This window comes from Paenibacillus sp. 1001270B_150601_E10, from assembly GCF_015558675.1.
GTDB lineage: Bacteria > Bacillota > Bacilli > Paenibacillales > Paenibacillaceae > Paenibacillus_B.
Map to the genome: position 1 here is coordinate 1 of NZ_JADMOL010000021.1, position 53238 is coordinate 53238.

Below are 53238 nucleotides of genomic sequence, written 5' to 3' on the forward strand. Positions count from 1 at the left end.
TGATGCAATTGGATCAGCTGCCGCTGACACGAAGCGGTAAGCTGGATCGCAAGGCTCTCCCTGAACCGGAGCGTATCCAAAGCGATTCTTATATAGCGCCGAGGGATGAGATGGAACAGATGCTGGTTGATGCCTTCCAAGACATCTTAGGCGTCGATCAGATCAGCATCGATGACAGCTTCTTTGATCTAGGGGGCCATTCCCTGCGTGCAGCAAGACTTATGAGCACGCTGGATCGATCATTCGGCCTTCGTCTATCCTTGCGCGAGATCTTGGAAGAGAAGACGGTACGAAACATTGCCCAGCACTTGAAAATGAAGCAAGCAAGCCCACAGCAAGAGTCACTATTCATGCAGCTTGCGGTTGCTGTCGAAGAGGAGGTTTGATTCCGAATGAGCCGAAAGTTTAGAATGAGCTCCGCTCAAAAGAGATTATTTGTCATGGATCAGTTGCAGCCAGCGAGCATTACGTACAATATCCCCATTCTCTTAAAAGCGAATGGAGAATTGGACCCTGCTCGATTGAACGAAGCCTTGAATCAGCTGTGCAAGCGCCATGAGCTGCTTAGAACTCATTTTGTCCATATCAAAGACAAGTTTCTTCAAGTTATCGAGGACGAGGTTCACTTTGAGCTCGAGTATGGAGAGGGTTCGCTCGAGAATGTGCAGCAGGGCTTCCAGCAGTTCATTCGTCCCTTTGACTTAAGCAAAGCACCGCTTATGCGAGCAAAGATCGTTCAAGTGGAGCATAACGAGAGCGTACTGATGCTGGACATTCCCCATATCATTTTCGACGATGGCTCAACAGGTGTGCTGCTTGATGAACTATCACAGCTGTATAATGGGGAGCTTCTGCCAGAATTGCGTGTTCAATACAAGGATTTCAGTGCTTGGCACAATGCGAGAGATTGGATGGTGCAGGAACATTATTGGCTTCATGAGTATGAGAACGAATTTCCTGTATTGGAATTGACTACGGACTATTCACGTCCCATGGAGCAAAGCTTCGCAGGCGATCGAATCGCTTCTTACTTAAATGATAAGGTAAAGACAGGTGTTAAGGTTCTTAGCAAGCGCACGGGAGCAACAGATTACATGATCCTGTTGTCTATCTTCATGCTTCTCCTTAGCCGCTATAGCCGTCAGCAGGATATCGTGGTCGGCAGTCCAATCGCAGGCCGAGTCCATCCTGATTCACAGCAGATGATGGGAATGTTTGTGAACACGCTTGCGATTAGGGGACAGCTAAGACCAGAAGATTCATTCGAAACTTGGGTGCACGCCATGAAGGAGAAGTGCCTAAGAGCGTATGAGCATCAGGAATATCCTTTTGAGCTGTTGGTTGAAAAAGTAATAGAGGAACGAGATCCGGCACGTCATCCGATGTTTGATGTGATGTTTGCCTTAAATCATGAAGCGGAGGCCCTCACGATTGGGGGCATGGAGCTTGCGCCGCTCGAATTCAACTTCAAGGTTGCCAAGTTTGATTTAACCGTTAGCATGCAGGAAACGAGCTCGGGATATGTGCTCGATTGGGAGTACTGCTCGGCCTTATTCAAGCAGGAGACGATTGAACGAATGGCTGTTCATTTTGAAGCGCTGCTAGAAGACGCCTTAAGCAGGCCGCATGTGCCGCTGGCTGAATTGTCGATGATGACAGCGCAGGAGCAGGCTCAGGTGATGCACAGATTCAATGAGACGGAGCATCCTTATCCGCAGGGACTAACGGCCATTCAAATCTTTGAAAGCCAAGTAGCGGACGCTCCAAACCGCGTAGCCGTGGAGTTCAATGGGCAGCAGCTTACGTATAAGGAGCTGAATGCGAGAGCAAACAAGGTCGGACGCAGGCTGCGAGCGTTAGGCGTTGGACCAGACTGTATCGTCGGGCTTGTGATAGGCCGCTCGCTTGAGATGATCATCGGCATGTACGGCATCTTGAAGGCGGGAGGCGCTTATCTGCCGATCGATCCCGCCCATCCAATCGACCGCATTCGCTATATGCTTGCCGACAGCAAAGCACCTGTTGTGCTGATTGGACCTGGTGGGGAGCAGGTTCGAGAGTCTCTCTTTGATAGGGTCGAGGTGGTTGACCTCATAGCATTCGAGCATGGGTCGCATGAGCAAGGATCGCAGGAGAACCTTGAGCAGCTGACAGAGCCGCATCACTTAGCCTACGTGATTTACACATCAGGGACGACGGGACAGCCGAAGGGAGTCATGATTGAGAACCGAAGCCTCGTCCATCTTGCCGAGTGGCAGCGAGTCGAAGGAGAGATGAATGAGCACAGCGTGATGCTCCAGAAATCAACCTATATTTTCGATGCTGCCGTGTGGGAAATCTTCTCCAGCGGACTCACTGGCGCCAAGCTCATGATGGTCACGGAGTCCGAGAATGAGGATCCGGAACTGCTCTTGAACCTGATACAGAAACAGCAGGTAACGGACGCACTCATTGTCCCGTCTGCCTTCCGCATGCTGCTTGACTACGCAGAGGTTCACGGCAAGGAAGAGGCGCTTCGGGCATTCAAGCGAATCTATCTGGGAGCAGAGCCGGTTACGCCTGATCTGCTTGAGCGGTACACCCGTCTTACGGGTCATGGGGTTGAACGATTAACGAATCTGTACGGCCCAACAGAGGCGACGGTATGCGTTACCTCGCTACGATTCCAGCCTGAGGATCGTTATGCTGCGATACCAATTGGGAAGCCGCTGTGGAATACGCAGATCTATGTGATGAACGGCCGTTCCCTATGTGGCGTTGGTGTTCCCGGCGAGCTGTGCGTGGGTGGAGCAGGGCTTGCGCGAGGGTACTTGAATCGGCCAGAGCTTACGGAAGAGAAGTTTGTCAATCATCCATACCGAGAAGGCGAGCGGTTGTATCGAACGGGAGACCTTGCGCGCTGGACAGCCGAAGGGAATTTGGAGTACTTGGGCCGAATTGGAGAGCAGGTCAAGATTCGCGGCTTCCGAATCGAACTGGGTGAGATTGAGAGCAGGCTAAGAGAAATTCAAGGCGTGCAGGATGCGGTCGTAAAGGTGAGACAGGATCAAGGGGATGTCCTGCTGTGCGGCTATGTGGTGAGCTCCACGACACTTGATCTTAGCAGGATGAAAGACCAGCTGGCCGTCCATCTGCCATCCTATATGATTCCTGCTCATCTGATGCAATTGGATCAGCTGCCGCTGACACGAAGCGGTAAGCTGGATCGCAAGGCACTTCCTATGCCAGCGCTTGCTAAAGAACGAATATATTCGGCTCCTCGGGATGAAGTAGAAGAGCACTTGGCTCAGATTTTTTCAGACATATTAGGTGTCGAACAAGCAGGAATTGATGACAGCTTCTATGAGCTTGGCGGTGATTCGATTAAGGCCATTCGAATGGTGTCGAGGCTTCGTGAGGCGGGGTATGAACTCCAAGTCAAGTCCATCATGCAAGGACGAACGATTCGAGCGATTCGCCCTATGGTATCCAAGCAACAGCTTGTTGTTGACCAGGCACTCGTTACAGGGATTGTGGAATGGACGCCAATCCAATTATCGTTCATTCAGAGCGGCATTCAGCACCCGCATCATTTTAATCAATCTTTCCTGCTTGAAAGCATGGCTTGCGTAGACCGAGCTAGTTTAGAGATGTCCCTGATCGTGTTAGTTCAGCATCACGATATGCTTAGAGCCGTCATTCGCGATGGCGTTCAAGTCGTGCGTGATATCGGGGATGGCGAGCTTTACAACCTGTTAGACATGAATATGAAAGACAAGGAAAGCAAGAAAGAGCTGCATCAAGCAATTGAACAATGCGCGAATGAGATCCAAGCCAGTATGGATCTTGTTAATGGCCCATTGCTTAAAGCAGCCATAATCCGTTCAAGGCTGGGTGACTATTTGTTCCTGTGCATTCATCACCTCGTTGTGGATGGGGTATCTTGGCGCATTCTTTTAGAGGACTTGAACAAAGGCTACCGCATGGCGGAGTCAGGCCAAATGCCTCAGTTCCCGGCAAAGACCCACTCCTATCAGCAGTGGAGCGAGGGGCTTGGACGCTACCGCAGCCGCCCTCAGCTGCTTGCAGAGCTTCCGTACTGGAGAGAGGTGGAGCGAAAGGTAAGCGCAAGCAAGCTTAAGCCAATGGCTTCGGAGTCTAAAGCAGCTATGGGCTATCTGGAATGGACCCTTAGCAAAGAAGCAACACGTGATCTCATGCAGACTGCAGGTCGTGCCTATCACGCTGAAGCGAACGATCTGCTCATGACGGCCCTTTATCGAGCGATTTATCTTGTAACCGGTCAGGATACGGTATCGGTTCTTATGGAAGGCCATGGCCGTGAATCTATTGGCGAGCCAGCTGTCATTGATCGAACAGTTGGATGGTTTACGAGCATGTATCCTGCCGCGATTGATGGCATTGGCGGCTCAATGGACGAAGATATCATTTTGACCAAGGAAAGCTTAAGACGCATTCCAAATCATGGCTTGGGGTACGGCGTTCTAAAGTCTATAGGCAAAGAGCAGGTTCTAGAAGGCGTAACGCCTGATATCACCTTTAACTTCCTTGGCGAGTTCGTACAGGAGAGCGGTCTGGAGGGCTGGAAGCTAAGTGATGCACCGCGAGGTCACGATGTATCTCCGTATAATCACTTCGGCAGCATGCTGTCTTTGAATGGCGCGATCACGAATGGTGTATTGGAAATGTCCATCATGTATAACAAGCAGCAATGCAGCGTCGATGTTGCAGCACAACTGGCTGATCACTTCAAACAGCAGCTTGAGTTGATTCTGGTCCATTGTGCAGGAGTTGAGCGAGCCATAAGGACGGCATCTGATCTAGGGGAAAAAGCTTGGACTCATCGAGCTTTTACCACCGTAGAGAAACGCTATGCCGAGCGTGGTTATCAGATCGAACGGATTTATCCGCTTACTCCTTTACAGGAAGGAATGCTGTTTCATAAGCTGGAAGACCAGCAGGCCGCAAGCTACGTTGTTCAAACTCTTTATCGGATTAGCGGTCCATTGCATGTGGACGCCTTGCGAGCAAGCTTGCAGCTTCTTGCGGAACGACATGAGGTGCTGCGCACAAGCATTGTGCATCAGGATGCTGAAGAGCCAAGGCAGATGCTGATTCAAGGGAGAGAAGTGGAATTTTTGTTCACCCAAGCATCTGATCAAGATCATGATTCTCCAAGTCTTGAAGCCATTTGCGAAGTGGATGTAAAGCGCGGCTTTGATCTGGAGCATGACAGCTTGGTTCGAATGCACGTTATCCAGCTGGAGGAGGAAGAATATCGACTTCTGATGAGCTTCCATCATATCATCATGGACGGCTGGTGCATGTCGATCGTCATGAATGATCTTCAAGCCTTCTATACCAAGCTTGTTCAGGGCATGAGCTTTGAACATTTGCGTACGGAAACCATCAATAAACAAAGGAAGTACGAGGATTACGTTCGATTGATTGCAGAGCGAGACCATTCTAGTGATATGGCTTATTGGGAAGAGCTGCTCCAAGGCTATGAAGAAGCAAGAGGCGTACGCCCAGAAGGCCCTGCCAAGGGGGATGCGGAACCTGTTCGCTATGAAGAGCTGCTGCTGGATGAAGCCTCTACTCGTCAATTAGAGACCTACTGCAAAGCGTATGGAGTAACGTTGAATACGCTGGTAGAAGCGGCGTGGGGCATTGTACTGCAGAGGTACAACAATACGCAGGATGTTGTATTTGGCAAGGTTGCATCAGGGCGCAATGTGGATTTGCAGGGTATTGAGCAGATGGTGGGGTTATTCATCCATACCCTTCCTGTACGCGTGACGACAGACGAGAAGCAAACCATTGCAGGACTGCTTGCACAACTCCAGGAACAGGCTCTGCAAACCGCACAGCATGAAAACAGTTCCCTCGTTGATATTCAAGCCTCTACCGGCTTGGGCAGCCACCTTATTCAAACCCTGCTTGCCTTCGAAAACTATTACGAGCAGGAGCCCGCAGCCAATACCTCCATTCAGTTGGAGCTTGCAGCGGCTAGAGAACAGACCAACTATCCACTTACGTTACTGGCGAACAAATCCAATGTGCTCGGATTCCGTTTTATGTATGATACGAGCTTGTATGGCAAAGACGAAGTCGCTCGTCTTCTCAAGCGGCTCAAGCTGGCACTGATGCAGATGGCGGGGCAACCTACTCTGCCTGTAGCGGAAATTGAACTGCTGGATGAAGTGGAGCATAAGCAGGTAGCTGTTCATTTCAACGATACATCTACGTCTATTGATCGAGATCGAACCGTAGTGGAGATATTTGAGGAGCAGGTGGAACGAACGCCTGGCGAGGTCGCCGTAGTCTCAGAAGATAGGTATCTTACTTATGAAGAGTTGAATGTGAAGGCCAACCAGCTTGCAGCCTTGCTAAGAACCAAGGGTGTTAAGCGAGACCAGCTTGTCGGCATAACTGTAGAGCGCAAAGTGGAGACGATCATAGGACTGCTTGCGATATTGAAAGCAGGTGGGGCTTATCTGCCGATTGATCCGAAATATCCAGAGGAGCGCATTCAGTATTTGCTGAAGGACAGCGGCACGAGCTTGATCTTAACAACAGAATATGCCCTTTCCATCCTAAATACGAAACAGACACCGAATCAAGTGGAAATGCTGCGTTTAAAGGACGAGAGCCTATATAAAGGACCAACAGCTAACCCTGAACGGATAAATTCAGCTCGTGATCTTGCTTATGTTATCTATACATCTGGAACGACTGGTCAGCCAAAGGGAGTAATGATCGAACACCAAAGCATTAATCGTTTGGTAAAGGAAACGGATTATGTGGACTTTTCACGGATTCGGATCCTGCAAACCGGTTCTTTGGCGTTCGATGCCTCGACCTTTGAAATCTGGGGAGCGCTCCTTAATGGAGGCCAGCTTTATCTAGTGGATGAGGAAGTCCTTACAGATACTCAAGCTCTTAAGCGAGCGATTCAACGTTATCAAGTGAATACGATGTGGCTGACGGTGTCCTTGTTCAACCAAATGGTGATGGAGGATGTGACGGCGTTTGACTCATTGAAGAATCTCCTTATCGGAGGCGAGCAGCTGTCTCCTTCTCATGTGAAGCGTCTGCTGGACCATAACTCGGATATTCAATTAATCAACGGCTATGGACCGACAGAGAGCACAACCTTTGCCGTTACCCACCTGATCAAAGAAGCTGCAAGCATTCCAATCGGGCGCCCGATTGCAAATACCCAGATCTATATCATGAATGGCGATCAATTGTGCGGCATCGGAATGCCGGGTGAGCTGTGCATCGCAGGCCTAGGATTAGCAAGAGGGTACTTAAACAAGCAAGATCTGACAGAGGCCAAGTTTGTCCCCCATCCAGAGCAACCTGCTGAGCGCATCTATCGAACGGGAGATCTGGCGTGCTGGAGAGCAGAAGGCATCATCGATTACTTAGGCCGGATCGATGAACAGGTCAAAATTCGAGGCTTCCGTATCGAGCTTCACGAGATTAGCAGCAAGCTGATGGAGCTTGAGCACATCCAGGATGCGGCTGTGATTATGATTGAAGAGGCGGGAGAAAAGCATCTCATGGGCTATGTTGTGGCGGAGCACAAGCTTGATCTTCAAGCAGTGAGACAAGGATTAAGCCGAAGCCTTCCTTCCTACATGATTCCTTCCCAGCTCATTCAGCTGGAGGCCTTGCCTGTAACACGAAACGGGAAGCTGGATCGATTGGCACTTCCAAAGCCATCCTTCCAATCATTCTCCAGCTATACTGCGCCGCGCGATGAGATTGAGGCGCGGATAGCAGAAGCATTTTCATCCATATTAGGCGTTCAACCGATTGGCATTCATGATAGCTTCTTTGAGCGAGGGGGGCACTCCCTTCGAGCGACTCGATTAATCAATGTGGTAGAGCAATCCTGTGGTGTCCGAATGCCGCTGCGTGAGGTTTGGAATCTAGAGACTGTCGCTGGACTTGCAGCTTGGGTGAAAGGGAACGCCACTCAGCAGCTTGAGCCCATTCCGCGACAGCCCGATCAGGAATGCTACCCCCTGAGTTCTGCGCAAAAGAGACTGTTCATAATCGAGCAGATGCAGGGTGCAGCGATTACCTATAACATGCCTAGCATGCTGCGCGTTCGCGGTAGGCTCGATCTTCATCAGCTGCAGCATGCATTGTCAGAATTGGTCGCTAGGCATGAGATACTGCGCACGAGCTTCACCATGGTGAACGGTGAACCTGTGCAATCCATTGCCAAAACGGCAGAGGTTCATTTGGAGCATGGGGAAGGGAGCGAATCGGGGATTGAAGCATTATTCCAAGCATTTATTCGCCCATTTGATCTGAACAATGCTCCTCTTATGCGGGCGAAGGCGGTTCGTTTGCAAGATGAATCCTATCTCTTCATGCTTGATATGCATCATATGGTTCACGACGGCGCATCGGCAGCAATCCTGCTTAGTGAGTTGACAAGACTCTATAATGGTGAGATCCTTCCTGAACCTTCATTGCATTACAAGGATTACAGTCTATGGGAGCAAGGGAGAGATTTGGAGCAGCATAAGAAATATTGGCTTCAGCAATTCAAAGATGAAGTTCCTGTGCTTGATTTGATCGCTGATCATCCAAGACCGCAGCAGAAATCCTATCATGGAAGCAATGTTCAAAGTGCCCTAAGTCCTGAGTTAAAAGAAGCCGTGAAAAAGGCGAGCCAACAAAAAGGGGCTTCCGAATTCATGATTCTGCTCTCGATCTTTATGCTGCTGTTAAGCCGCTATTCGAGACAGGAAGATATTGTTGTAGGGAGCCCCATTGCGGGACGCATTCATCCTGACACCGAACAGATGCTTGGGATGTTCGTGAATACACTTGCGATAAAAGGGAAGCTTTTGCGGAACAGCACCTTCGAGGACTATCTTGATCAGATGAAGGAGAATTGCTTAAGAGCCTTTGAGCATCAGGAGTATCCGTTCGATCTGCTGGTAGAACAGGTTGCAGCGGAGCGAGACATGTCTCGGCATCCAATCTTTGACGTCATGTTCGCGCTGCAAAACAACGAAGAGGCTGTACTCCAGCTTAGTGGAACTTCTCTTGAGCCGGTGAATTATAACTACCAGGTCGCCAAGTTCGATCTTACGTTGACCATGGCAGAGACGGACGAGGGCTATGTGCTCAACTGGGAATATGCCACCGATCTTTTCAACCGCGAAACGATTGAACGAATGGCGGAGCACTTTAGCATGCTTGCCACTCATGCCTTGGGCGAATCTTCACAGCGGCTAAGCACTATATCCGTTCTTACCGAGGACGAGCACAGCATGCTGCTGAATCAATTCAACCCTGCTGATACCTGGCATGAGAATGATAAGTCTGTTGTGGCTTGCTTTGAGGAGCAGGTAGAGCGTACGCCTGACGATATTGCCATTCAAGGCTATGTAGGAAAACTTACGTACCGAGAGCTTAATGAACAGGCCAATCAACTCGCCCATAGGCTACGCCAGCTTGGTGTCAAAAGAGATCACTTTGTGGGCATCATGGCGGAGCGCCGTATCGAAACGATTATAGGGCTCGTAGCTATTCTTAAGGCTGGCGGAGCCTATCTTCCGATCGATCCGAAATATCCGCTGAATCGTATATCGTATTTGGTTCAGGACAGCGACTGCTCCATTATGCTTTCAAGTGAATTCGACCTGTCGCAATTGGAGCATAAGCCTGAGCATATCATCCAGCTTACGCATCCTAATCGTTATACTGACTCTTCGGCTAATCCGATTCAAGTCAATCATCCGAAGGACCTTGCTTATGTGATCTATACTTCTGGCACGACAGGCGAGCCAAAAGGCGTGATGATTGAGCATCAAAGCATCAACCGCCTGGTTATCCGTTCTAATTACGCTGATTTCAAGGATGCGCGTATTCTGCAAACGGGCTCGCTCGCATTCGACGCCTCCACGTTCGAAATATGGGGAGCGCTGCTTAATGGCGGCACACTCTTCCTTGTGGAAGAGGATGTTTTAACGAGTGTTGCATTATTTAAAAAGGCGATTCACGACTTTAGCATTAATACGATGTTTATTACAACTGCCTTGTTTAATCAGCTGATTTCGTTGGATCATGAGATCTTTGACCCTCTGACCCAGCTTCTCTTTGGGGGAGAGTCCACCTCAGAGGAGCATGTTGACTTGCTCGCTTCCCGCAATCCACATTTGCACTTTGCAAATGTATATGGACCTACAGAATGCACCACATTCGCTACCTGCTATCCGATTCCTGCACAACGCGTGCGCAGCAAGACCCCGATTGGAGCTCCCATCGCGAATACGGTGGCGTATGTGATCCAGAATGGCACCTTGTGCGGCATTGGTATGCCTGGTGAACTGCATATTGGTGGTGTAGGGGTCGCCAGAGGATATCTGAATCGACCAGAACTCAGCAGAGAGAAGTTTGTTGAGAATCCTTATCGAAGCGGGGAACACATGTATCGGACAGGGGACCTTGTTCGTTGGACGGAAGATGGACAGCTTGAGTATCTAGTACGCATGGATCAGCAAATCAAGCTGCGCGGTTACCGGATCGAATTGGGCGAGGTTGAAAGCCGCATTCGGGAAATGGATGGTGTTAAAGATGCGGCAGTGATTGTAAGACAGGAGAATGGGCCGTCACTCTGTGCTTATATCGTAGCCGCTCATGGTCTCGATGAAAGCGTGATAAAAGGCCAACTGGCTGAGAGACTGCCATCCTATATGATCCCTGCTCATTTCATCAAGCTGGAGCAGCTTCCGCTTACCAATAACGGTAAGCTGGATAAAAAAGCACTCCCTGCGCCTGAAGCCGCTTCGATGGAGGAATATACGGCTCCGCGTGATCGAATAGAGTATGCACTCGCCGAGGTGTTCCAGGATATTCTCGGAGCTGTACGGGTAGGAATCGATGACAGCTTCTATGATCTTGGAGGAGATTCCATCAAGGCTATTCGAATGGTATCCAAGCTGCGCGAGCATGGCTATGACTTTAGTGTGAGAGCGATTATGCAGGGCAAGACGATTCGTTCCATCCGTAAGAGCATGAATCACTCTCCTATCGTGAGCGTCGACCAGCGAGAGGTAACCGGAATGGCCCGACTTACACCGATCCAAGTGGACTTCTTCTCGGATAGCTTGGCAGTGCCTGCGCATTTTAACCAATCCTTTATGATTGAAACGGCACAAAGGCTTGAATTGCCGAGCTTAGAACGAGCGCTCGATGCTGTCATCATTCATCATGATATGCTTAGAGCCGTTTATCCGGCTGATATTCAGACCGTTCGGGCTATTAATGAAGGCCTGAAGCATGATCTGATATACGTTGATCTCACGGATATGAAGGATTCACAACAGCTGCTTGAACGCATAGAAACTGAAGCGAGCAAGCTTCAACAAAGCATGGATTTGTTTTATGGGCCGCTAATGAAGGCAGGGATTTTTCATACAGATGCATGTGATTATCTGATGATATGCGTCCATCATCTAGTGGTAGATGGCATTTCCTGGCGCATTCTACTTGAGGATGTGCATAAGGTCTATCATGCGGTACGGCAAGGAAAGGATATCATCCTGCCTCCGAAGACCACTTCCTACAAGGATTGGGGAGATGCGCTGGTTCGTTACCGGGAGAGTGAATCACTCCATCGCGAAATCCCATATTGGCAAGGGATTGAACAATTAGTAGAGCAGAGCAAGCTTAACTTGACTGCACAGTCCGGTGAGTCAGGCATCGGCGAGATCGACATTTCCTTTACCTCCGAACAGACGATGAATCTGCTATACAAGGGGGGAAGAGCCTATCAAACCGAAATAAATGATTTGCTGCTTACCGCGCTATGCCGCGCCGTGCATGCTGTTACAGAGCAGCAGACCATTGCTGTAAATATGGAAGGGCACGGTCGAGAGCCAATAGATGAGAACGTCGCGATTGACCGAACGGTTGGTTGGTTTACCAGCATCTATCCGGTTGCCGTATGCGGCATTGGCAAAAGCATTCGGGAGGATATTCAAAGTACGAAGAATCGTCTTAGACAGATCCCGAATCGAGGAATGGGTTACGGCGTGTTAAAGGCATACGGTGAATATGTCCTGAATGGCATCAAGCCTGATATTACCTTTAATTACCTTGGTGAATTCGGGCAGGAGAGCAGTCTCGAGGGCTGGATGATCAGCGATGCGCCAAGAGGCTCAGACATTGCAGAAGCGAATCATTTTGGAACCCCTATCTCTTTCAATGGCATGGTGTCAAGCGGAGTTTTGCGAATGATGGTGAGCTATGATAAACGCATCTGCGATGAACGAGTGATAACGGCTCTTGCCGCAACGTTTAAGAAGGAGCTTACCGAGATTATCTCACACTGCCTTGAGGTTGCGCCGAATGATCATGTTTCGATCGGAGGTATGGAGCCAGATTGGACGGATCATAACTTTGAGCTTCCGGTATTTGTTTGGTATGTATGGAATGAGGACAGTTTATTGAAGACCATTCAGTGCGAGGAAAAGCTATATGAAGTCCTTTTTGTCAATCATTTAACCGAGGAGTCACGGGAAGTGTTGAAGGGTACGCTGCAAGAGCATCAGCTGCAGCATCATCTTCCACATTACATTATACCAATGGACAGATTCCAACAGGCCATGCACGTTATGAGTCGGGATGAGTTTCTAGTATTATGCGAGGCTGAGTCAGCATCCATCGAGAGTGTGGATGAGAAATACTTGCAGCTTGAGCGGTTCAACAAGCAAGAAGCGAACGAAGAACAGCATGTGGTTATGTATCATCCGACTGTATTCCAAGCTTGTTTCATGGCTGCTGACGACATGATTATCGAGGAGAAGGTAGACATTGAGGGCTGGTATGAGGAAAAGCAGATTCGTGATGCTGTATCTCGATTGGCCAAAGAACAGTCGGTGCTTCGTACCTACTATAACCTATCCAAGCAGGGCGCTACGATGTCTGAGCAACCATATAGCGGGAGAGAATACGTGTCCTATCTCAATCTTTGTTATGCATCCTCGGCAGTCCACGAACAAGTAAATGATCTTCTGGTGAAGCTTCGACTTGAAATCTATCAAGGCGGCAGCCATCTTCTGGTGAAGATGCTTGTTACTAAGGATTCAGAGAAGCATCACACGGTTCATTTGTTTGCACATCACAGCGTTTGGGACAAAACGAGCAGCCATATTTTCAGAGAAAGATTGCATGAATATCTTGTGATGGAATCACCGACACAGCAATCCAGTCAGGAGTATCGCTATTCGCAGTACACTCAGGAGATCCAACAAGTAGACGGTTATTCCTCTACAGAGGCAGCTTTAACCGTACAACGATCTAATTTTATGACAAGTACAGCTGCATATTTACGATTCAACGAGAATAATCGTCTGCAAAAATCGGTCGTTTCTTTAATCAAGATGGGGCCAAGAGTAAGCAAGTTGTATAAAGAGCAGCCTTGGGATCTGCTCATGCATTGCATAAAGATCATAGCGAGAGAGAATCAGTTAGTGCCAGATGGAATCTCTTCGCTGCCAGTGTTTGTTCTTCAAGATGACCGAAGAGCATGGACGAATGATTATACTGCGACCTTAGGCGCGTTCCTAGATCTGGTGCCGGTTAATCTCGCTTGTGACTCGAATGCCAGCAATATGGTACCGGTACAAGCTGAAGTCGAGCGGCTTCAACAGATGAAGCGAACACAGCATGTGCATTATCTACAGCTGTTAGCGCAAGTAGAGGAGAGGCTGCCTGCTATTATTCCTTCGATCTTATCGATAAACTATCAGGGAGCTTTCGATCTCACCTACGAGGGCGTACAGCAGATGATTCATGGAGGCAACTATAAAGATACTCCGGAAATCTACGTGAACAGCTATGCTGACTATCTTGTGATCTTCTATCCTTTGTTTGAGCGTCTACAGGGTTCATTAGAAGCGGTGTTGCAGCAGGAATTCGAAGAGCTGGAGTATAAACTTGACGAGCGAGTGGTTAAGCCAGCTTGGTAGGATGATACTGGGAGTCCCGGACCAGAGCCTTAGCTGCAAGGGTTCCGGGTCCCCTATGTTTATCTAGCAAATATCTGAGAGAGTAAGCCTATGTATCTGAAGCGGCATTTCTAGCGAGCATATGCTCATCCAATATCCAGGGTGGAGCTGCTGTTGGAAGTTACAATTGTATTGGTAGAATGACGGGTCAGTGGAAGCCGAAAAGTCAAGCTGAGACATATGATCGGATATTCCGCTGCCTGTCATTTTGAGATAGCTCTCTTTGAGGGTCCAATAGCGGATAAATAGCGCTTCTTGTTCCATGCTTTCTTGCAGGTGTAGGAGCTCCTGCGGACTGCAGACCATCGCTGCAACATTTGGATCATAGGGGACGATATTCTGCACATCAATCCCAATCTCTTGATCGGATATGGCCGCCACAACGCATTCCTCACAATGGCTGATATTGAAATGAATATTCGGAAAGTCTACTAAGTAAGGCTTCTGATTCCCTCGGTAACCAAAACGAAGCGGCTCTGTAATCGAATGCTCATGCTTCACGCCGTAAGCAAGCAGCAAATACGAGATGACGCTCATCTTCTTATCAATCCAGTGCTTGTAGCGGTGAACTTTAAGCTGCCTTTCCTGAGGGAGCCTGTTCAATTGCTGCATGCACATCTCCTCGGTAAAGGTGTCCAAGGAATCAAAAAAATAAATCATACATGGGACCTCTCTGTAATATTTTATTTTGATCCAATCTATTTGTGCTTTTATGTAGACTACATTCCATTATGATGGCATCGACAAAAATTAACAACGCTTAAATGTAATGGGTTCAATAACACTGTAAGGCAGGCCTTAAAAATACCGCCAGTTTGGCGGTGTTTTTATTTTCGGTTCATCTGTTAAGATTTTGTAACAAGAACAGGGGTGAATTTGTGGTGGCATCGCACGAATAATAGCCTTATAATGATCATAACCTTCAGTCGAATACGTGGTACCACTTTGTAACGGCCCCTCCGACAATCACATAGATAGGAAGCGGGCCTATTATTATTGATGGGGAGGGATGAACATGAATGTTCAGATTAGACGCGCCAAGACCAGCGATTATGAAAATGTGTCGCGATTAATAAGGCAGGTTCACCGTTTGCACGTCCATGCTCGTCCTGATATTTATGAAGATAGTGACTATCCAATGGAACGGGATTATTACGAGTACATTGTACACTTATGCCGGTTTCAGATTTGGGTAGTCGAGCAAGAGTCTGATAAGAAGATTATTGCCTATGCCATGACGCGCGTGAACGAAGAAGCTTCCAGGCCGATCTTTCGAACACGCAAGATTCTCATCATCGATGATCTATGCGTAGATGAGGATCGCAGAGGACAGGGGCTAGGGAGAATGTTGTGGGAGCATATCCTGCAATATGCCCACGAAGTTGAGGCGGAGAGCATTGAGCTTGGCGTCTCTGAATTTAATCGAGAAGCGATATTGTTCTATGAGCATCTGGGCATGAAGACAAGAAGCAGACGCATGGAGATGGGTCTGTCACCTAATAATTGAACGATACGCTTTGCCTGCTGCTGAGCGTTGAGAGTGAGGCGGGATGATGGTGCATTATCAATATTGTCCGGTTTGTGCAAAGCCATTGCTGCACTTGCTGTATCATGGAAAACCCTATGTCGAGTGTGAAGAGCGGCATTTTTTGCACTACGAGACACAATCGGTCGGTGCAGCTGCCATTGTTGTATCCCAAGGCAAGCTGCTGCTTGAGAAGCGTGCTGTTGAGCCAGGAATGGGCTATTGGGGCCTGCTTGGCGGAATGGCGGAGCCTGGTGAGCAGATTACGGATTGTGTCGTTCGCGAGGTGCTTGAGGAATCTGGTCTTCACGTTCGAATCAAGAAGCTGTTAGACGTGCAGGGCGGTCATACGACATGTGTTGTGTTCTATGAAGCGGAGGTCGTGGGTGGCGAACTGGTTGCGTCGCCTGAATCCATGGAGCTGTGCTGGTTCGCTCCGGATGATATTCCACTGGAACAGCTGGCCTTCCAATCCCATCGCGAGACGATAATGACATGGATGGCTGGCCATGAATTAGAAGACTAGACTTCTTCTGCAGGATGAAGCAAGAATGACGTTGATGACATAGAGAACATGAGGGAGAAGGCAGCGATTCGCTGCCTTTTTCGTTAACTTTTGTTGGCTTGCGATCATTTTTTCATTTTGCGGGAACGACAAGCATTTTTTATGAGTAGAGCAAGAAAAGAGGGACAACCGCATATATTTCTTCTGAGGTGATCCGTCTATGGCTGCCAAAAAGGACAGCAATCTTCTAGTAAAGGAGCTTCAGGAGCTGCCAATCTCAGAAGATGTTAAATTTATTCTTCTCGAACTGAGCAAACGCAAAAGCAAGATGAATCAGTTGAAAACACGCCTTAGACTGCTCTCCGTAATTAACACTGGCTTGGCCATTATTCTTCTATTCTGGCTTGTGAAGATGAGCCAGATCAGCCATACGGATGTATTCGATCTACTTGCCTACTTAGGATCAAGCAAAGCATCCATCATATTCGTGATCCTATCCATCTCCTCGATGATCCTGACCCAGTCCGTTTCAAAAGAATATAACAAGCACAAGAAAAAGTATGATGATCTTCGCGAAGAGGCGATCTCCCGCTTGAATACTGGCTGGAAGGGCAACGAATCGTCACGAGTACGAGATATGATCTCTACCCTCATGCACCAGATTAATGGTGTCAATCTTCGTCATACGAAGTAGTGATTGGCGACGCTCCTCGAGTCGGTCAATAGTCGTTTTGAAAAGGGGACACTTTATTACAATGAAAAAGTCTCAACGATTGTTGGGACTTTTCATATGTTGAGAGAGGAAACGTATGCATCGATTGGCCAAACCGCATGTACTTTTTCATATGCTATTAAGCTTTCTATTTATGCTGTTAACCGTTTGCTGCTTGCTATTAGGAGATTGGCTTCGAAGTTATACGGGGAGAAACATTTATACCTTTCTACGATGGGACATCTTTCTGGCATGGACCCCGCTATTTATCGCATGGTTGGGAATAGGGGTATGCAAGACAAACTTTATAAAATGGAGGCTTCTGCGCATTTCGCTTGTCCTTGTCTTATCAGTTACATGGTTGGCTTTTTATCCTAATGCTGCTTATCTTGTCACGGATGCTTTACATGTGTATGTTCATTATAAAATTGATCCAAGCATCCGCTTCAGTCATGAATTGGAGTTTTGGCTTCATCACTTTTTATTTTTGCTTGCCAGTCTGCTAGGGCTTGCGCTAGGGAGCTATTCGCTGTATTTGCTGCATCGGCAGCTGAATAGGCGATGGAACAAGCTGTTCAATTGGATCGTCGTGATAGGGATTATTCTGCTTAGCAGCGTCGGTATTTTTATCGGTAGATTTATTCGATGGAATAGTTGGGACATCCTTGACGAGCCCCTAACGATTGTTAAGGATAGCTATGAAATTGTGATGAATGAAGCCACTGCAGGCTTGTTTACGGGTTTCACATTGTTGATGTTCTTCGTTCAGCTGTTCTTCTATGGGGTTTTTTATGTGATTGGTCAATACGGGAACCGACAGGGAAGTCATTAATCGAACCTTGGTAAGCATATTTAACCTGTGATGCGGAAAGAAACGGTGTCCATTAGTGATAAATAGAAAAAATATGGTATTATAGTCTTGTTGCTACTAAGATTGAGAGAGGGTGCAGGACAAGATGAAGTTTAGTGAGCTTCCTTATGAACGTCCGGATGTGAAAGAGTTTGAACAGCAATTCAAGGCTCGTTTAGAACAATTTCGTTCCGCAGAGACCGTAGATGAACAGCATCTTGCGATGTCTGAATTGAATCAGCTTCGCAGCAATGTAGAGACACTGTATACAATTGTTTCGATTCGCCATTCTGTTGATACGAATGATGAATTCTACAAGGCGGAGCAGGAATTTTTCGATGAGCAAAGTCCTGTCATTCAAGAGTACATAATGGAATATTATCAGGAACTGGTAAATTCTAAGTTCCGTGAAGAGCTAGAGGCAAAGTGGGGGAGCCAGCTGTTCCGTCTCGCCGAGATGGCACTGAAAACCTTCCATCCTTCAATCATTGAAGACTTGCAAGCAGAGAACAAATTGACAACCGAATATTCACAGTTGATTGCATCTGCTAAGATTCCGTTCGAAGGCGAAGAGCGCACATTGGCGCAATTGACGCCATTCGAGCAAGCTAAGGAGCGCGATATGCGTAAGCGCGCTTCTGAAGCCCGATATCAATTTATGACAGAGCATGAGGCTGATCTTGACCGTATTTATGATGAGCTCGTTAAAATACGTACGAAGATCGCTCACAAACTCGGCTACAAAAACTATGTAGAGCTGGGCTACGCTCGAATGAACCGCATTGATTACAATGCAGAGATGGTAGCGAACTTCCGCAAGCAGGTAGAGGAGTATATCGTTCCAATCGCAACGAAGCTGAAGAAGCGCCAGCAGCAGCGGATTGAAGTGGACAAACTGTATTATTATGATGAGTCTTTCAGCTTCAAATCAGGCAATCCAACGCCTAAGGGTGATCCAGAGTGGATCATTGCCAACGGGAAGAAGATGTATGACGAGCTGTCTCCTGAGATGAAGGAATTCTTTAATTTCATGATTGATCATGAATTGATGGATCTCGTCAGCAAGAAGGGCAAGCAAGGCGGCGGATATTGCACATATATGAGCAAATATCAATTCCCGTTCATCTTCTCGAACTTTAACGGAACATCAGGCGATATTGATGTCCTGACCCATGAAGCAGGGCATGCTTTCCAAGTGTACGAAAGCCGTCATTTCGAGGTGCCGGAATATAACTTCCCAACGCACGAGTCTTGCGAAATTCATTCCATGAGCATGGAGTTCTTTACATGGCCATGGATGAAGCTCTTCTTTGAGGAAGACACAGCAAAGTATCATTTTGATCATTTGGCATCTGCCTTGCTGTTCCTACCTTATGGCGTTTCGGTGGATGAATTCCAGCACTTTGTCTATGAGAACCCCGAGGCTACTCCGGCTGAGCGCAAGCAAGCGTGGAGAAATATTGAGAAGAAGTATTTGCCGCATCGAGATTATGAAGAGAACGACTACTTGGAAAGAGGCGGCTTCTGGCAGAAGCAGGCTCATATCTTCCAATCCCCGTTCTACTATATCGACTATACACTTGCGCAGGTATGTGCATTCCAGTTCTGGAAACGCATGAATGAAGATTACAAATCGGCGTGGGCGGATTACCTTAAGCTTTGCCAAGCAGGAGGAAGCAAGTCCTTTACGGCTTTGGTTGAGTACGCAGGTCTTAAGTCTCCATTCGAGGATGGCTGTGTGGCATCCGTCATTGACGTTATCGATGAGTGGCTTAGCCAAGTAGACGATACGAAGCTGTAAGAACTCTCGTTGAATCTTGAATAATCGAAGAGGAATCCTTAATCGGGATTCCTCTTTTCATTTTACGGTTGGATAGCTTTCCTAAATGCATATTTGCTGCAGATGCTGATACAAGCTCCTTTTATAATATGAATGATGAGAACATGAAATGAGGACTAGCTATGCGTTATACCAAAAATGAAAGCTCCACATGGGCAATCTCAATCATGGAAGATGTGGATCAAGCTTATCAGCCTTTTGTCGAAGCTTGCATCCATTTCGTTAAAGGGATGCGCCAAACTGCGCTCGTTCAGTTAAACGAATTCGTACATGCATCCTCCCAGTGGCCATTTGAACAAAGACAAAGCTTTACGGCATGGATCATGCAGGTGGTAGAGGGGCATGATGCGGATGTGCTCAAATACCCCTTATCAATTGAGGTGATTTTGCCGACATTAAGAGAGTGGATGCATGCTCCAGATGTAACGGATGAAGTGTTTCTTTGGCTGGCCAAATACTATGGTTATACAGATGGCTTTGAAAAAGAGGACCTGCTAAAGCGGGCGATTGCCCTGAATGGTTTGAACCAGCAGCGCGCTATCGAGATGCTTTGCTATATGTATCTGGACCGGGTTGATTTCTCTGTGCACCACCTGCCCGACTATTATATAGGTGATCCAAAGCTCACATTGATACTGTTGGATATAACGAAAGAGTGGATCAAACAAGTGAAATCGGTCGATACCCAAACAGCACTTAATCGTGAACGGATTCATTATAAACAACTGATTGACGATTGGCTGACATGCATGGCGGAAGCCGAGCAGAGAGGGGAGGAACTGCAGTTTGCAAAGTGGTGCAAGCTCCATGGGCGAAAGTATCATTGGGTGAAGGCGTATTATTATGAGTAAGCACGTAGTATGATTAAGGAGTAACGATCCATAGACAATTCCGGGGGGATATTAACATGGAAAAACGTTGTGAAGAGCTTCAATGGACAAAAGACAAGATGGAGCAAATTAAGGAGTTAAGCAGCAGCACAATTCGGTTGCTTCAGTCAGATGAAATCAACAACATGGAGGAATTGTTCCGCCAGATGTATCCGCAGCACTTGCCGATTTCATGGCTGTGGACCGATGATAACAGCAATTATGCAGGTGTATATATGGATGGACCGATGAAAGGGATGATCTGTTATTTGAATCATGAAGAGCCAGATTATTCTCCTGTGTTTCAAAGTATAGATCGCTTCCTTGCAGCTATCCTGCAAGCAGGACCTGACGCGTATATGGAAGAGCTACAGACGGACTACCCAGGGACACTTGCGGGTGAACTGGAATGGGGTGTCGTTCAGCAATTAACGGAAACTGTCGGGCAGTTAGATGACGAAGAAGCGCGGGTGCAGTACCTTTTTGCGTTGATGTCCCTAACACCTGCCAACAAGCTGGATACGCTTCTTCCCTATCTTGACGACGAGGATATGTATGTTCAGGAAAGAGTCTGCGATATTATCGGATATTACGGATATGTTCCGGCCAAGGATAAGCTGAAATGGATTGCAGAGCATGGAAGCCTTAACGGACGCTCGGCAGCAAAAAGAGCCTTGTCCCATCTAAGATAGGGCTAAGAGACGATGTAACAAGCTCGAATTGACTTTCAGTGTGGCACGTTCTTAAACCATATGATGTGGGATAATATCGCCTTCATATAGAATCTGCTACTTCTGCAGTTCCTGTTCATATTCTTTTAATATAGTATCTGTATTAAGGCGCTTCATCATATGAAGATAGTGGCATTTAACTCCAATACAATCTGCAGCCGTATAAAGAACAAGAATGTTTCGCTGAGCGACATTCAGGAAGAAGCGAGATTGTACCAAATCTTCTAATGCGGCCGTACAAGTATCGTATAAGGTACGCTTCCAATTATGCAGCTTTTCATTGGATTGATGTAATGCTTGTACTGTCGCCGCATAGGATCTGAGTTTGTTATAAATCGACTCGAACGCCTCGCATGCACCTGTTCCAACATACTTCCAATACGTCGGATCATACTTGAAATGCCAGAAATGGTCACCATGCAGCGCTAGGGCTTGATTTAAGTAGTGCATGGTATTCACTGAAGGAAATAGCTTCATTGTTCGCTGGTCATAGGATAGTGCGAAACTATTAATTCCTTCGTATTTGTGCTCCTCGACGATATCGACAAATGCGTATTTGCAGGCTTCCTTCAATTCCTGCTTCAGTATAGCAATCTCCATATGAGTGTAATTCTCCCTTATCGTGCAGCCATAACATATTATACGGGTCAGGTACATCTTCATTTATTCCAAATCTACCTTTAAAGTTCTTTTTAATATCATAGCAATTGTAATAATTGATGTATAACTTTGTTTGTTCCATTAGTATAATCTGGCTAAGGAACTTTGGAAGTGATAACCATCTAGGATAAGTTCTTATTCAGAGAGATAAGACTGACATATAAGAGGAGCAATCAAATGATAAGCACGTTCATCTTTTTACAGAAGTGGAAAGAGCGTATTCCAATAACCTGTTTTGCCAAAGGAGCTGACGAGGAAGAGTTTAAGCTGATTGAGAGATTGACGGGATACACAATGCCAGATCGCTTCAAGGAACTATATCGTTGTCATAATGGAGAGGATCACGATGACGAGCCCATGCTAATGCTAGGCTACACTTGGTTATCCCTTCAAGATATCGTAGTTGAGATCGAACGGCAGCTGGATCTAACGGCTGAATATGCATCTGATAAGATTTCATATGAAAAAGAAAAGATTCAGGAAGTTACATGGAACCGCGGCTGGATTCCATTTGCTGCTGATGGATCGGGGAATTATATCGCCATGGATCTTGCACCAGGTGGCCAAGGCGTGGTTGGACAGATCATAACTTGCGGCTGCGACATACATGAGATGCTCGTTTTAAGCTCATCGCTTGAGGATTTTTATTTGTATGTTTTGGATGCCTTTCATCAGGGCCGTGCAAGCTTTGATTTTAATAAAGGACATGTTGTATATCACGGAGGATCAATTATAGATCATGCAAAGGAACTCTTAAATTCAAACGTTCATTACTCCGATGATAGCTTTGAGTATTGGTGGAACAGCCTGGATGCAGCGTGGAAGCATGAGATAACAAGGCTCCTGACGGATATACCAACATCCTTTGTGCAGCTTGAAAAGGTACGGTTCTTCTTTGTATGCGACGAAAGCATTTCAGATCTATCACCTCTGATGAAGTTTACCAAGCTTCGCGAGCTCAGCTTGCTGAAGCAGCTGACCACGGATCTAACACCCCTGCTTGCATTGAAGGACCTTAAAAACTTAAGCATTGCCCAAATGTCAGTTAAGGATATCTCTCCATTAGCCGCGCTGCCAGACCTTCAAGAGCTCACACTGTACCAGACAAATGTTCATGATATTGCCGTGCTGCCTGCTTTTCCAAAGCTTAAGAAATTAGGGCTTGAAGAGCTGCGATTACATACACTTGAGCCGCTAACATTCTGCAACCAACTTAAGGAACTTTCCGTAACTCATCTTAAGGAAGAAGACTATGTGCATCTTGGTTCGCTTCGTAAACTCAAGAGCCTGGAAATTTACGGAGCCGTGCAGCATCTGTCCTTTCTTAAGTCCATGAAACAGTTGGAGAAGCTTCGTCTCGGGACAGTCTTGGATCAGCAGTACGAGGTACTCACCATGCTTCATCGACTAAAGCATATTACATGCACTTACGAAGTTTTTCATCGCACTCATGAATTGTTTGAGGACAAGAAGCATTACACAATCGTTGGGGAAGGAACAGAGGCAGATCACCAGGCTTATCATGACTATGTGCTGGGCAGATAACTGGATAGCAGCAGTATTGTTACGCGGTTTGCAATCATTTAACTGCGAAACGGAGGCATAGCATTAGAGTGGTAAAAAAGAATAGAAGATCGACCATAATTTGGTATAATAGTCATATGTAGTCGGACAGACCAGTCGTGCGCATTCTAATGCTTACTTAACGAAAAGGGAAGAGCTTCGAATAAGGAAAGCGTTGAATGATAAATATCCTACATAGGAGGCGTATGAATGAAGAGGTTTGCCCTTGTATTATCGTTACTTCTTATGCTGATGTCCATGCCACTTACCGTTATGGCAGAAGAAGCTGAGCTCGGCTTAACAAGGGGAGAGGTCGTCGATTACCTGCTGGATGCAGCAGATGACTACAACCCACGTCTTACAAAAGAGGATCTGATCCAAGGCTATGGCAATGGCAAGCTGCTGGAAGAGCATCGTGTATCAAGGCTTGAAGCGCTAATCATGATGAGTCGCGCATTCCCGGCTTTGTCATCACCTAAGGGGAATGATGTCCGTAAAGGAAATGTTGGTGCTGCATTCACGGATGTGCCGGCATGGGCGGACAAGGAAATCAAAAAGCTGACTGCTGCAGGGATTCTGCAGGGCTATCCGGATGGACGTCTTGGCAAATCAGACAAGATTACAAGAACGCAGCTGGAAGCCTTGGTGAAGCGCATCTATGCCCTTCAAGGAACGAATCCGAAGGATGACTTCTATGAGTTCGTGAATAAAGAGTGGCTAAATGCGTCCAAGATTGAGCCTGGTGAACTCTCAAACGGCGTGTTTGAAGAGCTGATGAAAGGCAATGAGCAGAAGATCAAATCCATTTTGGACGAGCTTCTAAAAAAACAGCATGCACAAGGAACGAATGAGCAGCAAATTACCGACTTTTATAACACAGCTTTAGATGTTAAACATCGCAATGAGCAGGGCATCTCTCCAATCAAGGGATATTTGGATGCCATTAATCAAGCTGCGACACTTGCGCAATTGTTTGAAGCGAATCTGAAGATCGACCAAGAAACAAACTTTGGTCCGCTTACCTCGTTTAGTGTCATGGCTGACGCGAAGAATAGTTCGGTTAACGCGCTGTACTTCTCAGGACTTATGACAGGATTGGATAAAAACAGTTATGTTTCAGAAGACGAGCGAAAGAAGACAGTTTACACGGATTATTTGACAAAACTGTTTGTGCTAGCAGGGGAAAAGGAAGCACAGTCGAAAGAGCAGGCTTTACTGGTGTACAACATGGAAAAGGACCTTGCTGCATCGTCACTTGATATTCAGGACAAAGGCAATGTAAATCATTACTACAATCCGTATACCATCGAGCAGTTTGCTGGTCTGTATCCGAACGTTGATATGAAGCGTTACATGAAAGAAGCGAAGGTAGATCAAGCTGACAAAGTGATCGTAATGGATGTAGGACTCGCAAAGAAGAGCGCATCGTACTATACCGAAGAACATGTAGATGCTTTGAAGGCATATATGAAGGCAATGCTGCTTATGAATGTTAGTGGCTTGCTCTCTGAGGACTTTGCTAAGGCTAACCGTGAGTTTTCCGCTCAGATGTATGGCATTGAAGGAGAGAAGTCTACAGAAGAAGTAGCATTGTCGTTAACGAAGTCTGCCTTGTCTGATTTATTGGGAGAGGCTTATGCCAACCAATATTTCTCTAAAGAAGCAAAGCAGGATGTCGAGAAGATGGTAAAGGAGTTCATCGCTGTCTATGAACAGCGTATTCAAGCGCTTGATTGGATGTCGGAAGCGACGAAGGAAAAGGCGATCAAGAAGCTTGAGAAGATGACGATCAAGATCGGTTACCCGGATCAATGGAATGATACGCTTAAGGATGTTAAGATTCTTACTCCGAAGCAGGGAGGATCATTGTTTGCCAATCATGTAGCGATTAACAATGCATACGTGGAGAAGCAAAAGGCTTCAATTGGAAAGCCAGTGGACAAATCGGAGTGGATGATGAGCGTATATGATGTAAATGCGTATTATAATCCGCTCAACAATGAGATTGTATTCCCAGCAGGAATTCTTCAAGCACCATTCTACGATTTGAAGGCAAAGAAGGAAACGAATCTTGGTGCGATTGGCATGGTGATTGCGCATGAGATTAGCCATGCATTCGATAACCTGGGCTCCGCCTATGACGAGAACGGGAACGCAAACAATTGGTGGACAGCTGAAGATTATAAGCAATTTGAAAAAAGACTGCAGGCTGTTATCCAATATTACGACGGTATTGAAGTCATTCCGGGCGTTTACAATCAAGGAAGATTAACGGTCAGTGAAAATGTGGCTGATTTGGGCGGCATGGCTGCCTCTTTGCAGGTGGCCTCTAAGCTTGCTTCGCCAGATTACAAAGCTTACTTTGAAGGCTATGCTACCATCTGGCGCTCGACGATGACCAAAGAGATCGTCGCCTATTTAACAACGGTTGATACTCATTCGGCAAATAAGGTGCGTGTGAACCGTACAATAGCAAACTTTAAGGAATTCTATGAGGCTTATAATGTTACCGAAACAGACGGCATGTATGTGGCACCAGAGAACCGTGTGAGCATCTGGTAGGTTTCTAATTTCGCAACGCTGCAGCAATCAAGAGTCCCTGAAGGGCTTCCATGACTTGTTGTCATGATGAAGCCTACAGGGGCTCTTATCAATGCCCATGGCAAGAGGATGCTAAATAACTAACATATATTGTGAAGTTTCTAGTTTTCAATATAGGTAATATATGGTATAAATAGAGAAGGATTATGCGAAAAAGCTGCATAAGGAGTGAAAGTATGACACCGTTTGGAGATTTCAGTCATGATTTCAGCTTCTTCCAGGAAATCCCTTCCGAGCTTAGCATCTTCTTCGGATTGATGATTTTGTTATTTATGATAATATCTGCTCTCAAATTATGGAGAGGAGGCGTAAAGGGTAGCAAATATGTTTCGCCTGATCAAGTCAAGGTTGGAACGGTCATCATGAAGCGCAAAGAAGTTTGGAATGGATTTGGAAGATCTAAGTATTCGTACTCGTTCTATATCACGTTTGAACTGGAGAATGGGCTTCGGCTTGAGCTGTCAGTCAAGGAACGTGATTACGGAATGATCCTGGAAGGGGACTATGGAGAACTGATCCATCAAGGCCCACAGCTAGTGGAGTTCAATCGAGAGAAAGTATTAAAGAATAATAGCAATACAGAACGTACGCGCTCTATGTAGGAATTCCTCCCTTCTCTCTTCACATCCTGCATTTCTTTCATTTGATGGGCCTCTACTCTCGCCACTTTATTTCCAATCAACATCACCATAATTCGAATAAACATCATGCGATTAAAAAAATGTGTGTTTATCATGCATTCATTATTCGATTCGGCACTTAATCGAATCGTTCTACGATCCTGCTTCTCTTCCCTGCAATGATCGGAGTATTCTGCTCATATCATAAGAATAAGGGAATGACTATGGGTGAGGAGGACTTCGTCCATGCAGGTTGCCGTTATTGAGAGAGCAGAGGTGCATATGCTTGCGAAAAAGGTTGCATGCAGCGGTGAAGCCGTCAGGCAGGGGTGGAAGGAACTGCTGCAGACGACCAAAGAACATACAACGATTCCGTTGCCATTAGTATACGGTTATGTGCTTGTGCCCGAGTGGCAATGGGAACTGGGGGTTCAGGATCTATGGGTTGGGATAAAGGCTTGGCCAGATCTTATCGCTCCACTCGGTACGGATCTTATTCATCTGCCGCGTCGCAGCTATGCCAGAATCCAGGTGCGTGGTGATCGTGACGCAATGGCTAAGGCGCATGAAGAGCTGACACGTTGGTTTCAGCACGACAATCATCTTCGAGATACCTCTTATTTATCCTTCCGTATTGAAGCGAATGCACTCCAGCCAGTGAATCCATTTGAGATCCCAGTTCATGTGATATCTTATTTTGATTATGACATCTACGTGCCCATCCGATAACAACATATAAATTGTGGAAGAGATACAGCATTTCAATCGAAATGTTGTCTTTTTTTTGAATAAGTAGTTACAAATTTGTGAAGTTCGGATATAATAATAGTAAATAAGTCGAAATTGTGACAAATGTATTTATAGCTTGACTTCATCATCACATACTCCAAATGCTATTCCAGCCAAGAACACTCCTTGCCTTATTTCTACATCCAAGATGTACATCCATAAATAAGATGATTGGATCCATGTATACATGTAAACGATTACACGGAAAGGGGCTTTTTTAAATGAAGGTTCATAATGGTTCATTTGAGGTTCGTAATCCTGTGACTCACATGCAGGTTGTAGGCGTAATCCTGCTTATGTTTGCAAGTGTATATAGCACGTTGGCGATTTTTCGCATGCATTACCCGATTCTTACGTTTATCCTAGTAGCCTGGCTGATCGGGTGTCTAGGGTATCTGGGCTACATCATGAAGATGATGAAGCAGAAATCGAAGCTGCTCGCCTTTGACGGGAATACCATTATTCTTCAAGGACAACGCCTCACGGCTCAGGACATCGAAAAGGTTACTATTATGGATGGTTACAAGCGAGCAGTAGGCTTGAAGCTTAAAGGCAAGCGGATGATTCCCGTTGGGATGAGCTTTAGCTTTGTGCAAGGTGAGCCTGAAGGGCTAAAAGCGCTTCAAGAATGGGCGCGGAACAATCAGATTCATATCGCGCCTGGCCATTTCTTTCGTTGGATCTAAACAAGCAAACCCGTAGACGCGCTTTGAGCGCATGTCTACGGGTTTTTTCGTGAAAAGCGGGTTGATCTAGATCCATATATGTGAGACAAGATCATAAAGGGATGAGAAGTATTATCCCGTTATGGAGACAAAAGAAATCATACATAGGGCTTAAGGTTCAGAACAAGTTGAGCCCATTCATGGATATAGTGATTCAATCGCAGATAAGCTTTGGTCGGAAGCTGATGTCTGACATCATCCAGAATAATCAGCGTGCTTTGGCGTAGACCTTCGTTTAGAATATGACGATAACGAGCAAAGTCGTGATCTTTTCCTCCGTAGAGGAGCAGAACAGGAGCTGTGATTTGAGCTAGCAGCGAAGTACAGTTATAATGTAAGCTGCTTTGATAGTATTGCCGGATGTTGCGGCGGTTGCCCTTCTTAGATCCCCGCAACAGATCAAGGAATGTCGAAGGGCGGTCCGAATTCCCAAGCGTTACGCTTAGCAGCAGGAGGGACTGGGCGAATTTCCACTTGGATAGGCTAATCGCGGTACGGATTCGGTTGCGAAGCAGTTGGTCGCTTGCCTCAGACATCGTGCTGATTAAGATGCCGCCGATACATCGATTCGGATATTGCAGCATTGTATTTAGAGCGATGGCTCCTCCAGTCGAATAACCAGCGATAAAGGCTTTCTTAATCTTTAAATGATCAAGCAGCGCGATAATATCAAGCGTTACCCGCTCATAAGTTACGGGTTCGGAGGAAGCCGGGCTTTGCCCGTGCCCGCGAATGTCAAATGTCACCACTTGATAATGACGGGAGAGCTGTTCTTGCTGGTAACGAAAGTTAGCTGAGGTTAACAGTGGCGGATGGATGAAGAGGATAGGGATTCCTGATCCGCGCTTCTCATAATATATAGAGTTCTGGTCAATGGAGACATATGGCATGTAACAACGCTTCCTTTTCATAGACAATGGTAGTTGGGATTAGTATGTGCATGATCATTCTGGGCATTCATGGATATTGAACATTAATGTTGCAAGTACAAAGGAGAGAACATCGATGCATGCCATTAAACAATTATGGCGATTTGGAATGGATCAGGCGCTAAGCTGTGTATTTCCGGTCATCATCTTTGCGACCTTAGCTTTTACGAAGCTGGTAGCCATTCCTGGAATACCGAGGTATGATTTAATCTTAATCATTTGCTTATTCACACAATTTATGATGGTGTGGTCAGGGCTGGAAACGAAGGATGAGCTGAAAGTTATCTGCGTATTCCATCTTATTGGACTTGTTCTTGAACTGTACAAGGTTCATATGGGATCTTGGTCGTACCCGGAGGAGGGGTGGAGCAAGATCGGCGGCGTCCCTTTATACAGCGGGTTCATGTATGCCAGTGTGGCAAGCTATATTTGCCAGGCTTGGCGCAGGTTTGATCTAGCTATCTATAATTGGCCCTATTCATTGTTCGCGTTCGGTTTATCAGTTTTGATCTATTTGAACTTTTTCACCCATCATTATATGGTGGACCTTCGCTGGGTGCTGACAGTGTTATTGTTTGTGGTGTTCTGGACAACGATCGTAAGCTACAAGGTAGGAGAACGCGTATACCGAATGCCGCTTATCTTGTCTTTTCTGTTGATTGGCTTTTTTATTTGGGTGGCTGAAAATATATCCACGTTCTTAGGGGCGTGGACGTATCCGAATCAGGAGCATAAATGGGAGCTGGTCCATCTAAGCAAGATCAGCTCTTGGTTCCTGCTGGTTGTGATTAGCGTCATTATCGTTGCACAGCTTAAGGAAGTAAAGCGAACAAGGTTGCCTAAAGCTTCAGATCAAACGATTTCGAAATCATAGCATAGTGATCTAACCAAGGTTTTTCGTTGAAAAGAAGCGAAAGGCCTTGGTTATTTTTTTATCAGAAATATGCACTCGAGCTTGAGGCGATTGGACTAGGTTGTGATCGAGATCGTTTATAAAGAAAAGGAAAATAATGCAGAAGCAGCGAATAAGATAACCATAATATGAGGAAGATTGCCCTCGAGGTGCATAGCACAGTATGTCGTGTCTTTAACGTATATCCATGGGAGATGAATGGAGGAGCTACATATGGCGAATTCGGAGGATCACTCTATTAGGCCAGTAGGGTTAACCCAATCCGTAGGCTATCAGATCGGTGTTCGCAGAACACTTCGATGCAGCAAGGAGGCCGCTTGGACATACCTTACCTCGATGAACGGGCTTGCGTCGTGGCTTGCATGCCCGAATGGACTTGTATTGGAACAAGGAGCGATATTCGGCCAAGAAGATGCGATATATGGCGAAGTTCGAGTCGTTAGGGTGCAGGAGCAGATCCGAATGACCTGGTATAGGCCTGGCTGGTCGCGAGCTTCTACGCTTCAAATTCGCTTAATCGGGGTGAGGCCATCTGCAACGACGGTAAGCATCCATCAAGAGCATCTAGATGATGGGGATATTCGTCAGGCGATGAAGGTGAAGTGGGAGCAGGCATTGGCAGACATGTCTGAGCATATCGCCCGGGGGTAGGGGATTTGAAGAAACCAGACTTACCGTCTCCGCGTAAATACTACTAAGTAAAAAAAGTGGAATAAAAGAAGCGGAGGTGGAACGATGAAGCACAGCTTAATATCTCTTGGAATCGGTATTCTTTCCACCGTGATATCTGCGGGTATAGCTTATCTAATCGGTGGCGACATATTGGTGAAAACCGTAGAAAGCGTGATCAGCATGATCCTTTTTGGAGCGGCGATTATTTTATCTGGTATTCTGCAAACAGGGCCGCGCGCATCATCAACCTTCTATATGGAGGATGCTCCGACAAGAGCGAAAAGAAATAAATCGATGTCCATTTTCGTTATGATGGGCATTCCGCATTTGTTGTTAACGTTTTTATTGTACGCCTAATTAATGGATACCTTGGAGGAGGCTCGCCATGGCTCGTGATAAAGCTGTTTTTATTGACCGCGATGGAACGATTGGCGGAGATGGGCATTTCATTCATCCTGATGTGTTCACCTGCTACGATGGGGCTCTTGCTTCCATCCAGAGGTTGAAGGATGCGGGCTATTATGTATTCGCTCTGACCAATCAGCACCGCATCTCGAAGGGTCAAGCTACCATGGAGGAATTTGAAAGACAGTTTGCGACCTTTGGCTTTGATCAAGCTTATATCTGCCCTCATGGCATGTCAGAGCCATGCGAATGCAGAAAACCGAACCCTGGCATGCTGCTTAAGGCTGTTGAAGAGCATCAATTGGATTTGTCGGCATGCTTCGTTATTGGTGATGTAGGAGATACGGATATGTTGGCGGCGCATAGAGCCGGCATGCGCAAGATTTTGGTTCTGACGGGGTGGGGGAAGAACTCTTTCACTCAATATCGAGATCAATGGTTCGAGACGGAGCCCGATTATGTAGCTGAGGACATTAATGAAGCTGTCGGATGGCTCTTGAGCCAATCTTCATCTGTCCATATTGAGGGACAAAAGGTATAGTGCCTGAGACAGTCGATAAATACATTCGGTTTATGGTATGATAAGCATGTATGTTGTATTATTCATGTTGGAGCATCGATAGGATGATCCAATAGGGAGGGAGAATTTTACCAACATGAGCAAGGGAAACGGAATGGACCATCTATCTCATCTGGGGGTAGACTTAACAGCACAAGAAATTCATGATCAGGAGTTCAATATACGCCTGCGCGGTTATGACACCGATGAGGTTAACGAATATTTGGACCGTATCATTCGTGACTATGATATCTTCTATACGATTATTCAAGATCAAGAAAGACAGATCAAGGAATTGAAAGCTAGATTGGATTCACGAGTGACGCCGCCAGTGGCACCGCCTCAGCCAAGCATACCTACGCCGCCTCCGGTTCAACAGGTTCAGCCAACTGCAGGTCGTACGCTCTCAGCGTTAGAGCTTGAAGATATTATGTATCGATTACGCGAGTTGGAAAAGCAAGTGTTTGGAAGTCCACGAGGATTATAATTGTACAGCAACTACATAGTTAGAGAGAAAAAGCTTCAGCTAAGGCTGAGGCTTTTTTGCATTTATTGCTGCAAAAACACATTTTTAAATGTATGGACCAACATGAAAAAATTCGGTATTTCAAAAACTAATGACATTAGTTAAAATATAAACTAACGACATTAGTTTATAGGAGTGGAATAAAAAACATGAATAAAACAACGATTCAAACCGTGACGCAACTTGCGTTTATGCCGCGAGTATTTCCTGTGAATTGCTACCTTGTAGAAGAGGATCAAGAGCTTACGTTAATCGATGCTGCGATGCCTTTCAGTGCGAAGGGAATTGTGGAAGCAGCGAAATCCTTGCACAAGCCGATTACACGCATTGTACTTACACATGCCCATTCCGATCATGTAGGAGCCATAGATACCTTGAAGGAAATGCTGCCAGAAGCGGTTGTATACATTTCTGAGCGCGATTCCAGATTGCTTAAGATGGATCGGTCATTGGATGCTCATGAAGAGCAGCTTCCGATCAAGGGGGGATTGAATCCCATTAAGACAGTTCCCGATGTTCTTCTTCACGACGGGGATCAAATAGGTTCGCTTCTTGCTGTGTCCACACCAGGACACACACCGGGGTCCTTCTCTTATTACGATACTAGAACTGGTGCACTCCTTGCTGGCGATGCATTTCAAGTGCGTGGCGGAGTAGCGGTAACCGGTCATTTTCGTCCGTTGTTTCCGTTCCCAGCTATGGCAACCTGGAGCAAGCAGCAGTCGCTTCAGAGTGCAGAGAAGCTGCTTGAATTAAAGCCGACATTATTGGGTGTTGGTCATGGACGTCTGATCGAGAAGCCAGAACAAGTCATGCAGCGGGCGATAAATGCCGCAGCACGGGCTATAATGAAATAAGCATCTTCAACGCAAGTGATGGGAGGAAATAATGGTGACAAGGAAACGCAGAGCAGGTCTTGATACCAATATGGTTGTATATGAGGCGATCAAGCTAGCTGATGAGATCGGTTATGAGAAGCTGACATTGGCAGCGCTGGCTGGAAGACTCGGCATTAAGACTCCTTCGCTGTATAATCATATTCAGGGTTTGGATGACTTGCGAAAGCATATAGCTGTGCATGGTCTGGAGCAGTTGCACAATACTCTTTCTCATGCTGTAAAGGAGTCGGCGAAAGAAGAACGCATCTTGAAGGTGGCAGCTGCTTACGTTGCGTTTGCCAATGAGAACCCAGGGGTGTATGCTGCTACCCTTCATGCTCCAGATAAGACAGTTGCACGATGGAGCGAGCTGGGCGAGCAAATTGTAGTCTTAATTAGCAAGCTTAGTGAGCCCTATGCTATGGATGACGACGAAGTCATTCATTGGGTAAGAGGCTATCGGAGCTTGCTCCATGGATTTGTAAGCCTTCAGCAGGCGGGAGCGTTTGGCATTCCGCTTGATCTTAATGAAAGCCTGCGATACATGCTGAACATGTATATGAGCGGTGTTGAGAAGTGGAAAGCCAAGACAGATTAAAGGGTAGTCCGCGTGTGAATAGGTATAGTACTTTTGCCGATGGACGATTGTGAAGGGCAGGGGATATAGATGAGTCAGCAAGAGTGCTTTGATGTGCTGGACCATGAGATGAATAGGATAGGTAGTGCGGCAAGATGGGAGGTCCATCAGAAGGGCCTATGGCATCAAACCTTTCATTGCTGGATTTATCAGATTGTGGGTGGGAGGCTCCAACTGTTATTTCAACATAGACATCCTTCAAAGGACACCTTTCCGAATCTGCTCGATATTTCCTGTGCAGGTCATCTTGCCGCAGGTGAACAAGTAGAGGATGGGGTTCGTGAGCTGGAGGAAGAGCTAGGATTGACTGTTTCGTTTCATGATCTTAAACCTTGCGGCATTGTACCGGAGGAACAGGTGATTGAAGCGGGAGGCATGGACCGAGAATTCTGCCATGTCTTTGTGTATAGATGCAATCAACCGCTGTCTGAATATCACGTGCAGTTGGAGGAAGTGTCTGGTCTCTATTGGTTGGATATGATGGAGATACGGTCACTGATCCACCGTGATACGAGAGCGGTCCATGGACATGGATTCTCTGTTCATCCTGTAACCGGCGAACGAACAGATGAGACGAGATGGTTTGAACTAAAAGACTTCGTGCCTCATCATGCGACATACTTTGAACGTGTGTTCCGTAAGATGGAAGAAGAGATAGCCCGCAGCTCAAAGATCAATTCACTACCGACAAGTGAGGGATGACGCATGACGAAGCGAATCCTGCTTACAGGAGGAGGATCAACGGGACACGTCGCCGTTAATTTAGCGCTGATCCCTGTACTTCTGCGTGAGGGCTGGGAAGTCCATTATATGGGATCGCACGATGGAATTGAATCCAAGCTGATGAAGGACCTGAAACAGGTCCAATATGTGGGCATTTCCACAGGGAAGCTAAGAAGATACTGGAGCTGGACCAATGTAACCGATCCGTTTCGCGTGCTGAAAGGTGTTGCCGAAGCCTATCGGAATATTCGTCGATTAAAGCCCCGCGTCGTATTTTCAAAAGGCGGTTTTGTCTCGGTGCCTGTCGTCATTGCTGCATGGATGAATCGTGTGCCCGTAATTGTCCATGAATCGGATCTCACGCCTGGGCTTGCCAATCGAATCGTGCTTCCATATGTCAATCGCATATGCACAACCTTTGAGGAAACCAAGCAGCATCTTAGGCATCCTGACAAAGTCATGCATCTTGGCGCTATCGTCCGGGAAGAACTGCTTCAAGGAAGGGCGGAACGAGGTTATCAGTATTGCCACCTTCGGAACGACAAGCCAGTGATTGTTGTTATGGGCGGAAGCCTTGGAGCGAAAGCCATTAATAAGGCTGTGCGAGAAGCAATGCCAGAGCTGACGAGACATTATCAGATCGTCCATTTGTGTGGAGCAGGACAGCTTGAGCCTAATATTCAGCATCCTTCCTATCGGCAGTATGAATATTTAACCGATCCTCTTCCTGATGTCCTGGCAATGGCGGATATGGTTATCTCAAGAGCAGGCTCGAACTCTATTTTTGAGCTGCTGACTTTACATAAACCGATGCTGTTAATTCCGCTCTCAAAGGCTGCTAGCCGAGGCGATCAGCTCTTGAATGCGGAGTCCTTTGCCAAACATGGATATGGCGAGGTGCTTCTTGAGGAGAATCTGACTAGAGAATCGTTATTGCAAGCGGTAGAACGTTTATACATGAATCATCATGAAATCCGAGGCATCATGAAGGAAGCAAAAATGGACAGTCGGATGAACGAGCTCGTAAAGCTGTTAAAGAGCGTCGCATTGACTTGAAATCAGTCAGTAAGGGTCTTGAATCATCAAGACTCTTTTTTGTTTTAACCGGGAAAGTTAAAAATCTGTTGAGTTTGACAAGAAAATATTGGTATCATATGTGCAATAAGGAACTTCACGGAGCATGACAACATGTATGGGGGGCATGAAGGATGAATTTAGCGCTGCGCAAGCTTTCCAAGCTGGATGATCTACGATTCTTTCAAATGATGCAGGAAATGGGGCCAGGAGAGAATGGCTTTCATAACAGCATGTATGGCTTGAACCCGAATCAGTTTCGCCATGCGCTGAGCGGAGCGGACAAGATGTCAAGAGGGCTATTCTTGCAGCCCCAATTCGTTGCCCAAACATCCTACTGGCTTATGCTGGATGACCACCCCCTGGGCCTTGGCAAGCTTCGACATGAGTTGAATGCATCGCTCCGTGAACGAGGTGGACATATTGGCTATGCAATACGTCCTAGCGAGCGAGGCAAGGGCTATGGTCATGTTATTTTGCAGCTCCTTGTGGAAGAAGCGGGCAAGCGCGGAATGAATGAGGTGCTCTTAACGTGCCTTGAAGACAACTTTCCGTCGCGTAGAGTAATAGAGGCCAATCAAGGCATCCTCCATGAGATTAAAAATGGGATCTGCAAATATTGGATTCATATTACAGCAAACAAGCTTCCGAAGCGAGATTATCTTGCAGAAGCGTTAGAACGAGACCGGAAGGCCAAAGAAGCAAAGAAATATTGATGCTTGTTTATGAAATAAATGGAAAGGAGCACTGCTGCAAGCAGGCTCCTTTTTAAACATGTTAGGTTTCAAACTAAGCATTGGGCTTGGTCTGTTCTTGAGCTTTGGCTTCTGATTTTTGCTGAGCCTGCTCCTCATCACTATTCATTAAGCCTCTCGTAGCGCTTTTGAATTCGCTTAGGGTTCTGCCGAAGGCGCGCCCGAGCTCTGGAAGCTTGGAAGGACCAAAGATGATCAATGCGATGATCAAGATGAGAATAAGACCGCCAATTCCGATATTGCCAAATGGCATATGCGTATCACTCCTTTTATCCTAGCTTAAATCCGCTAATCGCTACTACAGCACAGCGGGCAATCTTGTCCCCTTTGCGATGAGGCCATGTGCTAGTCGGCTTGCTGAGATCCGTCGTATTCTCTCCTGGATGCTGTACGGAGATGAACAGCGTGTCCTCATTCGGCGTGAAAAACGGGCCGGTTAACTCAGAATCAACGGGACCTGAGGCAAACTGCATCGCAACGCCTTTATCTTTACCGGCTGTTGGAATGACAAACAAGCCGTTATTCATAAAGGACTTATATACTCCCTTGTTATGGCTGCTGGTCGAGATGTCTGTCACGACCCAGAGGTTCGCATTGGAGTCAAAAATCAGATTGTCGGGGGAGCTAAATCCGGATTGTCTGCCGCCTGCAGCAAAAATCTCAAAGTCGAATTCGAGAGAGGCAAGGTTGTCGCCGCTCTCAAAGATGCGGGTAATATGGCCGTGAATATTGCCATGGGTATCGTTGTTTGTGTGGCAGATGAACACCGAATTGTCGAATGGCGAAATCTCAATGTCCTCCGGGCGATCCGTTGGTGTTCCGCCTACAAGCAAGGCTGCCTCATGACAGTAGGTGACAACCTCGGCTTGTGTTTTGTAGCGTTTTTGCAGTTCTTCTTTTGATGCATTCACACCATAAGGAACTTTTAAGGAATCGCTTGACAATACTTTCGTTACAGCTTCAATTGTGACAGGCACCCATTGCCCCTTCTTAAGGTTTGCCACATATAAGGTTCCATCCTCCAGGAGGGATGCATTGCTTCTACCCTTAGCTGGGTCAAATTTGCCTTTGCTTATGTATTTGTATACACAAGCATCCTTCTTATCGTCCCCCATGTACACGACGACTCTTCCGTCTGAAGCAAGTCCCATTGCAGTATTCTCATGGTTAAAGCGACCTAGCGCTGTATGCTTTTTACGATAGGAGGCATCACGAGGATCAATCTCTATGACCCAGCCGTAGTGAGTTTCATTCAGCTTGGCATGCTGGGCTGTCTCCGAAAAGTTCTCCTCGCAGGAAAGAACGGTCTTCCAAAGCGTAATGCCGCCCGAACAGTTGGCAAAGGTTCCTTGAACCTTTGCTGCTTGGCTAAGAGCAGCGGATCCTTTCGCAGGTCCAGTCAGCTCGAAGCTCGTGAACCCATTGATTCGTCTCGCATATTTAGAAGCAGGGTCTAGCTTCCATGTTCCTTCTTTGTCTTTATAGATTTCTGTTACAGACATGCCTTGGTAATACAGTTCCTTTTCAACTTGTGCAGACGTGAGTTGGTCATTGTGGATCGGACCGAGGGAGAAGATGTTGGTGTATTCATGGTTGGTTACAAGTAGACCGCGGTTTGAGCCTTCTAGTGGAAAATAAGCATTGTAGTCGCATCCTTGGCCAAATTTCTCTCCTGCTGGATTAATGATATCATCGAATGCAGCAACGACATCATACTTGAAGCGATTCGGAAGCACGAGCTTGTCTTCCTTCGAAGGTTGAATCGGATCGAAGAATCCGGTGACACGATTCGTGCCAAAGCCAAATAGATGGTCAGCCGTTGAGGATAAGGCGGAAGCTTTGCCCTCAAGCGTACCGAGTCCAGCTGAGGCTGCAGCCAAAGCAGCTGCCCCAGTGCCAAGATAGGATAGAAACGTGCGGCGATTCATCGAATTGCTCACTATTGTCCACTCCTCACATGAATAAGGTTATACTTGGGACAAGTTTAAGCAATAAATGTAAATTTTGTTCGAGAATGATGTTGAAATTATATAAAGAAATCGTGTAGGGTATTCTTATGCATAAGTTATTCCTTAATATCCCTTATTTGGGACTTGGTTTAAATGTTCATGTATCATGCAAAAAGAGGTGATTGATATGGTTGTTGTTGCCATATACGCATTTATAGCACTTATACTGGCTGTTATGATTTATGGAGCTGTTAAACGAGCAATTAACGATTCTGAACTAACCTATCTTACTCAAAAAAAGGTTCAGCTGCTGCAGGATATAAAAAGCCTGCTGGACCAGCAGCAGGCGGATAAAGCGGATCTCGATAAAAAATGAAACTGTGGTGGAATCAAAGATGTAGAGGTGATGCATCAATCATGCATCAATTGATAGTAGATGGTTGATGATTACTTTCGGCGAGGGATCGTCAGCGTTTGCCATTGATCACCGAGGAGAAGCTTCGCGCAGAACACAATTTGCCCAACATGGTAAGCGTAATGAGCCATTTGGCGCTCGATTGCTTCGATGACGGACATCGGCTTATTCCGAATGGTAATGGTTCGCAGCAGATCGTCGGGCGTCAACATATCCAGTTCATCAAGGAAGACTTTCCATCCCTTATCCCAGCATACAAGCAGCTCTTCATGCGTTGAGATGGAATTGACGAACTCATCGTCACGGTTGCGATCCAGCTTCTCGCCATCAGTGGTGAGGAAATCGGTCCAGCGTGAGATCATATTCCCGCTCATATGTTTTACAATTACGGCAATACTGTTGCTGTCATCATGTGGGGACCATGTCAGTTCTTGATCCGACAATTGCTGAAAAGTTTGTTCTCCGTTTTTCTTTACCTCTAGAAAGCGTTCTTTGACAGCATTAAGGTAGCATTCACCAATCGGGAGCGAGGATGGCTCTGTCATACATCTAACCTCCGTTTCATGTAATGGGTCGAACGATTAATTCTCTGTATAAGGTGGTCATACATCTTAATGTCGAAAGATCTTTTTCTGCTACCAAATTATAGAATATAAAGAATTCGGGGACAAGATGTGATTTCTCCTCCTGCGGCATATGGTTGTATTAATGGATTGTAAATAAGGGGGGATACGATGGGGTTTCATGTGATGGCCTGGGGTATTGTATTTGTGCTGTTGTCCTTTCAAATCAATGGGATAGATATTCTTCCGGACATTATTGGGTACATCCTGATGATGATAGGATTCAGCAGAATTGAATCCTATCATCCGCATTTTAGACGTGGCAAGCTGCTTTCCATCGTTTTTATTGTTCTATCGCTAATTGGCATGTTCCAAATACGCTGGACGAACCCGGACGGAGTACTGCTCGCTGGCGGCTTGCTGTTGAGTCTTGTTATTCTCGTTCTTCAAGTGATGCTGTTCTATTCACTGATCATGGGCATTGAAGAGGTTTCACGCCTACGAGGGAAGCTGGAGCTAGCCGATCTGGCAAGAGGCCGATGGAAGCTGTATTTATTTTATGTCGTTGCCATCGCGATCTCCATGCTGATCATTTGGTCGCAGCCGCTGCTATTCGGTCCGTTCATCGCCATCCTTGCGTTTATTTTCTCCATCGTGCTTACGTACTTGCTGTGTGCCCTCTGCACTCGCACGGAACGGGAGTGGACCACATAAGCATTGCTTGAACATGGGGGCATTACAGAAAGTGTCATGGATTCAGTCAGGCTGTCGTATGTTATAACAGACTTGCTATACATGCTGCATCAACTGGTCATAAAAGAGTGGATGTACATATGGAGCTTAAATGGTAATGTATAAAAATCGCAGCAAGATCATTGAAGTTGAGGTGTACGTAATGGACATAACATCGAACATCATTATGAATGGGAATATTGGAATTCACATGCTGGATTCCATAAAGGAGGCGAATGTAGGCCTTGTTCCTCTTGTCATAAGTCCAGGGCTGTCCGAAACAGCAGAAGAGTATATGGACTTTATGGAAATTCTGTTGCCAAGACGGGTTATTGTTCTTTCTTACCGTGGTAGAGGACAAAGCGATACGCCAGACCGAGGCTACGCGCTTGAAGATCATGTCTCAGATCTTGCGGCTGTTGTCCAACAGACACATCTCGAGCGCTTTCATCTTCTCGGGTATTCAAGAGGTGTTTCGTATGCGCTTGGCTATGCCGAGCAGAACCGGGAGCGTCTACGCTCCTTGATCCTCGTGGATTATCCTGCCGTTCACAAGCAGATGGAGAAGGGGTGGGCGGAAGCTTATATTAATCATTATTTGATTCCGCATCAACGCACCTCATTGATGCGTCAGCAGGCTGTAAGAGGCATCGGACGCGAATCCGTGGCTTGTGAATTTGCAATGGGGCTTCAGATGCCTGTGCTCGTGATGAGAGGGCTTGAGAGTGATTCCTTTGTATCGGATAAGGATCTCGATCAGTACCGGCAGATCCAACCCAATCTTCAGATTCGTCATTTTCCTTCTTCGGGTCATGACATTCGTCATTCAGAGCCGAATGATTACTATGAGACGATTGCAGCTTTCTTGCATGATTAATCCAAACGATGATAGAAAAGGGAGATGATAGCATGATCATTCGTGAAGCACGTTCTGAGGATGCCCCAATACTTGAAAGATTGTATCGCAAGCTTCACCCAGGTGATTTGCCTGTCATGGTATCAAAAGAACGGATCGAGCAAATCTCCCAGCATCCCGACAGCTACCTATTAGTGGTTGAGGATGATAGCCGTCTCATTGGGACCGCCCACTTGCATCTATGCCTGGATGTCGTAAGAGGGGACCAGCCCTTTGCCGTAGTGGATCAGGTCATCATTGATCCTGAATGTCGATCAAAAGACTACACTTCCTTTTTGATGAAGCATATTGAGACATTCTGTCACCAGCGAAAATGTGTAAAAGTCATCCTTACAAGCGATATCAAGCAAGAAGCCGCCCATGAATGCTATACGGAGCTTGGCTATAGCGGAGAATCTCACCGCGTGTATAAAAAATACTTGCCATACTGATTCGCTGCTCCTTTATTCTTTATGCACTCTTTCATGCACGTCTATGGTTATCTCACCAAATAAATAAGCCTGCAGCGTCTCGGAGCACTCCTTGCGCTGCAGGCTTATTTATGCTTTGAACGAGCATTTGATATTAGCTGAATGGTATGATCTATTCTTATCGGTTAGAATGAGGTACCAAGATGAAAACAAACGTTTATGCTGCTTCTTTACGGTTATTGCACCTTCTGTTTGGATCTTCGTTTTCCTTCACCTTGATCATCATCTTCCTCATGATCTTCCTTCTCTTCGTGAAACTCTACTTCCGATTGCCCTGTTATATAATCGAGAGGGGTATAGTACACGTCAGGGAGTGCACGTCCGCGAATAATCTTTACGGCAATAATGGATAGCAGAACCAGTATAGGTACGATTAGAGACAGCAGAATCATAGCCGTGAATTCCAGAATAGACCCTCCTTCCGAAGCATTGTATGATGTCCTATTACGTTGCTCTTCATAAAAAGTTTCAAATCTTTATAATGGCAGCGAGCCTTCATTTGACGAAAAGGAATCATATCTATTAGTGGTTAGGATATGGTAGAACCTGTATAATATACCTGATCCAAGAATCTAAGTGTGGATTGAAGCTGCAGCTAGTATAGAATGGGTGGATAGTGATGCTCCAAAAAAGATTCCGTACGAAGATATTGGCGGTCGCCCTTATAGGTTATGCCGCATTGTTTGCAAGTTCTCTTTGGGTGCATGTTCATACCGAGGAAGTGCGAATGAGAAGCGATGTTGGAGGAATTCTTTCCTCTAAGATATATGAGGTCATTAAAGTGAAGAGCAGCGAAGATATCCAAGAAGCATTGCTTAAGGCGAAGCGTCTGGATAAAAAGATATCGGTATCGGGCTCTAGACATAGTCAAGGCGGGCAGAGTTTCTATGACGATGCTATTGTTCTTGATATGCGTGAATACAATAGCATTCTTTATGTCGATCCAACGAATAAGCTTGCTCGCGTGCAGAGCGGTGCGACATGGCTTGATATTCATGAGGCGATAAACCCTTACCATCTTGCGGTAAGAGTGATGCAGTCCTCCGCAATCTTTACCCTTGGCGGCTCCATGAGCGCTAATGCTCATGGCAGAGACCCTAGCGAGGGTTCCTTGATAGAGAGCATAGAATCCTTTCGGATCATGATGGCTGACGGTACAATTGTGGAGGCGAGCCGAACCTCACAACCGGACCTGTTCCATGCAGTCATTGGCGGTTATGGTTTATTCGGCGTTATCCTTGATGCTGATGTGCGGCTAACGGAGGATGAAGTGTATGAGCAGAAGATCACCAACATGATGTATACGGATTATCCGAAGTTCTTCGATGAACATATTATCGGCAACCCGGAGGCTGCTTTAACCATTGGAAGATTATCTACAGCGCCAAGCAGTTATTTGACACAGATGTATGCACTAACGATGGAGAGAACAGATGAGCCTTTAACACCCGCGCTTACTGCGCTTGAAGATGAGCGCTTTGTGGAATCAGGCAAGTTTATTTTTGGATTGTCTCGAAAATGGGACCGTGCGAAAAACTGGAGCTGGAAGCTTCAAAAGCAGCTTTATCGTATTGAAGAGGGAAAGCGGATATCTCGCAATAATGCCATGCGCAATGATGTTGAATTTACCATGTATCGCGACCCTCAGAAGACGGATCTGCTGCAGGAATACTACGTGCCTGTTGATCGCTTTGTTCCTTTTGTAGACGGGCTCAGGGAGATTCTAAGGGAAGAAGAGCTGAATGTATTGAACATCACCGTTCGCTATGTCCCAAAAAGTTATGAATCTGTGCTGTCTTACGCCAAAAAGGAGAGTTTCAGTCTTGTGCTGCTCATTAATCATAAAAAATCACCAAAAGACCTGCGTCAGCTCGAACAAGCGACGCGGCGAATCGTCGATCTCTCATTAGAGCAGGAAGGGAGCTTCTATTTGACCTATCAAAACTTTCCAACGCTTGAACAGCTGAAGAAAGCTTATCCGAATTGGGAGAAATTCAAGCAATTCAAGCAGTATCATGATCCTGAGGGACGATTTATGAACGAATGGTATGCGAGGTACAGCAGATGAAAAATAATGTGATCGTGAAGGCGTCGCTACTTCGCTGGCTGATGCTTTCTCAAAGCCTGATGACATTCGGAGCGGGTGTTGTCTTTCCGTTTTATTTAATATTCATCAAAGAGATCGGCGGAGACTTTAGCCAGTACGGGATCGCGTATGGACTTTATACACTATGCTCTGCTGGACTAAGCATCTGGTACGGCAAATGCTCTGATCGTTTTGGCAGAAGCAGATATCTTATCATCAGCGCGTGGGGCACGTCCGTCATCTTTTTAATTTTTCCGATCGTGACCGGGATCGTGCAAATTTACGTGCTGCAGATTCTGATGGGGGTATTTGGCGCTATGCAGCGCGTATCCGAGCGCGCGCTGACGGCAGATCTCACTGATCATTCAAAGCGAGGGGAGTATATAGGACGGTATCAATTCGGCCTCTCGATAGCTTCTGGAATTGCTGTTATGGCAGGTGGCTTCCTGATTGACTTGTTCACTCTGGATTGGTTGTTCTACGCAGGATCTATTATCCTTTTTATAAGTGGAATGATCATGTGGCTCGTCCCTTTTGATGGAATTCACCAAGGTCGTTATGACCAGTCTGTGGAGTTGTGATACGATAGATGAAGCGATTAGCGCAGAAGACCGGAAGGAGAATGGAAATGAAACAGGATTCCTTATCTTTTGATCAATATCTGGAGTTAGCGGAAGCGGGCTTCTCCGGCTGGGACTTCAGCTTTCTTGAACAAACCGGTAGAATGGCCTCAGGCACGTTATCGTGGAATTACTATAATGTTGTGCTTCCTTACATACGAAATAAAGAGAGCATGTTGGATATGGGAACAGGCGGCGGAGAATTCCTGCGTCTACTACAGCCTTTACCTAGGCAAACCTATGCCACGGAGAGCTATGCACCGAACGTGCCGGTAGCAGAATCCGCACTTGCACCTTTAGGGGTTAAGGTTGTTGCGGTCGAGGAGGATGAGTCCATTCCTCTGCCGGACAATCACTTTGAATTGATCATCAATCGACATGAATCCTATGCGCCTTCAGAGATATGGCGCATGCTGAAGCCAGGCGGCCTCTTTATTACCCAGCAATGCGGAGGACAGAATGACATCGAGCTCAATCATTGGTTTCAGGCTGATGTGCCTGAATATGTGCATTGGACCGTAGAGTATGCAGCAGGTGAACTGAAGCAGCAGGGCTTTGAACTTCTTGCGTGCAAAGCAGAAGCGACGAATACTCGCTTCTATGACATTGGAGCGATCCTGTACTACTTGAACGTCATTGAATGGCAGATTGAAGACTATGCATTCGAGAACTACCGCGAACAGATTGTGAAGCTGCATGAACGGATTAATGTCGAAGGCTATGTGGATACGACGTGCGACCGTTTTCTCATCCTTGCGCGCAAGCCGGAATAGCACATTATTAAAAATAATAGGTTTCATCAAATAGGAGGAAGATTCATCATGAATGGCAAACAGTTAGCAGCAGAAAAGGCAGTAGAATGGATACAGGATGGAATGGTCGTAGGGTTGGGAACAGGCTCGACCGCATACTGGGCGATTCAGGCAATTGGCCGTCGCGTGAAGGAAGGTCTTCAGATTCAAGCAGTCGCTACATCTGTTCCGTCTGAGAATCTAGCCAAGGAGCTTGGCATTCCGCTTATTCCATGGTCAGAGGTTCAATCCATTGATGTGACCATCGATGGCGCAGATGAAGTGAATGCTTCCTTTCATTTGGTAAAAGGGGGCGGAGGCGCGCTTCTTCGTGAAAAAATCACCGCTTATGCGAGCAAGCAAATGATCGTGATCGTGGATGAATCAAAGGCTGTCAACGAACTTGGAAAGTTTGGCCTGCCTGTTGAGGTAGTGCCTTTTGCATGGGAAATGACGGCGCGTCATATTGAGAAGCTTGGCTGCAAGGCGATTCGTCGAGCAGATGCTGAAGGAGAGCCATTTATCACAGATAACGGAAACTACATCCTTGATTGCCAATTTGGCGTTATCGAAGAGCCTCCTGCATTGGAAGCCAAACTGCAGCAAATTCCTGGCATTGTAGATCATGGACTTTTCATCGGGCTTGCGGATATCGTCATCGTAGGCTATGAAGACGGCCGGGTAGAGATTACGGTAAGATAATGGAATGAAGCTAGGGATGAGGAATCTTTCTCGCTATAGAGAATAGGTTCCTCTTTTTTGTGAAGAGAAGATGGCATTCATCCAGCTTGGTCTATCAGGAATTACCAATTTCATTGACTTTCAGGTGAGACATTCACTATACTTTAATTATTAAAACGTTTACGCATCTATAGATGACATTATATAGAAGATGAGAGGATTTCGGAATGGATCGCATACAGGATTACGCAAATCGAGTTGGATTGGCCATGTGGAAGACACATCGGCGCATGTCTGCTGAGATGGCTGAATATAAGGAGCATGGACTTACTGGACCTCAATTTTTTATGCTTAATATGATTGCACATGAGGGACCAACGAAGGTTGCTCGGCTTGCAGAGCGGATGGAAGTGAAGCCGAGTGCTACGACTGTCATGCTTGATCGACTAGAGCAAGGCGGTTTCATTCTGCGTGAGATGGACAAGAATGATCGACGAGCGGTCATCGTCTCCCTAACAGCAAAGGGCAAGGATGTATTGAAAAAAGCAAAGAAAGAGTCCAATAAAGTTCTTTCTCGTTTTTTGTCGGTCTTGACGGATGAAGAGCTTGAGACCTTTACTTTGTTGTATGAGAAGCTGATCCCAGAAGAGGTGAAGGAGTAATTCCTTCAAAGGTGGCCTTGGCACAGTTATGTCGAGGCCTTTTTCTTATTCTTGATTGTAAGCGGATACAAAAATCTTAAAAATGGTATAGCGATCATAAAAACGGTGCCTACAACATGACGACAGCTTCCTTTACACTGAGCTTGACTATCTCTGATTGTTACAGGATAGATCCTTCAGCTAAAGGAGTGTTGACATGCGAAAAAAAACCGCACCAATTTCCGTATTGCTAGTCCTAATGCTGCTGTTCCAGTCGTATGGATATGCTGGCGCAAGCCCGAATGGGCATGCAGAAACGGATGAGAGCCAAGTTGTCAGTTCCGCCGCAGAAGAGGGTGCCACCTATTACGTGGATGCCGAATTGGGCAGTGATGCTAATGATGGGACCAATGCAGCCAAGCCCTGGGCGACTTTGGACAAAGTGAATGCCCAACGCTTTAAAGCTGGCGACCGCATCTTGTTCAAGGCAGGCTCAGCATGGGAAGGCCAGCTTGCACCTCAGGGGTCTGGTTCGCCAGGAAAGCCGATCATCATTGATAAGTATGGAAGTGAGGATGCTAACATTAGGCCGATCATTCATGGATGAGGGAGCTTGAAGTCGGGAAGAAAGGCACCTGTTTTTGCAGGACAACAAGTCATGCCTGCTGTACTGCTTGAGAATGTGGAATATTGGGAGATTCGCAATTTAGAGATTACGAACGATAATGACTTTTCTAAGAAAGGCTCGACTGGCAGTCAGCTCTTATCTGGTATCGGGGTAAGGATTGATGCGGATCAGCCAGCCTACAATCGCCCTTTTCATCATATCGTCATCGACAACAATTATATTCATGATGTGGACGGCGTCTATGATACAAGACATAAGGAAAATGGCGGGATTCATGTATCCGTAGAAGGGACATTCGCCAATTGGGATACTCCAACGTATGCCAAATACGTCGATCTACGAATCACCAATAACGTCATTGAGCGAGTATCGAGGACAGGAATCCGAGCAGCGGGGCACAACAACTACGTGAATAACGAGGGTGGATTTGGCATAACCGCTACGTATCGTTATAACGCTTGGAATGAGCAGGTATACATCGCGCACAATGTGCTTAACGACATCGGCGGAGATGCGATCATTCTTCGAGATGGGGATGGCACCATTGTTGAGCATAACACAGCAAGCCGCTTCGGCAACTATGTGTCCGGCGGCAATGCGATTGCCGGTGTATGGTTGGCCGTGTCAAAGAACACGATACTTCAATTCAATGAAGTCTCTCATGGACCAAGTTACAATCAGGACGGCTGTGCCTTTGATTTTGATTCTTACTTGACCAACACTATCTATCAGTACAACTACAGTCATGACAACCCGATGGGCATGATGCTATTGATGGGCGGCAATGATACGGATGTCATGCGCTACAACGTGTCCATCAATGACGGCAGTGCCTTCCGTCATTTCTCAGCAAATGAAAAAACGGGTGCTTACATCTATAACAACTTGTTCTAATATGATGGAGCTAACTATGAGGTGCTGGAGGGAGATGGCGTTAAGACAGGCTATAAGCTGTACAACAATATCTTCTATAATCACAATTCGAATGCGCCTACGAATTGGGAGACGAACCAATGGAACTTGCTGGAGTTCAGTCATAATACTTTTTTTGAGGCAGGGGGCAAGCATCACCTGAATGAGCCGCTTGATCTGAAGGCGATTTATTCGGATCCGCTGTTTACTGAAGCAGGAACGTGGGGTGCTGGATTTGAAACGCTAGCAGGTTACACACTAAAGGCTAACTCTCCTTTGATCGATGCTGGAAGAGCCTTGCCAGAATCGATTGTGAATCTATTAACGAGCCTAGGCGGCGAGAGCAAGGATTTCTACCAGCTGTCCTTGCAGGACGGTCAGCCTGACATTGGGATTCATGAATATCATGGGGAGAAGGAAGCGCCTGGAACGGTAGACCGTCCATTTCTACCACAATCGTCTCTCTCCATTAAAGCCTTCAGCTCAGAAGAGCCAAGCTATGAAGCAGCGCGTGCCATTGATGACGATCCAAGCAGCTATTGGCGATCTGGATATGCGCCTGTGCAATCGATAACTTTAGATCTTGGCGGCCTCTAAGCTATCGTTTGGCTACGACGCCAGGGAAAGGAACCATGACATTAGCAGATGCTGCAACGGGTGAGTTCCGTTATGTGCCTTATTCAGGCATGTTCGGGAAAGAGGAGATATCCTTTGAAGTCAGCAACGGTATTGAGACTAAGACGGGAAAAGCTGTTTTCTACATTTCAAAACAAGGAGATTCCTTTATTCAAAATTCAGGATTTGAAACCGGCTCGGCTACAGGGTGGCCTGTGGTAAGCAGTACAGTCAAGGTCGTGGAAGGCCAATCGTATTCCGGAAAATATGCGATTCAATTTGAACGCGCTTCCACAAGCCTTGAGCAAACTGTACAGGGCTTGAAGCCGAATCAGTGGTATGTGCTTGAAGCATGGGGAAAGAGCGAGCGAGCAGACAACTATCAGCGCATCGGGGTGAAACGCTACGACAGCTCAGGATTGCAGCAGGTAGCGGATATAAACAGCTTAAATTACACGCGGCTTAAGGTGCCATTTAAGACAGGGCCTAGTCAGACGACAGCAACCGTGTTTGGATATAAGCGCCCATCCTCTGCAGCACCGCCTTCGTCAATCGACGGAGTTAAAGCATGGCTTGACGACTTTGGTATTCGTGAATATCAGCCCCCAACGGCAGAGCCCACTGCATTTGATATGAAGGCAGGACAGGTCTATAACGGTGCTGTTCAAGGCGAGAGTACGGAAAGCGAGGAGCTTCAATATCATCTCGTTTCTAAACCGCTGCAAGGGACCTTGCAATGGAATGAGACAACAGGAGACTTTGTGTATACAGCACGGTCTGATGCTTCCGGTACCGATCAATGGACGTTCATAGCTCGCGACGAACGATCAGAATCTCTGCCTGCAGCGGTGACTGTTCGCTTTTCGCCAGCTGCATATGTTGTTTCCATTAATGCCATACCCGATCATCTTGTGCTAAAAGTTGGAGATACAGAATCGACCGTTGTTCAGGCGGTGTATTCAGATGGACAGCAGGTTGTATTAACGGAGGGGTTGACATTTACAGCAATCGATCCAACGCTCATCTCCATCCTTGATGGATACATCACTGGCCTGCGGATAGGTAAGACTGAGGTTATGTTGACATGGAATGGCTTTACAGACCGGATCGCGATCCAGATAGAAAGTCCCCCAATTGAAAAGCTGCCGATTCGACTAAGCTTCAATGAAAAGAAGCCTATGCTCCGCGTAGGGGAGAATGTTAGGGTTATTCCAACGATTCATTACGATGATGGCACAAGTGCCATTGCGGACTCTGCTTCTGTTACGTATCGAATAACAGATAAAGAGATCGCCACGATTGATGAGAATGGGGTAATACACGGAATCGCAAAAGGAAAAACCATGTTAACCATCCAATGCGGGAAGCTTACGGAGACGCTTGAGGTCATGGTGAAGAAAGAGAAGTAAACGACAGAGCCCTAGACATTGTTGTTATAACTGCGTTGAAGTTAAGAATGCGCAACAAACCAAAGCATGACCTTTAGCAGAAATAAAAAGAACCATACGTTCTCGCCAGCAAAGCCTCTCGTAATGATCGTCTTGATCATCTTCAAAGCTTGGCTAAAGAGGGTTGCGTATGGTTCTTTTGATTGAACATGATGCTGTTAATCAAAGAATTATAAGAAGACAAAGTAAATAACTGCAGCCAAAATAATGCGATAAATGGCAAACGGAACGAGCTTGATTCGATTAATCAGCTTCAGGAAGAAACGAATCGAGATCAAGGCAAAGATAAAGGCGGAGATAAATCCGACGATAAAGAATGGTAGGGCATCAAGGGTGATGTATTCCCAGTTCTTTAAGAGCGACAATCCGCTTGCGCCAGCCATAACGGGCACTGCCATAATAAAGGTAAAGTCAGAGGCAGCGCGGTGGCTCATGCCAAGCAATACACCGCCTGAGATCGTAGAACCTGAGCGAGAGAAGCCTGGCCATAAACCTAGACATTGGAACAATCCAATTCCCAAGGCTTGTCCGTAAGTAATCTGGTCAACCGATTCTGCCTTTGGCTTCTTCGGTCTTACAAAGTCTGCCACGATCATCAGGATGGCACCCAGCACAAGGCCGATGACAACCGTCTTAGTGGAGAATAAGTATTCATCAATATAATCCTCGAATAGGAGTCCGAGCACGGCTGCTGGAATCAAGCCGACGATAACCTGCGTAAGCTTCAAGTGCTTTCCTGGCGTCGTAATCGCATGCTTGCCTGCAAGCTTGCGCAAACCAAGAAGATCCATAAATCTCGGCCAAAATACGACAACGACAGCAAGGATCGATCCTAGCTGAATGACGACCTTAAACGTATTGGCGACCGGTGCTGAAAACAGCTCTTTGGATTGGAAAAGAAAATCATCAACGATAATCATGTGTCCCGTAGAGGATACGGGAGCGAACTCCGTCAATCCTTCCACGATGCCCAAAATAAAGGCAACAAACATTTCCCACAAAATGATTCACACTCCTGTAACAACTAAAATATTCTTTTTTGTCATCGAATTGAAAGACAAGCATATGCACGTCAATCGCGCACGTTTTGTATTATACCTTGTTTTCGAATGATGCGGTAGCTGAATCTGCACGTCTGCCTATCAATGAGCGATGAACTAATGATAGGTTAGACGGAATGATCGAGGTGAAAGCCCTTCATATTTCGTAAAAATGGTAGAAAAGTAAGAAGCCTGCTGGAAGCCGACTTCCTCAGCAATTCTTGCAATCGAATCATTTGTGTGCAGGAGCAAGAGCTTCGCCTGATGAACCCGATAACGGTGAAGATATTCAAGCGGCGAAGAGCCGAATTGCTTCTTCATGCATCTGGCGATATAAACCGGATGAAAATTAAGATGCTCGCCAAGTTCTGCCGCGGTCACTGAATCCCGATAATGCTGCCGCAGATAGGCGGCAGCAAGCTCTGCGCATTCAGCAGCTTGTGAGCGAGTCTCCTGCTCAACAGAGCTAGACAGCTCATGCACGATTTGCTGGAATACAAGCTGCTGCTGCCAGCGCGTAGATCGCTGATGCATTAACGGACCTAAGCTTGACAGCTCTTCCAGCCATTCACACATCTGGGAGGGATGCTTGATCTTCGTATAAATCGGAAGATTAATCGTAAAAGGATTCTTTTCCATCGTAGAGATATGAGCATAGTCGATCTCGGAATGACGGAGCTGAAGCTCATGATGCTCGATGTGCCTCCAAGCGCCTGTAGTATGAAAATGAAGCCAGAAATAATGTGTCGTGACTTCACATTTTTTGATGGACTGATGGGCAAGGTTGGGGCTTAAAATAATGGCCTCTCCTGGTCCTACTTCATAGAGCCGATCCTCTTCTGCGATGTGAAACGCTCCTTGAATGACATAAAGCAGATCGAATACACCTAGATTACGCCTGCTTGGATGAGCATTACCGGAAGCAATCATATCGCGCCCGCTAATGATGTAGTGGGGCAGCGGCGGAGCAGTCATCTGAATGATTGTCATGTTGAACACCTGCCCTTAAGTGATGGGTATTAGGTTTATATCGTGAATGTTTAGGTTTCAAAGCTGAACCACAAGATGGATTATACCATCTATACTTGTAAACGATCTATAGCGCTCACTTCAAATAAAAAATGAGGATGAATGCAGTTTACAGGAGGTTTATTTTGTGAAGACATCAGAGGGGAAGATGACACTGTGGCTGCTTGCTTGGCCTATCTTCATTGAGCAATTTCTTCAATTTTTACTGGGGGCAGCAGATACCTTGATGGTCAGCCGCATCTCGGACGATGCGGTAGCCGTTGTCGGCTTCTCGAATCAATTATTTTTTGCTCTGCAGACACTGTTTATGACCATAGCGAGCGGAGCTGGCATCCTTATTGCGCAAAAGCTTGGATCAAGGAAAAATGAAGATGCACGTGTCCTTGGTATAATGGCTGTGTCGGTAAGTGCTGCAATCGGAATCGTCTTAAGCTTGATCCTCGTTTGGAAGCCAGTTGAAATCGCACAGCTTCTCAACATGCCTGAGAATTTATTGCCGCTTGCGAAGATTTACATTTCCATCGTCGGTGGAGGGATGGTCCTTACCGCGCTGATGGCGGCACTCGGTACCGCTATTCGAAATACTGGCAATACGAAAGGACCGATGTATACTGCGATTGGGATGAATGTCATCCACATCATATTGAACTACGCCTTTATCTATGGCGCATTTGGCTTCCCACAATGGGGGCTAACAGGAGTAGCGATCTCGACTCTTGTCAGCCGATTGCTGGCGTCCATTTTCTTATATTGGCTGTTTATCCAATCATTTGACCAACGAATCAAGCTTCGTGATTTCAAAATCTTTGATCGTAAGCTCTTTAATGACATCTTGAAAATTGGCTGGCCGCTTGGCGTTAACTCATCCTGCTGGGTGTTTACGCAGCTCATCATTTTTACATTTATTGCGATGCTGGGCTCAAAGGAGCTTGCAACCAGAACGTATATGAATACGCTTGAGTCGTTTTGCTTCCTGCTAGGCTTCTCCATCGCCCTTGCGGTGCAGATACAGATTGCCCATCTGTTTGGTGCAAGACAGACAAAGGAAGCGTACAAAGGTGCATATAAAGCGCTGGTCATTGGGCTGATTCTCGTTACAGTTAATGCTTTCTTGGTGTTCGTGCTTGGTAAGTCCATTCTAAGCATCTTTACAAACGACCCGGAGATTATTGCAATGGCAGGATCGCTGCTGCTGCTTAACCTGATGCTTCAGCCAGGGAAAATGCTGAATATGGCGCTTGGGAATGCGCTGAATGCGGTAGGCGATACGAAATTCCCAATGTGGACGGCCATCTTCTCCATGTGGCTGATTGCTACTGCACTGTCCTACTACCTAGGCATTGAGTGGGGATGGGGACTCGTTGGAATCTATGTGTGCATGATTGCAGACGAGTATGTACGGGGATTGCTGGCCCTATGGCGTTGGCGCCAACGGAAGCACTTGAAGCGTGCTGAGGCAAGTATGACCGCGACAACCCTACCAGGAAGTGGAGCCATGGCAATCGATTCTTAAATGATAGCAAAAAGCCCCTGAAGACTGATGGTCAAGCCCCATTTTTGTAGACATTGAAAAAAGCCCTAAGCTGAAAGCTGGCG

47 protein-coding genes are annotated in these 53238 nt (G+C 46.4%); 38 read left to right on the forward strand and 9 right to left on the reverse strand.

Features of this window, described 5'->3' with window-relative positions:
* Both I2H74_RS23755 and I2H74_RS23760 read left to right on the forward strand, forming a co-directional pair.
* Positions 1 to 386 (forward strand): phosphopantetheine-binding protein (locus tag I2H74_RS23755; RefSeq protein WP_195576719.1); only part of this gene is annotated, 386 nt, incomplete at its 5' end.
* A 6-nt stretch (positions 387 to 392) separates the two neighbouring features.
* Positions 393 to 14006, forward strand: coding sequence for a non-ribosomal peptide synthetase (locus I2H74_RS23760; RefSeq protein WP_195576720.1), 13614 nt, complete (start codon positions 393 to 395; stop codon positions 14004 to 14006).
* Positions 14007 to 14069: 63 nt separating this feature from the next.
* Here the strand turns inward: I2H74_RS23760 and I2H74_RS23765 are convergent, their stop codons facing one another.
* Positions 14070 to 14657, reverse strand: coding sequence for a 4'-phosphopantetheinyl transferase family protein (locus I2H74_RS23765; RefSeq protein WP_195576721.1), 588 nt, complete (start codon positions 14655 to 14657; stop codon positions 14070 to 14072).
* A 403-nt stretch (positions 14658 to 15060) separates the two neighbouring features.
* Between I2H74_RS23765 and I2H74_RS23770 the strand changes: the two genes are divergently transcribed.
* The 7 genes from I2H74_RS23770 to I2H74_RS23800 all read left to right on the forward strand — a co-directional run bounded on the left by I2H74_RS23770 (position 15061) and on the right by I2H74_RS23800 (position 21038).
* Complete coding sequence (locus tag I2H74_RS23770) at positions 15061 to 15552, forward strand: GNAT family N-acetyltransferase (RefSeq protein ID WP_195576722.1); 492 nt, start codon at positions 15061 to 15063, stop codon at positions 15550 to 15552.
* A gap of 43 nt (positions 15553 to 15595) precedes the next feature.
* Positions 15596 to 16096 carry an NUDIX hydrolase gene (locus I2H74_RS23775; RefSeq protein WP_195576723.1) on the forward strand — a complete coding sequence of 167 codons (501 nt, stop codon included), beginning with the start codon at positions 15596 to 15598 and terminating at the stop codon, positions 16094 to 16096.
* A 199-nt stretch (positions 16097 to 16295) separates the two neighbouring features.
* On the forward strand, positions 16296 to 16769 hold the full coding sequence (locus I2H74_RS23780) for a DUF2663 family protein (protein ID WP_195576724.1): 474 nt from the start codon (positions 16296 to 16298) through the stop codon (positions 16767 to 16769).
* A gap of 115 nt (positions 16770 to 16884) precedes the next feature.
* Complete coding sequence (locus tag I2H74_RS23785; protein ID WP_195576725.1) at positions 16885 to 17619, forward strand: DUF1361 domain-containing protein; 735 nt, start codon at positions 16885 to 16887, stop codon at positions 17617 to 17619.
* A gap of 124 nt (positions 17620 to 17743) precedes the next feature.
* Positions 17744 to 19438, forward strand: a complete 1695-nt coding sequence (locus tag I2H74_RS23790) for a M3 family oligoendopeptidase (RefSeq protein ID WP_195576726.1) — start codon at positions 17744 to 17746, stop codon at positions 19436 to 19438.
* A 161-nt stretch (positions 19439 to 19599) separates the two neighbouring features.
* Positions 19600 to 20328, forward strand: coding sequence for a hypothetical protein (locus I2H74_RS23795; RefSeq protein WP_195576727.1), 729 nt, complete (start codon positions 19600 to 19602; stop codon positions 20326 to 20328).
* A 56-nt stretch (positions 20329 to 20384) separates the two neighbouring features.
* Positions 20385 to 21038, forward strand: coding sequence for a HEAT repeat domain-containing protein (locus tag I2H74_RS23800; protein WP_195576728.1), 654 nt, complete (start codon positions 20385 to 20387; stop codon positions 21036 to 21038).
* 96 nt (positions 21039 to 21134) lie between these two features.
* On the opposite strand, the gene I2H74_RS23805 is transcribed toward I2H74_RS23800, so the two are convergent.
* Positions 21135 to 21677, reverse strand: coding sequence for a DUF4303 domain-containing protein (locus tag I2H74_RS23805; RefSeq protein ID WP_195576729.1), 543 nt, complete (start codon positions 21675 to 21677; stop codon positions 21135 to 21137).
* 237 nt (positions 21678 to 21914) lie between these two features.
* Between I2H74_RS23805 and I2H74_RS23810 the strand changes: the two genes are divergently transcribed.
* The 5 genes from I2H74_RS23810 to I2H74_RS23830 all read left to right on the forward strand — a co-directional run bounded on the left by I2H74_RS23810 (position 21915) and on the right by I2H74_RS23830 (position 27996).
* Positions 21915 to 23282 (forward strand): SMI1/KNR4 family protein, encoded by a 1368-nt coding sequence (locus I2H74_RS23810; RefSeq protein WP_195576730.1) that lies wholly within the window; start codon positions 21915 to 21917, stop codon positions 23280 to 23282.
* A gap of 228 nt (positions 23283 to 23510) precedes the next feature.
* Complete coding sequence (locus I2H74_RS23815; protein WP_195576731.1) at positions 23511 to 25862, forward strand: M13-type metalloendopeptidase; 2352 nt, start codon at positions 23511 to 23513, stop codon at positions 25860 to 25862.
* Positions 25863 to 26077: 215 nt separating this feature from the next.
* The gene (locus I2H74_RS23820) at positions 26078 to 26503 is read left to right on the forward strand and encodes a DUF2500 domain-containing protein (protein ID WP_195576732.1); all 426 of its coding nucleotides are present in this window, start codon (positions 26078 to 26080) and stop codon (positions 26501 to 26503) included.
* Between the two features lie 264 nt (positions 26504 to 26767).
* Positions 26768 to 27250, forward strand: coding sequence for a hypothetical protein (locus tag I2H74_RS23825; RefSeq protein ID WP_195576733.1), 483 nt, complete (start codon positions 26768 to 26770; stop codon positions 27248 to 27250).
* A 281-nt stretch (positions 27251 to 27531) separates the two neighbouring features.
* Positions 27532 to 27996, forward strand: coding sequence for a hypothetical protein (locus I2H74_RS23830; protein WP_195576734.1), 465 nt, complete (start codon positions 27532 to 27534; stop codon positions 27994 to 27996).
* A gap of 137 nt (positions 27997 to 28133) precedes the next feature.
* On the opposite strand, the gene I2H74_RS23835 is transcribed toward I2H74_RS23830, so the two are convergent.
* On the reverse strand, positions 28134 to 28925 hold the full coding sequence (locus tag I2H74_RS23835; protein ID WP_195576735.1) for an alpha/beta fold hydrolase: 792 nt from the start codon (positions 28923 to 28925) through the stop codon (positions 28134 to 28136).
* 115 nt (positions 28926 to 29040) lie between these two features.
* Between I2H74_RS23835 and I2H74_RS23840 the strand changes: the two genes are divergently transcribed.
* The 10 genes from I2H74_RS23840 to I2H74_RS23885 all read left to right on the forward strand — a co-directional run bounded on the left by I2H74_RS23840 (position 29041) and on the right by I2H74_RS23885 (position 36067).
* Complete coding sequence (locus I2H74_RS23840) at positions 29041 to 29838, forward strand: DUF817 domain-containing protein (protein ID WP_195576736.1); 798 nt, start codon at positions 29041 to 29043, stop codon at positions 29836 to 29838.
* 252 nt (positions 29839 to 30090) lie between these two features.
* Positions 30091 to 30528: an SRPBCC domain-containing protein gene (locus I2H74_RS23845; protein WP_195576738.1), complete on the forward strand. Its 438-nt coding sequence runs from the start codon at positions 30091 to 30093 to the stop codon at positions 30526 to 30528.
* Positions 30529 to 30612: 84 nt separating this feature from the next.
* The gene (locus tag I2H74_RS23850; protein WP_195576740.1) at positions 30613 to 30906 is read left to right on the forward strand and encodes a DUF5316 family protein; all 294 of its coding nucleotides are present in this window, start codon (positions 30613 to 30615) and stop codon (positions 30904 to 30906) included.
* A 28-nt stretch (positions 30907 to 30934) separates the two neighbouring features.
* Positions 30935 to 31495: an HAD-IIIA family hydrolase gene (locus I2H74_RS23855; RefSeq protein ID WP_195576742.1), complete on the forward strand. Its 561-nt coding sequence runs from the start codon at positions 30935 to 30937 to the stop codon at positions 31493 to 31495.
* Between the two features lie 115 nt (positions 31496 to 31610).
* Positions 31611 to 32000 carry a DivIVA domain-containing protein gene (locus I2H74_RS23860; RefSeq protein ID WP_195576744.1) on the forward strand — a complete coding sequence of 130 codons (390 nt, stop codon included), beginning with the start codon at positions 31611 to 31613 and terminating at the stop codon, positions 31998 to 32000.
* Positions 32001 to 32188: 188 nt separating this feature from the next.
* On the forward strand, positions 32189 to 32896 hold the full coding sequence (locus I2H74_RS23865; protein ID WP_195576746.1) for an MBL fold metallo-hydrolase: 708 nt from the start codon (positions 32189 to 32191) through the stop codon (positions 32894 to 32896).
* A gap of 31 nt (positions 32897 to 32927) precedes the next feature.
* Positions 32928 to 33515 (forward strand): TetR/AcrR family transcriptional regulator, encoded by a 588-nt coding sequence (locus I2H74_RS23870; RefSeq protein ID WP_195576748.1) that lies wholly within the window; start codon positions 32928 to 32930, stop codon positions 33513 to 33515.
* Positions 33516 to 33584: 69 nt separating this feature from the next.
* A complete protein-coding gene (locus I2H74_RS23875) occupies positions 33585 to 34256 on the forward strand; it encodes an NUDIX hydrolase (RefSeq protein ID WP_195576750.1) in 672 nt (223 codons plus the stop codon).
* A 3-nt stretch (positions 34257 to 34259) separates the two neighbouring features.
* Positions 34260 to 35333, forward strand: a complete 1074-nt coding sequence (locus I2H74_RS23880; RefSeq protein ID WP_195576752.1) for an undecaprenyldiphospho-muramoylpentapeptide beta-N-acetylglucosaminyltransferase — start codon at positions 34260 to 34262, stop codon at positions 35331 to 35333.
* Positions 35334 to 35485: 152 nt separating this feature from the next.
* Positions 35486 to 36067, forward strand: a complete 582-nt coding sequence (locus I2H74_RS23885) for a GNAT family N-acetyltransferase (RefSeq protein WP_195576754.1) — start codon at positions 35486 to 35488, stop codon at positions 36065 to 36067.
* A 73-nt stretch (positions 36068 to 36140) separates the two neighbouring features.
* Here the strand turns inward: I2H74_RS23885 and tatA are convergent, their stop codons facing one another.
* Together tatA and I2H74_RS23895 are read right to left on the reverse strand one after the other, a co-directional pair.
* Positions 36141 to 36359, reverse strand: coding sequence for a twin-arginine translocase TatA/TatE family subunit (gene tatA, locus I2H74_RS23890; RefSeq protein WP_195576756.1), 219 nt, complete (start codon positions 36357 to 36359; stop codon positions 36141 to 36143).
* Positions 36360 to 36375: 16 nt separating this feature from the next.
* Entirely contained in the window at positions 36376 to 38034 is a 1659-nt protein-coding gene (locus tag I2H74_RS23895; RefSeq protein WP_195576782.1) for a PhoX family protein, read from the reverse strand.
* Between the two features lie 208 nt (positions 38035 to 38242).
* Between I2H74_RS23895 and I2H74_RS23900 the strand changes: the two genes are divergently transcribed.
* A complete protein-coding gene (locus tag I2H74_RS23900) occupies positions 38243 to 38431 on the forward strand; it encodes a hypothetical protein (protein ID WP_229506165.1) in 189 nt (62 codons plus the stop codon).
* Positions 38432 to 38502: 71 nt separating this feature from the next.
* Here the strand turns inward: I2H74_RS23900 and I2H74_RS23905 are convergent, their stop codons facing one another.
* The gene (locus I2H74_RS23905; protein ID WP_195576760.1) at positions 38503 to 39015 is read right to left on the reverse strand and encodes a DUF1572 family protein; all 513 of its coding nucleotides are present in this window, start codon (positions 39013 to 39015) and stop codon (positions 38503 to 38505) included.
* A gap of 189 nt (positions 39016 to 39204) precedes the next feature.
* On the opposite strand from I2H74_RS23905, the gene I2H74_RS23910 reads away from it, so the two are divergent.
* From I2H74_RS23910 to I2H74_RS23920, 3 genes are all read left to right on the forward strand, one after another.
* The gene (locus I2H74_RS23910; RefSeq protein WP_195576762.1) at positions 39205 to 39747 is read left to right on the forward strand and encodes a hypothetical protein; all 543 of its coding nucleotides are present in this window, start codon (positions 39205 to 39207) and stop codon (positions 39745 to 39747) included.
* A 136-nt stretch (positions 39748 to 39883) separates the two neighbouring features.
* On the forward strand, positions 39884 to 40642 hold the full coding sequence (locus I2H74_RS23915) for an alpha/beta fold hydrolase (RefSeq protein WP_195576764.1): 759 nt from the start codon (positions 39884 to 39886) through the stop codon (positions 40640 to 40642).
* 32 nt (positions 40643 to 40674) lie between these two features.
* Positions 40675 to 41112, forward strand: a complete 438-nt coding sequence (locus I2H74_RS23920; protein ID WP_229506166.1) for a GNAT family N-acetyltransferase — start codon at positions 40675 to 40677, stop codon at positions 41110 to 41112.
* A gap of 215 nt (positions 41113 to 41327) precedes the next feature.
* On the opposite strand, the gene I2H74_RS23925 is transcribed toward I2H74_RS23920, so the two are convergent.
* Positions 41328 to 41543: a DUF3951 domain-containing protein gene (locus I2H74_RS23925; protein WP_195576766.1), complete on the reverse strand. Its 216-nt coding sequence runs from the start codon at positions 41541 to 41543 to the stop codon at positions 41328 to 41330.
* A 227-nt stretch (positions 41544 to 41770) separates the two neighbouring features.
* Here I2H74_RS23925 and I2H74_RS23930 point away from each other — a divergent pair, with 227 nt between their 5' ends.
* The 9 genes from I2H74_RS23930 (at position 41771) to I2H74_RS23970 (ending at position 49534) form a co-directional block, all read left to right on the forward strand.
* Positions 41771 to 43219: an FAD-binding oxidoreductase gene (locus I2H74_RS23930; RefSeq protein ID WP_195576768.1), complete on the forward strand. Its 1449-nt coding sequence runs from the start codon at positions 41771 to 41773 to the stop codon at positions 43217 to 43219.
* A complete protein-coding gene (locus I2H74_RS23935) occupies positions 43216 to 43818 on the forward strand; it encodes an MFS transporter (RefSeq protein ID WP_229506167.1) in 603 nt (200 codons plus the stop codon). The genes I2H74_RS23930 and I2H74_RS23935 overlap by 4 nt, the downstream gene beginning before the upstream one ends.
* A 47-nt stretch (positions 43819 to 43865) precedes the next feature.
* On the forward strand, positions 43866 to 44630 hold the full coding sequence (locus tag I2H74_RS23940; protein ID WP_195576769.1) for a class I SAM-dependent methyltransferase: 765 nt from the start codon (positions 43866 to 43868) through the stop codon (positions 44628 to 44630).
* Positions 44631 to 44678: 48 nt separating this feature from the next.
* Positions 44679 to 45350, forward strand: a complete 672-nt coding sequence (gene rpiA / locus I2H74_RS23945; protein ID WP_195576771.1) for a ribose-5-phosphate isomerase RpiA — start codon at positions 44679 to 44681, stop codon at positions 45348 to 45350.
* A 206-nt stretch (positions 45351 to 45556) separates the two neighbouring features.
* Entirely contained in the window at positions 45557 to 45991 is a 435-nt protein-coding gene (locus I2H74_RS23950; RefSeq protein WP_195576773.1) for a MarR family winged helix-turn-helix transcriptional regulator, read from the forward strand.
* Positions 45992 to 46187: 196 nt separating this feature from the next.
* Positions 46188 to 46577, forward strand: coding sequence for a hypothetical protein (locus I2H74_RS23955; protein ID WP_195576775.1), 390 nt, complete (start codon positions 46188 to 46190; stop codon positions 46575 to 46577).
* 6 nt (positions 46578 to 46583) lie between these two features.
* The gene (locus I2H74_RS23960) at positions 46584 to 47492 is read left to right on the forward strand and encodes a right-handed parallel beta-helix repeat-containing protein (RefSeq protein ID WP_195576777.1); all 909 of its coding nucleotides are present in this window, start codon (positions 46584 to 46586) and stop codon (positions 47490 to 47492) included.
* A gap of 21 nt (positions 47493 to 47513) precedes the next feature.
* A complete protein-coding gene (locus tag I2H74_RS23965; RefSeq protein ID WP_195576779.1) occupies positions 47514 to 48107 on the forward strand; it encodes a discoidin domain-containing protein in 594 nt (197 codons plus the stop codon).
* A 35-nt stretch (positions 48108 to 48142) separates the two neighbouring features.
* Complete coding sequence (locus I2H74_RS23970) at positions 48143 to 49534, forward strand: Ig-like domain-containing protein (protein ID WP_195576780.1); 1392 nt, start codon at positions 48143 to 48145, stop codon at positions 49532 to 49534.
* Positions 49535 to 49743: 209 nt separating this feature from the next.
* Here I2H74_RS23970 and I2H74_RS23975 read toward each other — a convergent pair whose 3' ends face one another.
* Together I2H74_RS23975 and I2H74_RS23980 are read right to left on the reverse strand one after the other, a co-directional pair.
* Positions 49744 to 50565 carry an undecaprenyl-diphosphate phosphatase gene (locus tag I2H74_RS23975; RefSeq protein ID WP_195576785.1) on the reverse strand — a complete coding sequence of 274 codons (822 nt, stop codon included), beginning with the start codon at positions 50563 to 50565 and terminating at the stop codon, positions 49744 to 49746.
* 165 nt (positions 50566 to 50730) lie between these two features.
* Positions 50731 to 51603, reverse strand: coding sequence for a helix-turn-helix transcriptional regulator (locus tag I2H74_RS23980; protein WP_195576781.1), 873 nt, complete (start codon positions 51601 to 51603; stop codon positions 50731 to 50733).
* A gap of 187 nt (positions 51604 to 51790) precedes the next feature.
* On the opposite strand from I2H74_RS23980, the gene I2H74_RS23985 reads away from it, so the two are divergent.
* Positions 51791 to 53155, forward strand: coding sequence for an MATE family efflux transporter (locus I2H74_RS23985; RefSeq protein WP_195576786.1), 1365 nt, complete (start codon positions 51791 to 51793; stop codon positions 53153 to 53155).
* Positions 53156 to 53238 lie beyond the last annotated feature (83 nt).

Bases quoted from the DNA above. Each gene is read 5' to 3' on its own strand.
- I2H74_RS23875 (WP_195576750.1), top strand. From the start codon at position 33,585: ATGAGTCAGCAAGAGTGCTTTGATGTGCTGGACCATGAGATGAATAGG.
- I2H74_RS23765 (WP_195576721.1), bottom strand. From the start codon at position 14,657: ATGCAGCAATTGAACAGGCTCCCTCAGGAAAGGCAGCTTAAAGTTCAC.
- I2H74_RS23800 (WP_195576728.1), top strand. From the start codon at position 20,385: ATGGAAAAACGTTGTGAAGAGCTTCAATGGACAAAAGACAAGATGGAG.
- I2H74_RS23805 (WP_195576729.1), bottom strand. From the start codon at position 21,677: ATGGAGATTGCTATACTGAAGCAGGAATTGAAGGAAGCCTGCAAATAC.
- I2H74_RS23775 (WP_195576723.1), top strand. From the start codon at position 15,596: ATGATGGTGCATTATCAATATTGTCCGGTTTGTGCAAAGCCATTGCTG.
- I2H74_RS23785 (WP_195576725.1), top strand. From the start codon at position 16,885: ATGCATCGATTGGCCAAACCGCATGTACTTTTTCATATGCTATTAAGC.
- I2H74_RS23985 (WP_195576786.1), top strand. From the start codon at position 51,791: ATGACACTGTGGCTGCTTGCTTGGCCTATCTTCATTGAGCAATTTCTT.
- I2H74_RS23900 (WP_229506165.1), top strand. From the start codon at position 38,243: ATGGTTGTTGTTGCCATATACGCATTTATAGCACTTATACTGGCTGTT.
- tatA (WP_195576756.1), bottom strand. From the start codon at position 36,359: ATGCCATTTGGCAATATCGGAATTGGCGGTCTTATTCTCATCTTGATC.
- I2H74_RS23930 (WP_195576768.1), top strand. From the start codon at position 41,771: ATGCTCCAAAAAAGATTCCGTACGAAGATATTGGCGGTCGCCCTTATA.
- I2H74_RS23840 (WP_195576736.1), top strand. From the start codon at position 29,041: ATGCATGCCATTAAACAATTATGGCGATTTGGAATGGATCAGGCGCTA.
- I2H74_RS23830 (WP_195576734.1), top strand. From the start codon at position 27,532: ATGAAGGTTCATAATGGTTCATTTGAGGTTCGTAATCCTGTGACTCAC.
- I2H74_RS23925 (WP_195576766.1), bottom strand. From the start codon at position 41,543: ATGATTCTGCTGTCTCTAATCGTACCTATACTGGTTCTGCTATCCATT.
- I2H74_RS23980 (WP_195576781.1), bottom strand. From the start codon at position 51,603: ATGACAATCATTCAGATGACTGCTCCGCCGCTGCCCCACTACATCATT.
- I2H74_RS23815 (WP_195576731.1), top strand. From the start codon at position 23,511: ATGAAGAGGTTTGCCCTTGTATTATCGTTACTTCTTATGCTGATGTCC.
- I2H74_RS23905 (WP_195576760.1), bottom strand. From the start codon at position 39,015: ATGACAGAGCCATCCTCGCTCCCGATTGGTGAATGCTACCTTAATGCT.
- I2H74_RS23820 (WP_195576732.1), top strand. From the start codon at position 26,078: ATGACACCGTTTGGAGATTTCAGTCATGATTTCAGCTTCTTCCAGGAA.
- I2H74_RS23915 (WP_195576764.1), top strand. From the start codon at position 39,884: ATGTATAAAAATCGCAGCAAGATCATTGAAGTTGAGGTGTACGTAATG.
- I2H74_RS23910 (WP_195576762.1), top strand. From the start codon at position 39,205: ATGGGGTTTCATGTGATGGCCTGGGGTATTGTATTTGTGCTGTTGTCC.
- I2H74_RS23835 (WP_195576735.1), bottom strand. From the start codon at position 28,925: ATGCCATATGTCTCCATTGACCAGAACTCTATATATTATGAGAAGCGC.
- I2H74_RS23935 (WP_229506167.1), top strand. From the start codon at position 43,216: ATGAAAAATAATGTGATCGTGAAGGCGTCGCTACTTCGCTGGCTGATG.
- I2H74_RS23790 (WP_195576726.1), top strand. From the start codon at position 17,744: ATGAAGTTTAGTGAGCTTCCTTATGAACGTCCGGATGTGAAAGAGTTT.
- I2H74_RS23810 (WP_195576730.1), top strand. From the start codon at position 21,915: ATGATAAGCACGTTCATCTTTTTACAGAAGTGGAAAGAGCGTATTCCA.
- I2H74_RS23885 (WP_195576754.1), top strand. From the start codon at position 35,486: ATGAATTTAGCGCTGCGCAAGCTTTCCAAGCTGGATGATCTACGATTC.
- I2H74_RS23770 (WP_195576722.1), top strand. From the start codon at position 15,061: ATGAATGTTCAGATTAGACGCGCCAAGACCAGCGATTATGAAAATGTG.
- I2H74_RS23795 (WP_195576727.1), top strand. From the start codon at position 19,600: ATGCGTTATACCAAAAATGAAAGCTCCACATGGGCAATCTCAATCATG.
- I2H74_RS23865 (WP_195576746.1), top strand. From the start codon at position 32,189: ATGAATAAAACAACGATTCAAACCGTGACGCAACTTGCGTTTATGCCG.
- I2H74_RS23895 (WP_195576782.1), bottom strand. From the start codon at position 38,034: ATGAATCGCCGCACGTTTCTATCCTATCTTGGCACTGGGGCAGCTGCT.
- I2H74_RS23880 (WP_195576752.1), top strand. From the start codon at position 34,260: ATGACGAAGCGAATCCTGCTTACAGGAGGAGGATCAACGGGACACGTC.
- I2H74_RS23845 (WP_195576738.1), top strand. From the start codon at position 30,091: ATGGCGAATTCGGAGGATCACTCTATTAGGCCAGTAGGGTTAACCCAA.
- I2H74_RS23940 (WP_195576769.1), top strand. From the start codon at position 43,866: ATGAAACAGGATTCCTTATCTTTTGATCAATATCTGGAGTTAGCGGAA.
- I2H74_RS23970 (WP_195576780.1), top strand. From the start codon at position 48,143: ATGACATTAGCAGATGCTGCAACGGGTGAGTTCCGTTATGTGCCTTAT.
- I2H74_RS23950 (WP_195576773.1), top strand. From the start codon at position 45,557: ATGGATCGCATACAGGATTACGCAAATCGAGTTGGATTGGCCATGTGG.
- I2H74_RS23760 (WP_195576720.1), top strand. From the start codon at position 393: ATGAGCCGAAAGTTTAGAATGAGCTCCGCTCAAAAGAGATTATTTGTC.
- I2H74_RS23920 (WP_229506166.1), top strand. From the start codon at position 40,675: ATGATCATTCGTGAAGCACGTTCTGAGGATGCCCCAATACTTGAAAGA.
- I2H74_RS23825 (WP_195576733.1), top strand. From the start codon at position 26,768: ATGCAGGTTGCCGTTATTGAGAGAGCAGAGGTGCATATGCTTGCGAAA.
- I2H74_RS23870 (WP_195576748.1), top strand. From the start codon at position 32,928: ATGGTGACAAGGAAACGCAGAGCAGGTCTTGATACCAATATGGTTGTA.
- I2H74_RS23975 (WP_195576785.1), bottom strand. From the start codon at position 50,565: ATGTTTGTTGCCTTTATTTTGGGCATCGTGGAAGGATTGACGGAGTTC.
- I2H74_RS23955 (WP_195576775.1), top strand. From the start codon at position 46,188: ATGCGAAAAAAAACCGCACCAATTTCCGTATTGCTAGTCCTAATGCTG.
- I2H74_RS23850 (WP_195576740.1), top strand. From the start codon at position 30,613: ATGAAGCACAGCTTAATATCTCTTGGAATCGGTATTCTTTCCACCGTG.
- rpiA (WP_195576771.1), top strand. From the start codon at position 44,679: ATGAATGGCAAACAGTTAGCAGCAGAAAAGGCAGTAGAATGGATACAG.
- I2H74_RS23855 (WP_195576742.1), top strand. From the start codon at position 30,935: ATGGCTCGTGATAAAGCTGTTTTTATTGACCGCGATGGAACGATTGGC.
- I2H74_RS23780 (WP_195576724.1), top strand. From the start codon at position 16,296: ATGGCTGCCAAAAAGGACAGCAATCTTCTAGTAAAGGAGCTTCAGGAG.
- I2H74_RS23860 (WP_195576744.1), top strand. From the start codon at position 31,611: ATGAGCAAGGGAAACGGAATGGACCATCTATCTCATCTGGGGGTAGAC.